The sequence below is a fragment of the Streptomyces sp. NPDC005811 genome (assembly GCF_040630405.1).
Lineage (GTDB): Bacteria > Actinomycetota > Actinomycetes > Streptomycetales > Streptomycetaceae > Streptomyces.
Map to the genome: position 1 here is coordinate 172684 of NZ_JBEXXK010000013.1, position 45500 is coordinate 218183.

At 71.6% G+C, this 45500-nt stretch carries 36 protein-coding genes, 1 tRNA gene and 1 rRNA gene (1 of these 38 running past the window's edge); 14 read left to right on the forward strand and 24 right to left on the reverse strand.

Going from position 1 to position 45500, the window contains the following annotated elements:
- A protein-coding gene (locus ABZ490_RS16440) for a TAXI family TRAP transporter solute-binding subunit (protein ID WP_358989830.1) crosses the window boundary here: on the forward strand, positions 1–893 show its 3' portion. Its footprint begins 106 nt before the window's first position; the window shows 893 of its 999 coding nt (coding positions 107–999); its start codon lies off the left edge, out of view; it ends in the stop codon at positions 891–893.
- 7 nt (positions 894–900) lie between these two features.
- Here ABZ490_RS16440 and ABZ490_RS16445 read toward each other — a convergent pair whose 3' ends face one another.
- On the reverse strand, positions 901–2313 hold the full coding sequence (locus tag ABZ490_RS16445; protein WP_358989832.1) for a HAMP domain-containing sensor histidine kinase: 1413 nt from the start codon (positions 2311–2313) through the stop codon (positions 901–903).
- A gap of 9 nt (positions 2314–2322) precedes the next feature.
- Positions 2323–3009 (reverse strand): response regulator transcription factor, encoded by a 687-nt coding sequence (locus ABZ490_RS16450; RefSeq protein ID WP_358989833.1) that lies wholly within the window; start codon positions 3007–3009, stop codon positions 2323–2325.
- A 287-nt stretch (positions 3010–3296) separates the two neighbouring features.
- Here ABZ490_RS16450 and ABZ490_RS16455 point away from each other — a divergent pair, with 287 nt between their 5' ends.
- The 8 genes from ABZ490_RS16455 (at position 3297) to ABZ490_RS16490 (ending at position 9680) form a co-directional block, all read left to right on the forward strand.
- The gene (locus tag ABZ490_RS16455) at positions 3297–4076 is read left to right on the forward strand and encodes an amino acid ABC transporter ATP-binding protein (RefSeq protein ID WP_358989835.1); all 780 of its coding nucleotides are present in this window, start codon (positions 3297–3299) and stop codon (positions 4074–4076) included.
- A gap of 57 nt (positions 4077–4133) precedes the next feature.
- On the forward strand, positions 4134–4991 hold the full coding sequence (locus ABZ490_RS16460) for a glutamate ABC transporter substrate-binding protein (RefSeq protein ID WP_358989837.1): 858 nt from the start codon (positions 4134–4136) through the stop codon (positions 4989–4991).
- Between the two features lie 105 nt (positions 4992–5096).
- Positions 5097–5762 (forward strand): amino acid ABC transporter permease, encoded by a 666-nt coding sequence (locus ABZ490_RS16465; RefSeq protein ID WP_358989839.1) that lies wholly within the window; start codon positions 5097–5099, stop codon positions 5760–5762.
- Positions 5759–6667 (forward strand): amino acid ABC transporter permease, encoded by a 909-nt coding sequence (locus ABZ490_RS16470; protein WP_358989841.1) that lies wholly within the window; start codon positions 5759–5761, stop codon positions 6665–6667. Before ABZ490_RS16465 ends, ABZ490_RS16470 begins: the two co-directional genes overlap by 4 nt.
- 177 nt (positions 6668–6844) lie before the next feature.
- Positions 6845–8455, forward strand: a complete 1611-nt coding sequence (locus ABZ490_RS16475) for an FAD-dependent monooxygenase (RefSeq protein ID WP_358989912.1) — start codon at positions 6845–6847, stop codon at positions 8453–8455.
- A gap of 113 nt (positions 8456–8568) precedes the next feature.
- Positions 8569–8640 (forward strand): putative leader peptide, encoded by a 72-nt coding sequence (locus tag ABZ490_RS16480; protein ID WP_309544753.1) that lies wholly within the window; start codon positions 8569–8571, stop codon positions 8638–8640.
- Positions 8641–8754: 114 nt separating this feature from the next.
- Positions 8755–9288: a cysteine dioxygenase gene (locus ABZ490_RS16485; RefSeq protein WP_358989915.1), complete on the forward strand. Its 534-nt coding sequence runs from the start codon at positions 8755–8757 to the stop codon at positions 9286–9288.
- Complete coding sequence (locus tag ABZ490_RS16490) at positions 9285–9680, forward strand: rhodanese-like domain-containing protein (protein ID WP_358989843.1); 396 nt, start codon at positions 9285–9287, stop codon at positions 9678–9680. Before ABZ490_RS16485 ends, ABZ490_RS16490 begins: the two co-directional genes overlap by 4 nt.
- Before the next feature lie 90 nt (positions 9681–9770).
- Here the strand turns inward: ABZ490_RS16490 and ABZ490_RS16495 are convergent, their stop codons facing one another.
- The 6 genes from ABZ490_RS16495 to ABZ490_RS16520 form a co-directional block, all read right to left on the reverse strand.
- Positions 9771–12305 (reverse strand): FtsX-like permease family protein, encoded by a 2535-nt coding sequence (locus ABZ490_RS16495; RefSeq protein ID WP_358989845.1) that lies wholly within the window; start codon positions 12303–12305, stop codon positions 9771–9773.
- Complete coding sequence (locus ABZ490_RS16500; protein ID WP_358989846.1) at positions 12302–12940, reverse strand: helix-turn-helix domain-containing protein; 639 nt, start codon at positions 12938–12940, stop codon at positions 12302–12304. The genes ABZ490_RS16495 and ABZ490_RS16500 overlap by 4 nt, the downstream gene beginning before the upstream one ends.
- 84 nt (positions 12941–13024) lie before the next feature.
- A complete protein-coding gene (recX, locus tag ABZ490_RS16505; RefSeq protein ID WP_358989848.1) occupies positions 13025–13825 on the reverse strand; it encodes a recombination regulator RecX in 801 nt (266 codons plus the stop codon).
- Between the two features lie 3 nt (positions 13826–13828).
- Positions 13829–14959 (reverse strand): recombinase RecA, encoded by a 1131-nt coding sequence (gene recA / locus ABZ490_RS16510; RefSeq protein WP_358989850.1) that lies wholly within the window; start codon positions 14957–14959, stop codon positions 13829–13831.
- A 249-nt stretch (positions 14960–15208) separates the two neighbouring features.
- Positions 15209–16462 carry an AI-2E family transporter gene (locus ABZ490_RS16515; RefSeq protein ID WP_358989852.1) on the reverse strand — a complete coding sequence of 418 codons (1254 nt, stop codon included), beginning with the start codon at positions 16460–16462 and terminating at the stop codon, positions 15209–15211.
- Positions 16463–16522: 60 nt separating this feature from the next.
- Positions 16523–16717, reverse strand: coding sequence for a DUF3046 domain-containing protein (locus tag ABZ490_RS16520; protein ID WP_358989854.1), 195 nt, complete (start codon positions 16715–16717; stop codon positions 16523–16525).
- Between the two features lie 78 nt (positions 16718–16795).
- On the opposite strand from ABZ490_RS16520, the gene ABZ490_RS16525 reads away from it, so the two are divergent.
- A complete protein-coding gene (locus ABZ490_RS16525; protein ID WP_358989855.1) occupies positions 16796–17740 on the forward strand; it encodes a hypothetical protein in 945 nt (314 codons plus the stop codon).
- 17 nt (positions 17741–17757) lie between these two features.
- Here the strand turns inward: ABZ490_RS16525 and ABZ490_RS16530 are convergent, their stop codons facing one another.
- The 3 genes from ABZ490_RS16530 to ABZ490_RS16540 are packed head-to-tail and all read right to left on the reverse strand — an operon-like array spanning position 17758 to position 19654.
- Positions 17758–18066: an AzlD domain-containing protein gene (locus tag ABZ490_RS16530; protein ID WP_358989857.1), complete on the reverse strand. Its 309-nt coding sequence runs from the start codon at positions 18064–18066 to the stop codon at positions 17758–17760.
- Entirely contained in the window at positions 18066–18791 is a 726-nt protein-coding gene (locus ABZ490_RS16535; protein WP_358989859.1) for an AzlC family ABC transporter permease, read from the reverse strand. The genes ABZ490_RS16530 and ABZ490_RS16535 overlap by 1 nt, the downstream gene beginning before the upstream one ends.
- Positions 18692–19654: an AraC family transcriptional regulator gene (locus ABZ490_RS16540; protein ID WP_358989861.1), complete on the reverse strand. Its 963-nt coding sequence runs from the start codon at positions 19652–19654 to the stop codon at positions 18692–18694. The genes ABZ490_RS16535 and ABZ490_RS16540 overlap by 100 nt, the downstream gene beginning before the upstream one ends.
- 91 nt (positions 19655–19745) lie before the next feature.
- Here ABZ490_RS16540 and ABZ490_RS16545 point away from each other — a divergent pair, with 91 nt between their 5' ends.
- The 3 genes from ABZ490_RS16545 to ABZ490_RS16555 all read left to right on the forward strand — a co-directional run bounded on the left by ABZ490_RS16545 (position 19746) and on the right by ABZ490_RS16555 (position 26500).
- A complete protein-coding gene (locus tag ABZ490_RS16545) occupies positions 19746–24743 on the forward strand; it encodes an ATP-dependent helicase (RefSeq protein WP_358989863.1) in 4998 nt (1665 codons plus the stop codon).
- A gap of 39 nt (positions 24744–24782) precedes the next feature.
- Positions 24783–25628, forward strand: coding sequence for a DNA-formamidopyrimidine glycosylase family protein (locus ABZ490_RS16550; RefSeq protein WP_358989864.1), 846 nt, complete (start codon positions 24783–24785; stop codon positions 25626–25628).
- Between the two features lie 107 nt (positions 25629–25735).
- Positions 25736–26500 carry an SDR family NAD(P)-dependent oxidoreductase gene (locus ABZ490_RS16555; RefSeq protein ID WP_358989866.1) on the forward strand — a complete coding sequence of 255 codons (765 nt, stop codon included), beginning with the start codon at positions 25736–25738 and terminating at the stop codon, positions 26498–26500.
- Between the two features lie 11 nt (positions 26501–26511).
- Here the strand turns inward: ABZ490_RS16555 and ABZ490_RS16560 are convergent, their stop codons facing one another.
- The 10 genes from ABZ490_RS16560 to ABZ490_RS16605 all read right to left on the reverse strand — a co-directional run bounded on the left by ABZ490_RS16560 (position 26512) and on the right by ABZ490_RS16605 (position 41315).
- Positions 26512–26757 carry a hypothetical protein gene (locus ABZ490_RS16560; RefSeq protein WP_358989918.1) on the reverse strand — a complete coding sequence of 82 codons (246 nt, stop codon included), beginning with the start codon at positions 26755–26757 and terminating at the stop codon, positions 26512–26514.
- A gap of 47 nt (positions 26758–26804) precedes the next feature.
- Positions 26805–27275: a DNA starvation/stationary phase protection protein gene (locus ABZ490_RS16565; protein ID WP_358989921.1), complete on the reverse strand. Its 471-nt coding sequence runs from the start codon at positions 27273–27275 to the stop codon at positions 26805–26807.
- Between the two features lie 180 nt (positions 27276–27455).
- On the reverse strand, positions 27456–27836 hold the full coding sequence (locus ABZ490_RS16570) for a helix-turn-helix transcriptional regulator (RefSeq protein WP_015657463.1): 381 nt from the start codon (positions 27834–27836) through the stop codon (positions 27456–27458).
- Between the two features lie 109 nt (positions 27837–27945).
- On the reverse strand, positions 27946–28491 hold the full coding sequence (locus ABZ490_RS16575) for a CinA family protein (protein WP_358989869.1): 546 nt from the start codon (positions 28489–28491) through the stop codon (positions 27946–27948).
- On the reverse strand, positions 28488–29333 hold the full coding sequence (pgsA, locus tag ABZ490_RS16580) for a CDP-diacylglycerol--glycerol-3-phosphate 3-phosphatidyltransferase (protein WP_358989871.1): 846 nt from the start codon (positions 29331–29333) through the stop codon (positions 28488–28490). Before pgsA ends, ABZ490_RS16575 begins: the two co-directional genes overlap by 4 nt.
- A complete protein-coding gene (gene rimO / locus ABZ490_RS16585; RefSeq protein WP_358989874.1) occupies positions 29330–30799 on the reverse strand; it encodes a 30S ribosomal protein S12 methylthiotransferase RimO in 1470 nt (489 codons plus the stop codon). Before rimO ends, pgsA begins: the two co-directional genes overlap by 4 nt.
- 92 nt (positions 30800–30891) lie before the next feature.
- Positions 30892–31731, reverse strand: a complete 840-nt coding sequence (locus tag ABZ490_RS16590; RefSeq protein WP_358989877.1) for a RodZ domain-containing protein — start codon at positions 31729–31731, stop codon at positions 30892–30894.
- Between the two features lie 256 nt (positions 31732–31987).
- Complete coding sequence (locus tag ABZ490_RS16595; RefSeq protein ID WP_358989880.1) at positions 31988–34702, reverse strand: DNA translocase FtsK; 2715 nt, start codon at positions 34700–34702, stop codon at positions 31988–31990.
- Between the two features lie 222 nt (positions 34703–34924).
- Positions 34925–35608, reverse strand: coding sequence for a response regulator (locus tag ABZ490_RS16600; protein ID WP_358989883.1), 684 nt, complete (start codon positions 35606–35608; stop codon positions 34925–34927).
- Between the two features lie 262 nt (positions 35609–35870).
- The gene (locus ABZ490_RS16605) at positions 35871–41315 is read right to left on the reverse strand and encodes a HAMP domain-containing protein (protein ID WP_358989886.1); all 5445 of its coding nucleotides are present in this window, start codon (positions 41313–41315) and stop codon (positions 35871–35873) included.
- A 377-nt stretch (positions 41316–41692) separates the two neighbouring features.
- Between ABZ490_RS16605 and ABZ490_RS16610 the strand changes: the two genes are divergently transcribed.
- On the forward strand, positions 41693–44431 hold the full coding sequence (locus ABZ490_RS16610; protein ID WP_358989889.1) for a SpoIIE family protein phosphatase: 2739 nt from the start codon (positions 41693–41695) through the stop codon (positions 44429–44431).
- 54 nt (positions 44432–44485) lie between these two features.
- On the opposite strand, the gene ABZ490_RS16615 is transcribed toward ABZ490_RS16610, so the two are convergent.
- From ABZ490_RS16615 to rrf, 3 genes are all read right to left on the reverse strand, one after another.
- Positions 44486–44561, reverse strand: a tRNA-Thr gene (locus tag ABZ490_RS16615).
- Positions 44562–44636: 75 nt separating this feature from the next.
- Entirely contained in the window at positions 44637–45299 is a 663-nt protein-coding gene (locus tag ABZ490_RS16620; RefSeq protein ID WP_358989923.1) for a DegT/DnrJ/EryC1/StrS family aminotransferase, read from the reverse strand.
- 114 nt (positions 45300–45413) lie between these two features.
- Positions 45414–45500 (reverse strand): 5S ribosomal RNA (gene rrf / locus ABZ490_RS16625); the annotation flags it as partial.

Here is a 45500-nt window from a genome sequence, read left to right on the forward strand (position 1 = left end):
AGGATCCGCCGACCGGGACGATCACCTTCAGCACGGGCACGTCCCGTGGCGTCTACCAGTCGTACGGCACCCAGTTGCGCGACGCGCTCGCCAAGGACATGCCGGGTCTGACCGTGATCCTGAAGTCCAGCAACGGCTCGCAGGACAACGTCGAGCGGGTGGCGACGGGCGGGGCCGACTTCACCATCGCGGCGGCCGACGCCGTACAGCTGTACGAGTCGCGGCACCCGGGGTCGGCGGCCCGGCTGCGCGGGGTGGCCCGGCTCTACGACGACTACGTCCAACTGGTGGTGCCGCGTGACTCCGACGTCCGTTCCGTCGCCGATCTGAAGGGCAGGACGGTGGCCACGGGCCTGTCCGGCTCGGGTGTGCGTCTGATCGCCAACCGGGTGCTCCAGGCGGCGGGCCTGGACCCGGACAAGGACGTCAAGGCCGTGGACAAGGGCATCAACAACGGCCCGCAGGCCCTGAAGCAGAAGGAGATCGACGCGTTCTTCTGGTCCGGCGGCATTCCCACGGGCGGTCTGACGGACCTGGCGAAGACCTTCGCCTTCCGGTTCGTGCCGATCGACGCCGCCCTCGTCGCCAAGATGCACGGCCAGGACAGCTCCACGAGCTACTACCGGGCGACGAACATGTCCGAGTCGGTGTACCGGAGCGTCCAGAACGGCGAGACGGTCCCGACGATCGCCGTGTCCAACGTGCTGATCACCCGTACGGACATGGATCCGCGGCTCACCGAGTGGATGACCCGGATCGTCATCAAGAGCCGGGACGACATCGGTTCACGCGTCCACTCCGCGCAGTTGGTCGACCTGCGCACCGCGATCGACACCAACCCGCTCCCCCTGCACGAAGGCGCACGGCGCTACTACCGCTCGGTCAAGCCGTAGGCCGCGGTCAAGCCGTGGGCCGCGCCCTCGGCACCGACACCGTCACCTTCAGCCCGGTCGGCTCGTGACGGTCGTACGAGAGCGAGCCGCCGCCCGCCGCGAGCAGGGTGCGGGTGATGGACAGACCGAGGCCCGAGCCCTTGATGTTCTGGTGGCGTCCGCTGCGCCAGAAGCGGTCGCCCACGCGGGTGAGCTCCTCGTCGGTGAGGCCGGGGCCGTGGTCGGTGACGACGACGGTGGAGGTCTCGCCGTCGGCCGCGACCCGCACCTCGACGCGCTCGCCCCCCGGGGTGAACTTCACCGCGTTGTCGATCACCGCGTCCAGCGCGCTGGACAGGGTGACGGGGTCGGCCCAGGCCGTGGTCGCCGGGCAGTCGCCGACCAGCCGGACCCCCTTGGCCTCGGCCGTGGGCGCCCAGGCCGCGACCCGTTCGGCGGTCAGCGCGCCGATGTCGGTGACCCGGAGATCGGCCTCGGTGTGCTCGGCCAGGGCGAGGTCGAGCAGGTCGTCCAGGACCTGGGCCAGGCGTTTGCCCTCGCTCTGGACGGAGGCGATCTCCTCGTTGCCCTCCGGGAGTTCGTAGGCGAGCAGTTCGATCCGCAGCAGCAGCGCCGCGAGCGGATTGCGCAACTGGTGCGAGGCGTCGGCGACGAAGGCGCGCTGCTGCTCCAGCACGTCCTCGACGTTGTCGGCCATCTCGTTGAACGACCGGGCCAGCCGCCTGAGTTCCGGCGGTCCGCTGGCCACCGCCACCCGGGACTTCAGCCGGCCGCTGGCGATCGAGTGCGTGGTGATGTCCAGCACCCGCACAGGCTTGAGGACCCATCCGGTCAGCCGGAGCGCGGCGCCGATGGCCAGCAGCATCGCGGCCACCTCGCCCGCGCCGATGATCAGCCAGCCGTGCAGGATCCGCGACCGCATCGGCCCGGTGGGCGAGTCGGTGACGACGACCGCGACCACGTCACCGTCCCGGATGACCGGCGACGCCACGACGAGGCTGCTGCGCTGCCAGGGCCACACCTGCTGGGGGTCATGGCTGCGGCGGCTGAGCAGGGCCTCCGAGTAGGCCTCCTTCACCTCGCCCATGGAGGGGATGGAGAACCCCTCGGGCGCGCGGGCCAACGGGGCACCGGTGGTGGAGAAGACGGCGGCACGGATGTCGTAGACCTCGTAGTAGCTGTCGAGTTCGCGCGCGAGCGTCAGCAGCCGCTCGTCCATCGACGCGGACGCGCTCGCGTCCGTGCCCGACGGCACGGTGACGTTCTGGGCGAGCGCGGCGAAGCGCGCGGTGTCGTCGATCCGGTCGACGACCACCCGCTGCTGCTGCGCCCCGGCCACGCTGGCGGCCAGCGGCACGCCGAGGGCGAGCAGGACGGCCGCCAGCAGGACGATGAGCAGTGGCAGCAGACGTGTGCGCAACGGTCCCCGCTACCCGGCCGGGGCGACGAGCCGGTACCCGACGCCGCGTACGGTCTCGATCAGGGCGGGCATGCGCAGCTTGGCGCGCAGGGAGGCGACGTGCACCTCCAGGGTGCGCCCGGTCCCCTCCCAGCTGGTGCGCCACACCTCGCTGATGATCTGTTCCCGGCGGAAGACGACACCGGGCCGCTGGGCGAGCAGCGCGAGCAGGTCGAACTCCTTCCGGGTGAGCTGGACGACCGTGCCGTCCACGGTGACACGCCGGGTGGGCAGCTCGATCTGCACGGGTCCGAGCCGCAGCGCGTCCTCGGCGGCCGTGCCCGCCTCCTCGTGGACGGTGCGCCGGCTGACGGCGTGGATCCGGGCGAGCAACTCCCCGGTGTCGTACGGCTTCACCACGTAGTCGTCGGCGCCCAGGTTGAGGCCGTGGATGCGGGAGCGCACGTCGGAACGGGCCGTCACCATGATCACCGGGGTGGCGGTGCGCTTGCGGATCTTGCCGCAGACCTCGTAGCCGTCCTGGTCGGGCAGGCCGAGGTCGAGCAGGACGACTCCGAAGCCGGGGCCTTCGGGAACGAGCGCCTGGAGCGCCTCCTCGCCGTTGCGGGCGTGCGTGACGTCGAAACCGTGCCGCTTGAGGACCGCGGACAGTGCGGCGGCGACATGGTTGTCGTCCTCGACGAGGAGCAGTCTCATCCCGGCCCCCTCCGATTCATCGGCCGTTTGGTCTGTTTGTGTACAAAACGCGGGCACCCGCGCGTGCGCACCATGCAGTCACGCTGATGGACGAGGACGCCGTCAAGTGGGTTCCGGTTGCAGGGGACTTCCGTTACCCGCCCGATACGCACGCAGGTCGCAAGTGCTACGACACGTGTCCGATTGCTATCGGATCGTGATGCTCAGATTCCCCTCAGATGTAATGACGCTGGTCGCGGCCGGTTACTACTGTCCTCCGAAACCGAGGTGGACGGAGCCTGAGAGCGATGACCGAAGTATCGGTGACCAAGCAAGACGCGGTCCCGCCCGGCGGCGATCTCGTCGTCCTGAAGAGCGTCAACAAGCACTTCGGCGCCTTGCACGTGCTCCAGGACATCGATCTGACGATCACCCGTGGTGAGGTCGTCGTGGTCATCGGGCCCTCCGGGTCCGGGAAGTCGACCCTGTGCCGCACCATCAACCGTCTCGAGACGATCGACGACGGCACGATCACGATCGACGGGAAGCCGCTGCCCCAGGAGGGCAAGGCGCTGGCGCGGCTGCGGGCCGACGTCGGCATGGTGTTCCAGTCGTTCAACCTGTTCGCGCACAAGACCGTGCTCGAGAACGTGATGCTCGGCCAGATCAAGGTGCGCAAGACCGACAAGAAGCAGGCCGAGGACAAGGCCCGCGCCCTGCTGGACCGCGTCGGAGTGGGTACCCAGGCGGACAAGTACCCGGCCCAGCTCTCGGGCGGTCAGCAGCAGCGTGTCGCCATCGCCCGGGCGCTGGCCATGGACCCCAAGGTGATGCTCTTCGACGAGCCGACCTCGGCCCTCGACCCGGAGATGATCAACGAGGTCCTGGAGGTCATGCAGCAGCTCGCCCGGGAGGGCATGACCATGATCGTCGTCACCCATGAGATGGGCTTCGCACGATCGGCCGCGAACCGTGTGGTCTTCATGGCCGACGGCCGCATCGTCGAGGAAGCCGCACCCGAGCAGTTCTTCAGCAACCCGCGCAGTGACCGTGCCAAGGACTTCCTGTCGAAGATCCTGCACCACTGAACCGTCGGACCCGCACCGCCCTCAGCCCTTCATTCATTACTCCCCAAGGAAGTAGCCATGAAGATTCGCAAGGTCACCGCCGCCTCGGCCGTCGTGCTCGCCCTCGCGCTGTCCGCCACCGCGTGCGGCAGCGACAAGAAGGACGACACGGGCAGCAGCTCCAGCGGGGGCGGCGGCGGCACGATCAAGATCGGCATCAAGTACGACCAGCCCGGCCTGGGCCTGAAGAAGCCCGACGGCTCCTTCGCCGGCTTCGACGTGGATGTCGCCACCTACGTCGCCAAGCAGCTCGGCTACGACGCGGACAAGATCGAGTTCGTGGAGACCAAGAGCGCCGACCGCGAGAACGCCCTCGCGCGCGGAGACGTCAAGTTCATCGCCGCGACCTACTCGATCACCGACGAGCGCAAGCAGAAGGTCGACTTCGCGGGGCCGTACCTGCTGGCCCACCAGGACCTGCTGATCAAGACCGACTCGACCATCGCCAAGGGCACGGACCTCAACGGCAAGAAGCTGTGTTCCGTGACCGGATCGACCTCCGCGCAGAACGTGCAGAAGTCGATCGCCCCGAAGGCGGACCTGAAGGAGTACCCCACCTACTCCGAGTGCGTCTCCGCGCTCCAGAACGGCGCCGTGGACGCGGTCACCACCGACGACTCGATCCTCGCCGGCTTCGCCTCCCAGGACCAGTACAAGGGCAAGTTCAAGCTGGCGGGCCTGAAGCTCAGCAACGAGAACTACGGCATCGGCGTCAAGAAGGGCGACACCGCGACCGTCGACAAGATCAACAAGGCGCTGGAGAAGATGGTCAGCGACGGTTCCTGGGACAAGGCGGTCTCCGCCAACTTCGGCCCGGCGAACTACAAGAACGAGCCGGCCCCGAAGATCGGCGTGATCGTCCCGAACGCCTCCTAGTCACCGCCCAGCGGGAATTCTGCGGTGCGCCGCCGTCCGTCGCGATCACGGCGGCGGCGCGCCCCGCCCTCCTCATACGCCACCCACCCGGAAGCGCGGGAGATCGTGTTCGACTTTCTTGAAGGTTACGACGTCCTCGGGGCGTTCTGGATGACGGTGAAACTCACCGCCCTCTCCGGCGTGGGGTCCCTGGTCTGGGGCACCCTGCTGGCCGCGATGAGGGTCAGCCCGGTCCCGCTGATGCGCGGCTTCGGCACCGCCTACGTCAACATCGTCCGGAACATCCCCCTGACGGTCATCATCCTCTTCTGTTCGGCCGGCCTCGCCGACGTTTTCCACGTGACCCTGGGGGCCGACGACTTCAAGGCCCAGGGTTTCCGTCTGGCCGTCCTCGGCCTGGTCGCCTACACCGCGGCCTTCGTCTGCGAGGCGCTGCGCTCCGGCATCAACACGGTGCCGGTCGGCCAGGCGGAGGCCGCCCGGGCCATCGGGCTCAGCTTCACCCAGACCCTGCGGCTCATCGTCCTGCCGCAGGCCTTCCGTGCCGTCATCGGCCCGCTGGCGAACGTCCTGATCGCCCTGACCAAGAACACCACGGTGGCGGCCGCCATCGGCGTCGCCGAGGCCGCCTACCTGATGAAGACGATGATCGAGAACGAGGCGCAGACGCTGCTCATCGGCGCGGTCTTCGCGTTCGGGTTCGTGGTACTGACCCTGCCGACCGGCCTGATCCTCGGCTGGCTGGGCAAGCGACTGGCGGTGAAGCGATGAGTTCGGTCCTGTACGACACCCCCGGGTCCCGCGCCAAGCGGCGCAACCTCCTGCTCTCGGTGGTCTTCTCCGCCCTCGTCCTCCTGCTCCTGTGGTGGGTGTGGGCGAAGATGGACGAGAAGGACCTCCTGACGTCCGCCCAGTGGAAGCCGTTCACCGAGTCCGAGGCCTGGACGACGTATCTGCTTCCCGGTCTCGTCAACACGCTGAAGGCCGCGGCGCTGGCCGTGGTGATAGCCCTTCCGCTGGGCGCGGTCTTCGGCATCGCCCGGCTGTCCGACCACCGGTGGGTGCGGGGCGTGGCCGGCACGGTGGTGGAGTTCTTCCGCGCCATCCCGGTACTGCTGCTCATGCTGTTCGCCAATGAGTTCTACGCCCGCTCCACCAATGTCACCAGCGAGGACCGGCCGCTCTACGCCGTCGTCACGGGCCTGGTCCTCTACAACGCGGCGGTGCTCGCCGAGGTCGTACGGGCCGGCATCCTGGCCCTGCCGAAGGGCCAGACGGAGGCGGCGTACGCCATCGGTCTGCGCAAGGGGCAGACGATGGGCAGCATCCTGCTGCCGCAGGCGGTCACCGTGATGCTCCCGGCGATCGTCAGCCAGTTGGTGGTCATCGTGAAGGACACCGCACTCGGCGGTGTGATGATCGGATTCACCGAGCTGCTCAACTCTCGGGGCACGCTCGCCGCCAACTACGCAAACGTGATCCCGAGCTTCATCGTGGTCGCGGTCATGTTCATCGTCCTCAACTTCATACTCACCAGCTTCGCGAGCTGGCTGGAGCGACGACTGCGGCGCAGCAAGCGCAGCACCGGCGCGGTGCTCGGCGCGGAGAAGGTGGACGACCTCAACGCGGCCGAGGTCGGCGGCACCTTCGGCACCGGTGCCGGAGGCAGCATCTGACGCCCACTCACGTCGATCGATGTGTCCGGAAGGCAGTGGCCCGAGCGCCACTGCCTTTCGTCGCTTGACGCAAACAACGACAATGGGTTGCATACGTTCTGTGATCGTGCACCCTGCTCCAACCTGTTGTTCACTCTCGTCCCCGAGGACACCGTCGAAGGCAGGGAGCGCCACGCCGTGGACCCGGTGATCATCGTCGGAGCGGGGCCGGTCGGCCTCACGCTCGCCCTGGCCCTGGCCCGCCAGGAGGTGCCCTCGGTCGTGCTCGACGAGGGTCCCGGCAAGGACGAACCGCGGCTCGCGCGCACCGTCGTGCTGCGCGAGGACACCGCCGCCCTCGTGGAGCGGCTCACCGGGGTGCCCCTGGACAAGGCGGGGACGCGCTGGTCGGGATGGCGTTCGATGCGGCGCCGGCAGGTGACGAACGAGGTCGTGTTCGGCGAGGGCGACCAGGGCGAACCCGGCCCGCTGCACATCGCCCAGCACGTGCTGACGGGCGCCCTGCGCACCGCCCTCGCGCGCGAGCCGCTGGCCAGGATCACCGTGGACAGCCGACTGGACTCGGTCGAGCAAGAACCTTCCGGTGTCACCGCCCACACCCGCGGCGCCGCGGGCACCTGGTGGCGCGGCAGCTATCTGATCGGCTGCGACGGCCCCCGCTCCACGGTCCGCAAACTCCTCGACATCCGCTTCCCCGGTCGTACGGCGGTGGAGCGACACGCCGTGGCCGCCCTGCGCGTGGACCTTCTGTGGGACGGCGAGGCGTTGCTCCACCGGACACCGCCGTGGCGTTCGTCCGGTCCCTCCGCCGGGGAGATCACCGGACGCCCGCTGCCGGACGGCGTCTGGCGCCTGGACTGGCTGCTCCCGCCCGGGAAGGACCTGGTCACCCCCGAGCTGCTGGTGGCCCGCGTCCGCGAGACCCTGGCCGGCTGGAACGAGGGCCCGACACCGGAGTACGAGCTGCTCGACACCGGCGTGCACACCGTCCACCACCGGCTCGCCCGCCGCTGGCGCGTGGGCCGGATCCTGCTCGCCGGGGACGCCGCGCACCTGCTGGGCGCCCTCGGCACCCAGGGGCTCGACGAAGGACTGCGGGACGCCGACAACCTCGCCTGGAAGCTGGGCCTGGCCTGGCACCACGGCCCGCACGAGGCACTGCTCGACAGCTACCAGAGCGAGCGCCGCGCGGTGGTCGCGGCCCGGCTGCGCGCGGCCGACCAGGTGCTTCCGCTGCTGCGCGGGAGCGGCGGCATAAGGTCGTACGTCCCCGGCGCGGCCCGTGGCCACGACGTCCTGCTCTCCGACGGCCACCTGGGGCGCGGCCAGCTCGGCGCACCGGGCGGCTACGCCGGCTCGCCGCTCGCGCCGCAGCATCTGGAGGCGGAGGTGCCGGTGGACACGCCCCTCGGCTCGGCGGTCGAGGACGTACGGGTGACCGCCGAGGACGGCTCCTTCGTCCAGCTGCGGGACCGGCTCGGCCGGGGCAGGCTGCTCGTCCTGCTGATCGCGCCCGGGACGGGGGTGTGGGAGCGCCGCCACTGGGTGGGCGCCGGGCTGATGCCCCGGCTGGCCGGCGCGGTGACGGCCCTGCCGGCCCCGGCCGAGCTGCTCGTGGCCGAGAGCTACCCGGGCGCCGCCGCCCACACCGTGCTGCTGGTACGGCCCGACGGTCACCTGGTCACCGCGCTGAACGGGGTGCACCCGGCCGACCTGTACGCGGCGGCCGAGGCGGCGGTGGGCGGAAAGGCGACGGAGGAGGCGACGGCGGGGTCGGCGGCGCAATAGACGGTCGACCGGACGGTCGACCGAACTCACTGTCACTGTGCTGTCCGCATGGTGACAGTGAGTTGACCGGCCTCCACCGGCGTGGTGTACTCCGGATCGTGACCGACACCGATGTGCGCCTGTGGCGGAGGGTCCATATGGACCTCGTCCGCTATGCGGGCTGCGTGTGTCGCCCCTCCTGCTGAACTCGCCTCCCCTTCTTTCCCCGGCGTGCGCCGCCGAGGCGCCTGTGCGCCCACGCGCCGTCGCACGCTCCAGCGAACGTTCCCAGGACGGTGTCCGTGTCTGTCTCCCCCGTCGTGTCCCCCGGTGCGGCCTCCGGTGCGGCCCCCGCACAGGCCGCGCCCACCCAGGCGGACCTCCTCGACTTCGTCCGGCGCACGGCCGCCGACACCGAGCTGGTCGCCTCCCTCCCGCTCGACCCCGAGGGCCGCACCTGGGTGCGCCTGGAGGGGCCCGGTGGCAGTGAGGCATGGCTGATCGGCTGGCCGCCCGGCACCGGCACCGGCTGGCACGACCACGCCGACTCGGTGGGCGCCTTCGTCACCGCCCGGGGCGAGCTCAAGGAGTACTCGCTCGCCGCGCGGCTGCCCACCGACGGCTGGAAGACCCTGGAGCTGACCGAGGGCGTGGACCGGGAACGCGCCCTGCCCGCCGGCCGGGGCCGCTCCTTCGGCCGCCATCACGTCCACGAGGTGCTCAACGAGTCCGGCGAGGAGCACGCCGTCTCGGTCCACGCCTACTACCCGCCGCTGCCGCGCATCCGCCGGTTCAGCCGCACGGGGCAGGTGCTCCGCCTGGAGCAGGTCGAGCGCCCGGAGGACTGGCAGTGAGCGCCGACGGCCCGCTCGGCATAGACGAGTTGCTCGACCGGGTGCGTGCGGGGTACGCGCGCGTGGAGGCCCACGAGGCGTACGAGGCCGCCCGCGCGGGTGAGGCGCTGCTCGTCGACATCCGGTACGCGGCCCTGCGCGAGCGGGACGGTCTGATCCCCGGGGCCGTGGTGGTCGAGCGCAATGAACTGGAGTGGCGGCTCGACCCGCAGGGCAGTCACCGCCTCCCCGAGGCCACGGACCACGCCCTCCGGGTCGTCGTGATCTGCAACGAGGGGTACGCGTCGAGCCTGGCGGCCGCCTCCCTGCACCAGCTCGGGCTGTACCGGGCCACCGACCTGATCGGCGGCTTCCAGGCCTGGAAGGCGGCCGGACTGCCGGTGACGCCGTAGCCCCGGCGCGCGGGCCGGTCCCCCGCCGGGTCCCTCGGCCGCCCCCCCCCCCCCCCCCGTCCGCCGCTCTCCGGCAGCTGCCCCGCGATGTCACTCCTTGGCCGTGGCCACCGTCACCGCACGGAACCGCAGGGCCACCCGGCCGGGCAGGGCGGTCGCCACGAGGGCGAGCAGGGCGGCCACGCCGACCACGACCGCGTACACGAGCGGTGTGACCACCGGTGCCGCGCGACCGGTCATCCCGAGGCTGAACGCGGTGAGGACCGCCAGGGCGATGGCGCTGCCCAGGGTCGTGGCCAGCAGGAGCACCGACAGGGCCTCGGTGCGCAGCATGCGCAGCACCTGACGGCGGGTCGCCCCCGCGAGGCGCAGCAGCGCGAACTCCCGGACGCGTTCGGAGACCGACATCGCCAGGGTGTTGACCACGGCGATCGCCGTGAAGGCGAGGACGAGCCCCATCGCGAGCAGATTGACCTCCGCGTTCGCCTGCTGCCGCTCGGCCTGGAGCGAGTCGGCGACGGCCGGGGACATCACCGTGAGTCCCGGGAACTTACGGAGTGTAGTCGCGAGTTGTGTCTGTGTGCGGTCCGTGCTGACGAGGAGGGAGGAGGCGAGCGGGTTGTCGACGTGGCGGGCGAGGAGGTCGTGCGCGAAAGTGAGGTCTCCGAAACCGAGGCCTCTGGCGTAGACGGCGGCGACGGTGAGGGTGGCGGGCGTGCCGTCGCCGAGCGTGAGTCCCAGGGTGCTCCCGGGTGTCAGGCGGAGCTGGTCCGCGGCCAGTTCGCTGACGGCGACGGTGTTCTCGGTGAGCCCGGAGAGGGAACCGGCGGTGACGTCGGGATCCCAGGTGCGGGCGAGTCCGGCCGGGGTGACGCCCTGTGCCGCGTACTTGTCGAGGCCGACCCTGACAGTGGTCCGGACGACCTCGGTGACGGCGTCGCCTCCCGTCCGGAGCCGCCGTGCCGCCTCGGCCGGGACGCCGGGTCCCCGGGAGGCGACGACCCAGTCGGCGCGGACACCCTCGCGGGCCTGGGCACGCGCCGCGTCGCCGAGGGTGGGCTGGACGAACAGCACGGTGCAGGTCATGCCGACGAGCAGGGTGAGAGGGGTGACGACGGAGGCCATCCGGGCGGCGTTGCCGCGGAGGTTGGCGGTGGCGAGCCTGCCGCCGTGGCCGGTCAGCCGCAGCGGGCCGGACAGCAGCAGCGCGGCCGCTTTGACCAGGAGCGGCCCGAGCAGGGCGACGGAGGTGGACAGGACGACGACGGCGAGGAAGGTGACGGGTGTCGACGCGGGTTCGGTCCGCAGGGCGGTGAGTACCGCGACGAGCACGGCGCCGCCGGCGAGCAGCAGCAGACCGGCGAGGAGCCGGCCCCAGGCCGGTCGGGTGCGTTCGGTCCGGGCCTCGGCGAGCGCCTCGGCGGGGCGGATCCGGGCCACCCGGCGGGAGGCGATACGGGCGGCGGCCCAGGCCCCGAACAGGGTGGCGGCGACGGCGGCGAACGGCGGGAGGACACCGGAGGTGTGCTGGAGCGTGGCGGGCACGGCGCCGAGGGCGACGAACCTGTCGTACAGCCGGTCGCCCAGCACCAGTCCGAGACCTGCCCCGACCGTGCCGGCGGCCGCTCCGACGATCAGGGCCTCGCGGCCGAGGAGCCTGCGGATCTGTCCGGAGGTGGCGGCGACGGCCCGCAGCAGGGCGAGTTCGCGGTGGCGCTGCTGGACGGAGAGCGCGAAGGTCCCGACGACCACGAGGACCGCGACCAGCAGGGAGGTGCCACCCATCGCGCCGCCCATGCTGACGAGCCTGGTGCGGGCCGCGGCGGCGTCCAGGAACTCGACGGGGCCGCGGGCGTCACCGGTGCCGACCTGTGCTCCGGTGCCGTGCAGCGCCGCGACCACGGCCTGCCGCAGCCGCTCCGGGTCGGTGCCCGTCCTCGGCAGCACCCCGAACGCGGTGACCTGGCCGGGGTGCGCGGCGAGGCGCCGGGCCTCCTCGGCGGAGAAGAAGAGGGAGGTCTGGTGGCGTACGGCCGTGGCGGGTGCCGCGATCCCGGTGACGCGGTAGGTGCGCGGGGCCTGTGTCGACTGGACGGTGAGGCGGTCGCCGGGTGCGAGGTGGGCGCGCCGGGCGAGGTCGCGGTCGACGACGACGTCGGTCGGCTGCGTGGGGGCGGCGCCCGCGGTGAGGCGGTACGGCGTCAGTGCGGCGGAGTCCCAGGCGTGCCCGTAGCCGGGCCTGGCCGCGTCCCCGGTGCCCGTCGGCGTCAGGGGGTCGGCGAGGAAGGTGAGTTCGGGGACCACCCGGGCGGCACCGGGCAGGGCGGCGAGGGTCTTCCCGAGGCCGGCGGGGAGCCAGGCGCGCTCGGCGACCGGTTTGGCCTTGTGTTTGACCTTGGTCTTGCCGTGCTTGTGGGTGACGGTGGTCCGGTGGACGTTCTGGTCGGCGGAGACCACGATCGGCGTGGCCGCGTACCGCTCGGTGCGGATGGTGCCGCGCAGTCCTGTCTCCAGCAGGGTGCCGCACGCGGTGATCAGGGCGGCCGCGCACATGAGGGCGAGGAAGGCGCCGAGGAAGCCGGCCTTGCGGGCACGGACGGTCTTCAGGGCGTAGCGCAGCATCATGAGGGACCGCTCTCTCTTCTGTTGTGTGCCTGGTTGTGGTGGTCGGGCGCGGGGTGGGCGAACAGGCGGGTGAGGACGGTCCGCGCGCCGGGCGGGGTCTCGGCCTCGGGGCGCTTGTAGCGGTTGAGGAGGGCGATGTACTCCTCGAAGAACTCCCGGAGTTCGGGCAGTGTCAGCCGGATCGTGCCGCGCGAGTAGGGGAAGGCGTCGGCCCAGGGGTCGGCGTCGGCCGCGTCCCGCTGGAGCCGCTCGAAGAGGTCGAGGTCGGCGGCGTAGGCATGGTGGTTCAGCTCGTCCATGACGTGGCGCAGCTCGGGGCTCTGGCGGCTGCGCGGCGGGAAGCGACGATCGCCGGGGACCGCCCGCCACCAGCGCTCCCGGTGCGCGGACGGTGCCGCGCCGCGCGCCTCGGGCGGCTCCCCGCCGGTCTCCTCGACGAAGCCGTATCGGGCCAGTTCGCGCAGGTGATAGCTGGTGGATCCGGTGTTCAGGCCGAGGGCCCGGGCGAGGGTCGCCGAGGTGGCGGGGCCGTGCAGCGTCAGATGTTCGAGCATGCGCTGGCGGCGCGGCTGGGCGAGTGCCTTGAGCGCGGCGAGTTCACCGATCTCGACGGGCGGGGGAAGCGCTGGGGGCATGCGTACACAGTCGTCTGTGCACAGCTGTCCGTGCATTGGGGCGGTCCGGTGTCCTCGGCGGGGGGTTGTCCCCACCCCACCGGGTCAGCCCCCGTCCTCCATGAGGAACTCGGTGTCCTCCCCCTCTTCCTCCAGCGCCTGCCGCACCACCCGCAGGGCCATGCCCTCGGAGTAGCCCTTGCGGGCGAGCATGCCCGCGAGGCGGCGGATCCGGCGGTCGCGGTCGAGGCCCCGGGTCGAGCGGAGCTTGCGGGCGACGAGGTCGCGCGCGGTCTCCTCCTCCCGCTCGGAGTCGAGCCGGCCGACGGCCTCGTCGATCAGCGTCGGGTCGACCCCCTTGGTCCGCAGCTCCCGCGCGAGCGCGCGCCGGGCCAGTCCCCGGCCGTGGTGCCGGGACTCCACCCAGGCGTCCGCGAACGCGCTGTCGTCGATCAGCCCGACCTCCTCGAACCGCGAGAGCACCTCCTCGGCGACATCGTCCGGGATCTCCCGCTTGCGCAGGGCGTCGGCGAGTTGCCGGCGCGTACGCGGGGTCCCGGTGAGCAGGCGCAGACAGATCGCCCGCGCCCGCTCAGCCGGGTCCCCCGCAGACTCTTCCCGCTCGACCCTCGACGAGGGAGAAGAGCCTCCGTCCTCGGCGGACGGTTCCCCGAAGCCGCGGCGACGACGACCGCGCCCGCCGCGCGGGCCGCCCTCGCCACCGCCGCGTCCGGCCGCGCGGCCACCACGGCGCGGGCCGTCACCCCGCGCGCCGTCGTCGCCGTACGGCAGGTCACCCGGCCGGTCGTCGTCGCCCCGTGCGGGACCGCCGTGGTCCCCGCCCCCCGGCTCCCAGGGGGTGCCGGGGTGGGCGTCGTACTCGGCCCAGTCCGTTCGTCGTGTCACGGATCAGCTCTTGACGGTCGCGGCCTTGGTCTTGGCGGCGGTCTTGGCAGCGGATGCCGGCACCGTCTTGGCGTCGTCCGCGGGCGCGCCCGGGGTGGCCGCGGCGTCCGTGCCCGGCTCGACGGCGGGCTCCTCGGGACGGACCCCGACGCCCAGCTTCTCCTTGATCTTCCGCTCGATCTCGTTGGCGAGGTCGGGGTTGTCCTTCAGGAAGTTGCGGGCGTTCTCCTTGCCCTGGCCGAGCTGGTCGCCCTCGTACGTGTACCAGGCGCCGGCCTTGCGGACGAAGCCGTGCTCCACGCCCATGTCGATCAGACCGCCTTCGCGGCTGATGCCCTGGCCGTAGAGGATGTCGAACTCGGCCTGCTTGAAGGGCGGCGCGACCTTGTTCTTGACGACCTTGACGCGGGTGCGGTTGCCGACCGCGTCCGTGCCGTCCTTCAGGGTCTCGATGCGACGGATGTCGAGTCGCACCGAGGCGTAGAACTTCAGCGCGCGGCCACCGGTCGTGGTCTCCGGGGAGCCGAACATCACGCCGATCTTCTCGCGGAGCTGGTTGATGAAGATCGCGGTGGTCTTGGACTGGTTGAGCGCGCTGGTGATCTTCCGCAGCGCCTGGCTCATCAGCCGGGCCTGGAGGCCGACGTGGCTGTCGCCCATCTCGCCCTCGATCTCCGCGCGCGGGACGAGCGCGGCGACGGAGTCGATGACGATGAGGTCGAGGGCGCCGGAGCGGACCAGCATGTCCACGATCTCCAGGGCCTGCTCGCCGTTGTCGGGCTGGGAGAGGATCAGGTTGTCGATGTCGACGCCGAGCTTCTTCGCGTACTCGGGGTCGAGGGCGTGCTCCGCGTCCACGAAGGCGACCTGGCCGCCGGCCTTCTGGGCGTTGGCCACCGCGTGCAGGGTCAGGGTCGTCTTACCGGACGACTCCGGACCGTAGACCTCGACGACACGGCCGCGCGGGAGGCCCCCGACGCCGAGCGCCACGTCGAGTGCGGTCGACCCGGTCGGGATGACCTCGATGGGCTCCCTCGACCGCTCGCCCATGCGCATGACCGCGCCCTTGCCGAATTGCCGTTCAATCTGTGCGAGTGCGGCATCCAGGGCCTTCTCGCGGTCGGTTCCTGCCATGGGTTCCACCCGGTTTGCTTGAGTCGATCGCTTCACGTCAAAGACGCTAACGCCTGCCACTGACAATGCGCCCCGACGCCGGTCCAGCCTGTGGATAACTCAGGGACTTCCCCGTCCAAATCGGGATGTAACCCCCGTCGCGAGCCTCGCCGGAGCCTCCATAAGAATGTATGTTCGATTTTCGTGTCAAGCGTGCCACGCGAGGGCATCGAGCAGTTCCGGCGTGTGCCGTCGGGTCCGGCGGAAACCTCAGTTCCCGGTCGAGCGGCCTCCGCGCCGCTCCCGCGCTCCCGCCCACAGGCTCCGGGCGCGGTCGAGCAGACCTGCGCCGTCGCCGCCGCCCCGGTGACCGTGGACACGGGGGTCGTCGGTGACGTCGTAGCGCTTCACGTACGCGCCCAGGAACGCCTGGAGCGTGGCGACGGCCGGGATGGCTATCAGGGCGCCTATGGCACCCAGGAGGGCGGTGCCGGCGATGACCGAGCCGAAGGCGACCGCGGGATGGATGTCGACGGTCTTGGACGTCAGCTTCGGCTGGAGCATGTAGTTCTCGAACTGCTGGTAGACCACGACGAAGATCAGCACCCACAGCGCGTACAGCGGCGAGACCGTGAACGCGATCAGCATGGGCAGGGCACCCGCGAGATAGGTGCCGATGGTGGGGATGAACTGCGAGACCACACCCACCCACACGGCGAGCACGGGCGCGTACGGGATGCCGAGCGCCTCCAGCAGTACATAGTGCGCGACCCCCGAGATCAGCGCCATCAGCCCACGGGAGTACAGGTACCCGCCGGTCTTGGCGACGGCGATCTCCCACGCGCGCAGCACCTCGGTCTGCTTGGCGGGCGGCAGGACGGAGCAGAGCGCGCGGCGCAGGCGCGGTCCGTCGGCGGCGAAGTAGAACGAGAACAGGGCGATCGTCAGCAGCCGGAAGAGGCCCCCCAGGACCTGGGTGGAGACGTCCAGGACGCCGGCCGCGCTGTTCTGGGCGTACTTCCGCAGCCAGTCCGAGTGGAGGAGCCCCTCCTGGATGTCCACGCGGCGGAGATCGGTGTGGAACGTGGTGTTGACCCAGTTGATCACGGAGTCGAGGTAGTCCGGGAAGCCCTCGATCATCTTGATGATCTGCCCCGCGAGCATCGAGCCGAGCAGGGTGAAGAACCCGGCGACCATGATCAGCAGGCCGAAGAAGACCAGGAAGGTGGCGAACCCCCTGCGCATCCCCCGGGCCGCCATCCGGCTCACGGCCGGTTCCACCGCGAGGGCCAGGAAGAACGCGATCAGGATGTTGAGCAGCAGGCCGATGACCTGGTGGAAGGCCCAGGTGCCCAGCTGGAACACCCCGATGAGCGCGAGCGCGAGGACCATCGCGCGCGGGAGCCAGCGCGGCATGCGCTCCCCCGCCTCGACGGCACCGTCGGCCGCCGGCCGGTTCGGCGGCGTCGTGCCGGACGGGGATGCGTGCCGGGCCGCCTGCCCGGTCTCGTCAGTGGGTGCCACGGCACAAGTCTCGCCTACGGCACCGACACTCCGGCACCCCCGGGTGATCTCCCCTGTGGATCAGCGCAGCTCCGCGGGAACGTTCATCACCACGCAGACCACGCGCCACACGTCCTTGGCCTCCCAGCCGTCCGCCAGCGCCTCCTGCACGGTGCGCCCGCCGAGTTCCGTCATCACGTGATCACGCGCGAACGTCTCGGCGTAGCCCGTGCCGAAATGCTCGTCCATCCGCTGCCAGAAGACCGTCAACCGCATGCCCCCAGTATCCCGCCCCCGGGGGTGCCCCCCGCCGGGACCGCCTGCCGAGACCGCTTTCCCCCCTACGGTCTGACCATGGCCGAAACCGGAGCATCCCCACTCCCCCCGACGCCCCCGGCGCGTTCCCCGCTCTTCCGCGCCGAGCACTTCGTCTGGCTCACCGCGCGCGTGCTGGAACAGCGCCTCTTCGCGTACGACTTCCTGCACGGCGGCGCCGATCCCGTCGAGGCGGCGCTGGACGCCTACCGCAACGAGGACGGCGGTTACGGCCACGCGCTCGAACCCGATCTGCGGGGCCCGGTGAGCCAGCCCCTGCACACCGCGCACGCGCTGCGGGTCCTGGACCGCGTCGGCCTGCTCGGCGGGCGGCGCGTCGAGCGGGTGTGCCGCTACCTCACCGCGGTCTCCACCACCGACGGCGCGCTGCCCGCGATCGATCCCGGCCAGCGCGGCTACCCCGCCGCCCCCTTCGTCCCGATCGTGGACGACCCGCCCAGCGACCTGCTGGCCACGGGCCCGGTGGTGGGCCTGCTGCACCGCAACGACGTGTGGCACGCCTGGCTGTTCCGCGCCACGGACTTCTGCTGGCAGGCCGTGGACTCCCTGGAGCGGTCCCACCCCTACGAGATCGAGGCCGCCGTCGCCTTCCTGGACTCCGCCCCCGACCGCCCGCGCGCGGAGGCCGCCGCCGACCGCCTGGGCCGCCTGGTGCGCGACCGGCGCCTGGCCGCGCTGGACCCCGACCACCTGGACGCGTTCCCGGTGGCGCCCGGATACGCCCCCGGCGAGCACCACTTCCCGCACGACTTCGCGCGTACGCCGCGCTCCCTCGCGCGCGCGTGGTTCACGGACGACGAGATGGCACGCTCCCTGGACCACCTCGCGAGCGAGCAGCAGGAGGACGGCGGCTGGCCGGTCCGCTGGCGCCACTGGGCGCCCGCCCCGGCCCTGGAGGCACGCCCCATGGTGACGATCGAGGCCCTGCGCACCCTGCGGGCCCACGGTCGCCCGATCGGCTGATCACCCGGGCCCCGGCGTCATCCGCCCAGGGCCCGCACCCCGGCCGTGACCACCACGGCCGCCGCGACGACGATCAGGAAGGGCGCCCGCAGCACCAGCGCCACGGCGGCCGCCGCCAGCCCGGCGGCCCGGGCGTCGAGCACGAGCGCGTGCCCGTCGGCGAAGGTCTGCTGGGCCGTGAGAGCGGCCAGCAGAGCCACGGGCAGCAGGGCGGCGAGCCGCCGTACGACAGGGCGTTCCAGCGCCCCGTCGGGCACGAGCAGCCCGGCGAGCTTGACGGCGTAACACCCCACGGCGGTGGCGAGGATCGCGATCCAGACACCCATCACGCACGCTCCTCGTCACGTCGCCGCCCCTTCAGGTACAGCACGGCGGGCGCGGCGAGCGCGGCCACCAGCACCGGCACCCCGGCCGGCACCACCGGCAGCAGCCCGAGCCCCAGCACGACGGCGAGCCCGGCCACGATCCGCTCGGTGCCGGTCCGCAGCATCGGCGCGAGCAGCGCCAGGAAGACGGCGGGCCCGGCCGCGTCGAGCCCCCACGCGTTGGTGTCCCCGATCGCCTCGGCCCCGAGGGCGCCCAGCAGGGTCGTGAGATTCCACAGCACGTACAGGCTCACCCCGGTGACGGTGAAGCCGATCCGGGCCGCGCGCCGCCCGGGCTGCGCCAGCGACACGGCCGTCGTCTCGTCGATGACCCACTGGGCGGCCAGCGGGCGCACCGCGCGCGGGAGGGCGAGCACCTGGGACAGCCGCAGACCGTAGAACGCGTTGCGCACCCCCAGGAAGAACGCGCCCGCGGCCGCGGTGAGCGGGTTGCCGCCCGCCGCCAGCGCGCCGACGAGCGCGAACTGGGAGGCGCCGGTGAACACCAGGAGGCTCAGCGCACAGCTCTGCCACACGGTGAGCCCGCTGCCCGCCGCGGTCACCCCGAAGGCGAACCCGGACAGGCCTACGGCGACGCCGACGCCCAGTCCGTCCCGGACGACGGCGGAATCCGGTTTTCCGGCTCCGCCGGCGCGTATGTCTGAGAAAGCTGTCTGTTCTGCCACGCGTCCGACGGTAGGAGGAGGCCTCCCGGCACGTCTTGTACGTTCTTGCGCTCGCGCTGGTACGCCCCCGGCGGCACGCCCACGATCCGGGCGAAGTGGCGGTTGAGGTGCGGCTGATCGGTGAACCCCACGGTGATCGCGGCCTCGGCCGGAGTGGTGCCGCCGTCCAGGAGCCGGCGGGCCCGCCGCACCCGGGCATCGGTGAGCCACGCGTGCGGCGGCATCCCGAACGCGTCCCGGAAGGCGCGCAGGAGCGCGAAGGAACTGGTCCCGAGCTCCCCCGCCAGCCGCTCCAGCGTCGGCGGATCGGCCATCCGTTCCTCCAGCACCCCCCGCGCGCGTGCCGCGATCCGCGCGCCGGCCGTCCGCACCTCCCGCTGCGGCAGCGACCCGCCGTTGAGCCGCAGCAACCGCGTCACGGCGACCCGCAGCAGGGTGTCGGCGGCGAGCGCGTTGCCCTCGTCGACGGCCCGGAGCACCTGGTGCACCAGCGCGGCGGCACGCGCGTCCTCCAGCACCGGACTCACGAACCCGGGCGTGCCCCGCAGGCTCGTCGTCTCGGCCGCGATCTCCGCCACCAGCCCGGGCAACGGGTAGACGGCGCCGTACCGCCATCCCTCCGGAACCCCGGCCCGCCCGGTGTGCGGGGTGTCGGGGTTGACCAGCGCCAGCGCGCCGGCCCCCACGTACACATCGGACCCGTGATGCCGGAACACCTCCGCCCCCTCGGCGACGGCGGCGATCACGAAGTGCTCATGGGTGTGCCGCAGGAACGTCTTGCGGACGTACGAGGCGCGCAGCAGATCGACACCGGGCAGTTCCGCGTACCGCCAGTGCCGGGCCGACTCACGAGTACCCGCCATGCCCCCATTCTCCGCCCCCGCCCATGCCGCGTCGCCGCGGCCGTCTCCGCAGGTCGGAGCGATTGTCAGTGCCCGGGTGCAGGATGGACGCATGGTCAGCTCCGCACACCGAGCCCTCGACGGCTTCTCGCCCGCGACCCGCGGCTGGTTCACGGGGGCGTTCTCCGCGCCCACCGCGGCCCAGGCGGGCGCGTGGCAGGCCATCGCCGCGGGCTCGGACGTCCTGGTGGTGGCCCCGACCGGCTCCGGCAAGACCCTCGCGGCCTTCCTCGCGGCGCTCGACCGGCTCACCTCGACGCCCCCGCCGGCCGACCCGAAGAAGCGCTGCCGCGTCCTCTACGTCTCCCCCCTCAAGGCCCTGGCGGTGGACGTCGAGCGCAACCTCCGCAGCCCCCTGACCGGCATCCGCCAGGAATCCGTCCGCCTGGGCCTGCCCGAACCCGAGGTCAAGGTGGGCATCCGCTCCGGCGACACCCCGCCCGCCGAGCGCCGCGCCCTGACCACCCGCCCGCCGGACATCCTGATCACCACCCCCGAGTCCCTGTTCCTGATGCTGACCTCCGCCACGCGCGACGCGCTGACGGGCATCGACACCGTGATCCTCGACGAGGTCCACGCGGTCGCCGGCACCAAGCGCGGCGCCCACCTCGCCCTCTCCCTGGAGCGCCTGGACGAGCTCCTGCCCCGGCCTGCCCGCCGCATCGGCCTCTCCGCCACCGTCCGCCCGGTGGACGAGGTCGCCCGCTACCTCTCCCCGCACCGCAAGGTGGAGATCGTCCAGCCGGCGTCGGGCAAGGAGTTCGACCTCTCGGTCGTGGTCCCCGTGGAGGACCTGGGCGAACTGGGCGGCTCACCGGTCGCCGACGGCTCCGAGGGGGCGGAGCGCCCCTCGATCTGGCCGCATGTCGAGGAGCGGATCACGGATCTGATCCAGGCCCACCACTCCACGATCGTCTTCGCGAACTCCCGCCGCCTTGCCGAGCGCCTGTGCAACCGGCTGAACGAGATCGCCTACGAGCGCGCCACGGGCCGGCCGCTGGACGAGCACCACGCCCCCGCCGAGCTGATGGGCGGCTCGGGAGCGGCCCAGGGCGCACCGCCGGTCATCGCGCGCGCCCACCACGGCTCGGTGTCCAAGGAACAGCGCGCCCTGGTCGAGGAGGACCTCAAGGCGGGCCGGCTCCCCGCGGTGGTCGCCACCTCCAGCCTGGAGCTGGGCATCGACATGGGCGCGGTGGACCTGGTGGTCCAGGTCGAGTCCCCGCCCTCGGTGGCCTCGGGCCTCCAGCGCGTGGGCCGCGCGGGACACCAGGTCGGCGCGGTCTCCACCGGCGTGGTGTTCCCCAAGTACCGGGGCGACCTGGTCCAGGCGGCCGTGGTCACCGAACGCATGCGCACCGGCTCGATCGAGTCCCTGAAGGTCCCCGCGAACCCCCTGGACGTCCTGGCCCAGCAGCTCGTGGCCATGACCGCGCTCGACACCTGGCAGGTGGACGACCTGCTGGCGACGGTCCGCCGGGCGGCCCCCTTCGCGTCCCTCCCGGAGTCCGCCTTCACGGCCACCCTGGACATGCTCGCCGGCCGCTACCCCTCCGACGCGTTCGCCGAGCTGCGCCCGCGCGTGGTGTGGGACCGCGTCGCCGGCACGGTCACCGGCCGCCCGGGCGCCCAGCGCCTCGCCGTCACCTCCGGCGGCACGATCCCCGACCGCGGCCTGTTCGGTGTCTTCCTCGCGGGCGCCGACCCGAAGAAGGGCGGCGGCCGGGTCGGCGAGCTCGACGAGGAGATGGTCTACGAGTCCCGCGTCGGCGACGTCTTCACCCTCGGCACGAGTTCCTGGCGCATCGAGGACATCACCCGCGACCGGGTCCTGGTCTCCCCGGCCCCCGGTGTCCCGGGCCGGCTCCCGTTCTGGAAGGGCGACCAGCTCGGCCGCCCCCTGGAGCTGGGCCGCGCGGTGGGCGCGTTCCTGCGCGAGGTCGGCTCGCTGCCCAAGGACGACGCCCGGCTGCGGCTGCTCACCGCCGGCCTGGACACCTGGGCCGCCGACAACGTCCTCGCCTACCTGGACGAACAGCGCGAGGCCTGCGGCCATGTCCCCGACGACCGCACGATCGTCGTGGAGCGCTTCCGCGACGAGCTCGGCGACTGGCGGGTCGTCGTCCACTCCCCCTTCGGCGCCCAGGTCCACGCCCCGTGGGCGCTGGCGCTGGGCGCGAAGCTCTCCGAGCGGTACGGCATGGACGCCCAGGTCATGCACGCCGACGACGGCATCGTGCTGCGCCTGCCCGACGCCGATCTCATGGGCCTGGACCTGCTCGACCAGGAACCGAGGAAGGCGGGGACGGAGTACGACGCGGAGCAGGCCCCGGTCGGCGCGGCGGACGTCGTCTTCGACAAGGGCGAGGTCGATCAGATCGTCACCGACCAGGTCGGCGGCTCCGCCCTGTTCGCGTCCCGGTTCCGCGAGTGCGCCGCCCGCGCGCTGCTCCTGCCCCGCCGCAACCCCGGCAAGCGCACCCCGCTGTGGCAGCAGCGCCAGCGCGCCGCGCAGCTGCTCCAGGTGGCCAGCGAGTTCGGCTCGTTCCCGATCGTCCTGGAGGCGGTCCGCGAGTGCCTCCAGGACGTCTTCGACGTACCCGGCCTGACCGAGCTGATGGGCGACCTGGAGTCCCGCAGGGTCCGCCTGGTCGAGGTCACCACCCCCGAACCCTCGCCGTTCGCCCGCTCCCTGCTGTTCGGGTACGTCGCCCAGTTCCTGTACGAGGGGGACTCGCCGCTCGCCGAGCGCCGCGCCGCCGCCCTCTCCCTGGACTCACGGCTGCTGGCCGAGCTGCTCGGCCAGGCGGAGCTGCGCGAGCTGCTCGACGCCGAGGTCCTCGCCGAGCTCGAACGGGAACTCCAGTGGCTCACCGAGGACCGCCGCGCGAAGGACCCCGAGGGCGTCGCCGACCTGCTCCGGCTCCTCGGTCCGCTCACCGACGCCGAGCTGGCCCGGCGCGGCGCCGAACCGCAGTGGGCGCGGGAGCTGGCCGCGGCCCGCCGCGTCATCCGCGTCCGGATCGCCGGCACCGATCACTGGGCGGCCGTCGAGGACGCGGGGCGGCTGCGCGACGCGCTCGGCACCGCGCTCCCGGTCGGGGTCCCGGAGGCCTTCACCGAGCCGGTGAAGGACCCCCTGGGCGACCTCCTCGCCCGGCACGCCCGCACCCACGGCCCGTTCACCTCGGCCACCGCCGCCGCCCGTTTCGGCCTGGGGGTCGCGGTCACCGAGGGCGCCCTGCAACGGCTCGCGGCGGGCGGACGCGTCGTCCAGGGCGAGTTCCATCCGGCGGGCATCGGCCAGGAGTGGTGCGACGCGACCGTCCTGCGCCGGCTGCGCCGCCGCTCGCTGGCCGCCCTGCGACATGAACTGGAACCGGTCGCCCCACCGGCGCTGGCCCAGTTCCTGCCCCAGTGGCAGCACATCGGCAAGGGCCACTCCCTGCGCGGGGTCGACGGACTGGTGCGCGCGGTGGAGCAGCTCCAGGGCGCCTCCGTCCCCGCCTCGGCCCTGGAGAAGCTCGTCCTGCCCTCCCGGGTGAGGGACTACACGCCCGCCCTGCTCGACGAGCTCACCTCCGCCGGAGAGGTCGTCTGGGCGGGAGCGGGCGCGCTCCCCGGGAAGGACGGCTGGGTCTCCCTGTACCTGGCGGACGCCGCCCCGCTGCTGCTGCCCCCGCCCCATCCGCTGGAGCCGACGGCCCTGCACCAGTCCGTCCTCGACACCCTGTCCGGGGGCTACGGTCTGTTCTTCCGCCAGATCGCCGACCAGGTGCGCGCCACCACCCATCCCGACGCCACGGACCCCCAACTCGCCGACGCCGTCTGGGACCTGGCCTGGTCCGGCCGGCTCACCAACGACACGCTGGCACCGATGCGCTCCCTGCTGGGCTCGGGCCGCACGGCGGGCTCCACCGCCCACCGCGCCAAGCGCGCGGTCCCCCGGGGCCGCTACGGCTCCCTGACGGCCGCCGCCCGCCCCGCCTCCCGCAGCGGCCCGCCGACCGTCGCCGGCCGCTGGTCCCTCGTCCCGGCCCAGGAACCCGACCCCACCGTCCGGGCCCACGCCCTCGCCCGTGCGCTCCTCGACCGGCACGGCGTGGTGACCCGGGGAGCGGTCGCGGCGGAGGGCGTCGAGGGCGGCTTCTCGGCGACGTACCGCATCCTGTCCGCCTTCGAGGAGAGCGGCCAGGCCCGGCGCGGATACGTCGTGGAGGGCCTCGGCGCGGCGCAGTTCGCGATGGACGGCGCCGTGGACCGGCTGCGCGCGGTGTCCAACGCCCGCGACCGGGGCGAGGCGGCACCGGCACCGGCACCGACTCCGGCCGACACCCGGCCGACGACCACCCCGGGCGCCTCCCCGGGGCCGTTCGCCGATCCCTTCCCCGCCCCCTTCGCCGATCCCCTCCCCGGGCCCTTCGCCGATCCCCTCCCCGATCCGTTCCCCGGCGCATCCGGCGGCGCGCCCACCGACGGCTTCCCCGACGCCTTCCTCTCCGGTGACGAGGACGTCCGGTGGGACCACCCCTCGGCCGCCTCGGCCCCCTCGGCTTCCGGCAGGTACGCCTCCGCACACGGCTTCGGCTCCCCGGGCCCGGCCGGCCCCGCCCGGCAGCACCGCCGTACGGCAGCCCGCGCCGACGACCCCGCCTCCCGCGCGGTCGTGCTCGCCGCCGCCGACCCGGCGAACGCGTACGGTGCCGCCCTGGCCTGGCCGGAGCCGCCGACGGGTGCGGGGCACAAACCGGGCCGCAAGGCGGGCTCCCTGGTGGTGCTCGTCGAGGGTGAGCTGACGCTGTACATGGAGCGCGGCGGCAAGACCGTGCTGGCCTGGCCCTCCGTCCCGGACGCCGAGGGCAGCCCCACCGACGACCCCCGCCTGCGGGCCGCGGCGGAGTCCCTCGCCCAGGCCGCCCGAGCGGGCTCCCTCGGCACGGTCACGGTGGAGCGGATCAACGGCGTCTCGGCCCTGACGTCCCCCATAGGCGTCCTCCTGGAAGGAGCGGGCTTCGTCGCGACCCCCCGGGGCCTGCGGCTGCGCGCATGACCACGCCGCCGAACGACCGCCCCGTGCCACCCTTGACCCATGCCCGAAGGTGACACGGTCTGGCAGACGGCGAAGCGACTGCACGACGCTCTCGCGGGCAAGGTGCTGACCGCGAGCGACTTCCGGGTGCCGAAGTACGCCACGGTCGACCTGAGCGGCCGGCGGGTGCTGAGCACCGTGCCGCGCGGCAAGCATCTGCTCACCCGGGTCGAGGGCGGACTGAGCCTGCACACGCATCTGCGCATGGAGGGCGCCTGGAGGGTCTTCGGCGATGGCGAGCGCTGGAAGGGCGGCCCGGCCCACCAGATCCGGGTGGTCCTCGGTGCCGAGGACCGCACGGCGGTCGGCTACCGGCTCCAGGTCATGGAGCTGCTGCGCACCACGGAGGAGGGCCGCGTGGTCGGCCATCTCGGCCCCGATCTGCTCGGCCCCGACTGGAACCCCGACCTGGCGCTCGCGAACCTCCGTGCCGACCCCGCGCGTCCCCTGGGCGAGGGCCTCCTCGACCAGCGCAATCTCGCCGGCATCGGCAACGTCTACAAGAGCGAGCTCTGCTTCCTGCTCGGCGTCACCCCCTGGCTCCCCGTCGGTGCCCTCCCCGCCGACCGCGCCGCGCACCTGCCGGGCCTCGCCCGCCGGTTGCTGGAGGTGAACCGCGACCGCGTGGTCCGCCGGACCACCGGCCTGCCCCACCAGGACCTCTTCGTCTACGGTCGCGCACCCCGCCCCTGTCTGCGCTGCGGCACCTCGGTCCGGGTCGCCGACCAGGGCGACGGCGCGCAGGAGCGGCCCACCTACTGGTGCCCCTCCTGCCAGCGGGGTCCCGCACCGGCACCGGGCGCCCCGCAGCACTGGCGGGAGCGCTACCGACGAACGCCCGGCTGATCGCCGTACGCCCGGCCCCTCGCCGTACGCCCGCCTGATCGCCGTACGCGCACGATCCCCCGTACGACCAATTGACGACCCGTCAGAAACGCTCGTACCGTCCCCTCATGGGCGTGAAGGCGTACGACCTCAGCGGACGCACCGCGTTCGTCACCGGCGCCGCCAGCGGGATCGGCCGGGCCTGTGCCGTGCTGCTCGCCGAGGCGGGGGCCCTCGTGCACGGCGCGGACCGTGACGCGCAGGGCCTGGACGAGACGGCGAAACTGATCAAGGACCGGGGCGGCACGGCCCGTACACACCGGCTGGACGTCACCGACCGCGCCCAGGTCCGGCGGGCCGTCGAGTCCTGCGAGCGGCTGGACGTGATGGCCGCGGTCGCCGGGATCATGCACAGCAGCCCCGTCCTGGAGACCCGCGACGAGGACCTCGACCGGGTCCTGGACGTCAACTTCAAGGGCGTGCTGTACGCCTGCCAGGAGGCCGCCCGGCTGATGCTCGCGCAGGGCGGAGGCGGCAGCATCGTCACGATGGCCTCGGGTGCCGTGGACACCGGCGGCCCGGGACTGCTCTGCTACGGCGCCGCCAAGGCGGCCGTGGTCCAGCTGACCAAGACCCTGGCGACCGAGGTCGGCCGGCACGGCATCCGTGTCAACGCCGTGGCCCCCGGCTGGATCCGCACCCCCATGACCGATCGCCACGACCCCGGCGCACAGGCGCACACCGAGGCGCTCATGGCCCGTATGTCACCGCTGGGGCGCGTCGGCGCGCCCGAGGAGATCGCGCACGCGGTCCTCCATCTGGCCTCGGACGCGTCCGCCTTCACCACGGGCCAGATCCTCCGCCCGAACGGCGGCGTGGCCATGCCCTGGTAGCGCTGGACCTCTCACGCGGACTCGTCGGGGGTCCCGGCGCGGGGCGCCCGGCGGGCCGTCGCCGCGGGCGCGCGCCAGGCGGCCCGCCATCGGCCCGCCGCGACCGCCCCCATGGCCCGGCCCTTGGCCACACAGTGCACCGGCAGCAGGCTCAGCCCCCAGCCGCCGGCGGCGACCGCCCCCTCCGGTGCCCCGGCGCCCGGTGCCACGGCGAGCCTGACCACGGCCCACCACCAGAGGGCTCCGAGCCCGAGCATCACCCCCCGGCGCACTATGCGGTCCGCCACGGCTCTCCCGCCCGGGATCAGACGTTCTCCGCCTGGAACATCCAGTGGTGCTTCTCGAGATCCGCCGTGATCCCGATGAAGATGTCCTGGCTGACGGGGTCGGGCCGTTCGGTGGCCACGACGCGTTCCCGCATCCGGGTGATGGCCGCGCCCAGCGCCGACACCAGCGCGCCGACCGCGTCGCCGTCCTTGATCCAGCCCTCCGGCACCGTGCCGAGTCCGCTGCCGCTCGCGACGGTCGCCGCACGGCCGTCGGGTGAGACACCGAGCGCGGAGGCCCGCTCCGCCACGGTGTCGGAGTGGGCCCGGGCGACGGCCACGACCTCGTCGAGCTGGAGGTGGACGGACCGGAACCGGGACCCTACGACGTTCCAGTGGACCTGCTTGGCGAGCAGCGACAGATCGATCAGGTCGACGAGTGCGCCCTGGAGCGCTTCGCCGACGGTCTTCAGGTCGGCGTCGGACAGGGGGCTCTTCACGACGTACATCCCTACCTCCGGTGTGTGGCGGCCGTCGTGCCTCTTCACCATGACCGCAGTACCCCGGATGGGCAAACCGACGCGGAACACGCGGAAGGCCCCGTCCGCGCTCCTCCGGGTCTGCCCGGAGAAGCCCCGGCCGGGGCCTCACACACGCACGTCGGCGCTCACACACCCACGCGGATGAACCTATGCGGCGACCACGTCCACCGCCTCGGCGGGTGCCTTGATGGTCACCCGCTCCGGTGGCACACCGGTCACCGACACGGAACCCAGCATCGGACGGACCGACGTGGGCACAGGCTCGCTGGGGGTGGCCGCAGCAGACTGGGCCAGCTCGGCGAGGGCGAGCTCGTCGCTCACTTCCCGCATGAGCTCGGACATCCGTACGTCCAACGCGTCGCAGATGGCGGAGAGCAGCTCGGAGGAAGCCTCCTTCTGCCCCCGCTCCACCTCGGAGAGATAGCCGAGTGAGACTCGGGCGGACGAGGAGACTTCGCGCAGAGTACGGCCCTGGCGCTGGCGCTGCCGACGCAGCACGTCACCCAGCAGGCGACGGAGCAGGATCATCGGTGGCTCCCTCCTCGGACCGCGTAGCCGCATCCTTCACGCCCCACCGTACCGCCTTGCGCTGCGGCCGTGCGGGGAGCGATGTCGTGTTCACTCAGGGCTGCAAACATCAAAACCCCCCGTTCTGTTCCGTATCCTGTGCCCGCTCATTCCCGGTGTGTTCGCCCGCAAGTTCTGTCAGAAGCAGTACGAGCACGCTCCGTACACTCTCTCTACGAATTTCCTCGCGGTCGCCGTTCAACCGCAGGGCCTCCACTTTTCCGCCAGGGGCGGAACCCGTTCCCGGCCGGGACGGGCCGTCGACGGCCACGAAGACCGTCCCGACGGGCCGGCCGTCCTGCGGTTCGGGGCCGGCGACTCCGGTGGTCGCGATGCCCCAGTCGGCGCCCAGCGCCTTGCGCACTCCGGCCGCCATCTGGGCCGCGACCTGCGGATCCACCGCTCCACGGGCGGCCAGCAGGCCGCCGTCCACCCCGAGGAGTTCCTGCTTCAGCTCGGTCGCGTAGGCGGTGACCGAGCCGCGGAAGACCTTGGACGCCCCGGGCACCGAGGTGATCTCCGCCGCGACCAGGCCACCGGTCAGCGACTCGGCGACGGCGAGCGTCCCGCCCTTCACCGTGAGTAGTCGCACCAGGTCGGTGGCCGTGGAATTCACGCGTCCGTCTCCTCCGCAGCCGCCTGGCGCGCGGCGATTCCCTGCCGGCGCAGCACAATGGCCTGTCTCACGTAGTCGAGGCCGGTCACCACGGTCAGGACGAGGGCCGCGGCCATCACCCACCACCTCAGAGTGGCCAGCCACCCCGTCAGGGGCAGGACGTACATCCCGACGGCCACGCCCTGGGTGAGGGTCTTGAGCTTGCCGCCCCGGCTCGCCGGGATGACTCCGTACCGGATGACGATGAAGCGCAGGAGCGTGATCCCGAGTTCCCGGCCGAGGATCACGATCGTCACCCACCACGGCAGGTCGCCGAGCGCGGAGAGGCAGATCAGGGCCGCTCCCATGATCGCCTTGTCGGCGATGGGGTCGGCGATCTTCCCGAAGTCGGTGACGAGGTCGTACGTCCGCGCGATGTGACCGTCGAAGAGGTCCGTGATCATGGCGATGGCGAAGGCCGCCCAGGCGAAGGCACGCCACGCCGGGTCGTAGCCGCCGTCGGCCAGCATCAGCGCGACGAAGCCGGGCACGAGGATCAGCCGGAGCATCGTCAGCAGATTGGCGATGTTCCAGACGCTCGCCTGGTTGACGGCGGCCGCGGCCAGCTTGCCGCCGCGCGGCGCCCGGCCGTCGGCAGCGGCGGCCGACCCGGCATCGGGCCCTGCGCCACCGTGCCCGGCGGCACCGGACCCGACGGCGGCGGTCGGTTCGAGGACGCCGGGCGCCTCGACGGCGGACACGTCCGCGGCGGCGGCCCCCTTCGCCGACTTCTTGAGGCTCGCCGGATTCGCCTGCTTCGCCGGCGAGGAGCCGCCCGCGGCCGATGCCGGGACACCCGTCATCTGCCCGCCTCCTCACTACACCCGAAAGAGCCCTGCAGGGGTTCGGCCACGAGGTCGACGCCCTCGGTGCCGACCACCTTCGCCTCGACGATACGGCCGACGGCCAGACCTTCGCCCGATGTGAGCAGCACCTGTCCGTCGGTCTCCGGCGCCTGGTGCGCCCCGCGGCCGTGCACACCGTCCTCGTCCAGGGACTCCACGAGTACGTGGACGGTCTCGCCGACGCGCTCCTCGGCCCGCTGCGAGACGAGTTCCTCGGCGAGCCGGGAGACCCGGGCGAGCCGCTCGGCGACGAGGTCCGGATCGAGCTTGCCGTCGTAGGTCGCGGCCTCGGTGCCCTCCTCGTCGGAGTAGCCGAAGACGCCGATGGCGTCCAGCCGCGCGCCGTTCAGGAAGCGCTCCAGCTCGGCCAGGTCGGCCTCGGACTCGCCGGGGAAGCCGACGATGAAGTTGGAGCGCACGCCGGCCTGGGGCGCCTTGCCGCGGATGGTGTCGAGCAGTTCCAGGAACCGGTCGGTGTCGCCGAAGCGGCGCATCGCGCGCAGCACCCCGGGCGCGGAGTGCTGGAAGGACAGGTCGAAGTAGGGCGCGATCTTGGGCGTGGACGTGAGGACGTCGATGAGACCGGGCCGCATCTCGGCGGGCTGGAGGTAGCTGACCCGCACCCGCTCGAGGCCGTCGATCTCCGCGAGCTCGGGCAGCAGCGACTCCAGCAGCCGGATGTCGCCGAGGTCCTTGCCGTAGGAGGTGTTGTTCTCGGAGACCAGCATGATCTCCTTGACGCCCTGCTCGGCCAGCCAGCGCGACTCGTTCAGCACGTCGCTCGGCCGGCGCGAGATGAAGGAGCCCCGGAAGGACGGGATGGCGCAGAAGGAGCAGCGCCGGTCGCAGCCGGAGGCGAGCTTCACCGAGGCGACGGGGGCGCCGTCGAGACGGCGGCGCAGGGGCGCGCGGGGGCCGGACTCGGGGGCGAGGCCGGCGGGCAGGTCCACCGGGGCGCCGTGCCCGGGCAGCGCCACATCGGTCGCGGACTGCCGCTCGGCCGGGCTGATCGGCAGCAGCTTGCGCCGGTCGCGCGGGGTGTGGGAGGCGTGGACGCCGCCGCTCAGGATGGTCCGGAGGCGGTCGGAGATGTCCGCGTAGTCGTCGAAGCCGAGCACGCCGTCGGCTTCGGGAAGGGCCTCGGCGAGCTCCTTGCCGTACCGCTCGGCCATGCAGCCCACCGCCACGACGGCCTGGGTTCTGCCGTGACCCTTGAGGTCGTTGGCCTCCAGGAGGGCGTCGACGGAGTCCTTCTTGGCGGCCTCGACGAAGCCACAGGTGTTGACGACGGCGACGTCCGCGTCCTCGGCGTCCTCGACGAGCTGCCAGCCGTCCGCCTCCAAACGGCCTGCGAGCTCCTCCGAGTCCACCTCGTTACGGGCGCAGCCAAGGGTGACCAGTGCGACGGTACGGCGTTCAGGCATGGGCTCAAGACTACTTTGTCCCACCGACAGCGAACGTCGACGGGGTTGGCGATCTTGGCCTACCCCGTCGACTCACACGGTTTTCCCCTGCCTCACCCAGCCTGCGGGTCGCCCTTGGTGTACGTCAGGCGCTCCACGGCACCGGGCTGGAAGTTGTCCTCGATCTTCTTGCCGTTGACGAACAGATCGATCGCCCCGGCGTCGCCGAGGACGAGGTTGATCTTCTCGCTGTCCTGGAAGGTCTTGGAGTCGCCCTGCTTGAGGAGTCCGTCGAACAGCAGCCGGCCGTTGTGGTCCTTGGCGGAGATCCAGCTGCGGCCGTCGGTGGCGCTGACCTGGACGGTCACCTTGTCCTGGGGAGCCGCGGCGATGGCGCTGTCGGAGGGCTCGGGCTTCTCGTCGACGGATTTCTCGGTCTTCGGGGTGGGCGAGGCGGTGACGCCGGACGTGGGCGTGCTGCCCTCGGCGACGGCGTTGCCGGAGCCGCCCTCGTCGCCGCCCTTGAAGGCGGTGAAGCCGACGAAGCCGACCACGGCGACGATCGCGGCGACCATGGCCGCCGTCCAGTTCGGTCCGCGGCGTTCGGGACGGATGCGTTCCGCCTCGAACAGCGGGGCGGCGGACGTCGGCGCGGGGCGGCCGCCGTGGGTCGCGTCGTACCGTTCGATCAGCGGGGCGGGGTCGAGCCGGACGGCACGGGCGAGGGTGCGGATGTGCCCGCGCGCGTAGACGTCTCCGCCGCAGGGGGCGAAGTCGTCCGACTCGATGGCGTGGATGATGGCGATGCGGACTCGGGTGGCGGTACTGACGTCGTCCACGGTCAGCCCGGCGCTGATCCGCGCCTGGCGCAGGGCACGACCGATGGAGAAGGGGGCTTCCTCGGACGGGTCTTCGAACGGACGCTCGTCTTCAGGGGAGTTGCCGATGGACACGGGGGCGCCTTTCGAGCGTGTAGCCACCTGTGCTGGAAGTTCAGTCTAGGGGGGGTGCCAAAGGAAGGAGCAACCGGACAGTACGACTTTGTACGCCATCGGAATGGCCGGTCACGCCGATGACGGCGGCCAGGCACGACCCGCTGTTGAAAGTCGTACCTGTCCTCTCGCTCAACTGGACGTACGCCAAAGGGAAACGGTTGCCCTGCGGTTTCTAACGGGTGAGTCACGGACACCCGGCGCCCTGACGCAGCGCCTACCCCGCAGACTCTCCCCGAATCACCGCGAGCACGCCGTCCAGTTCGTCGGGCTTCACGAGAACGTCACGGGCCTTCGAACCCTCGCTCGGCCCGACGATGTTCCGCGACTCCATGAGGTCCATCAGCCGGCCCGCCTTGGCGAAGCCGACGCGCAGCTTGCGCTGGAGCATCGAGGTCGAGCCGAACTGAGTGGAGACGACCAGCTCGGCCGCCTGGCACAGCAGGTCGAGGTCGTCGCCGATGTCCTCGTCGATCTCCTTCTTCTGCTTGCTGCCGACGGTGACGTCGTCCCGGAAGACGGGCGCCATCTGGTCCTTGCAGTGCTGGACGACGGCCGCGACCTCGGCCTCGGTCACGAAGGCGCCCTGCATACGGGTCGGCTTGTTGGCGCCCATCGGCAGGAACAGACCGTCGCCCTTGCCGATCAGCTTCTCGGCGCCCGGCTGGTCGAGGATGACCCGCGAGTCGGCGAGCGAGGAGGTGGCGAAGGCGAGCCGGGAGGGCACGTTCGCCTTGATCAGACCGGTGACCACGTCGACCGAGGGCCGCTGGGTGGCGAGCACCAGATGGATGCCGGCCGCGCGCGCGAGCTGGGTGATGCGCACGATCGCGTCCTCGACGTCCCGCGGCGCGACCATCATCAGGTCGGCCAGCTCGTCCACGATCACCAGCAGGTACGGGTACGGCTGGAGCTCGCGCCCGCTGCCCTCGGGCGGCTTGACCTTGCCGTTCCTTATGGCCTCGTTGAAGTCGTCGATGTGCCGGAAGCCGTACGCGGCGAGGTCGTCGTAGCGCAGGTCCATCTCGCGCACGACCCACTGCAGCGCCTCGGCGGCCCGCTTCGGGTTGGTGATGATCGGCGTGATCAGGTGCGGGATGCCCTCGTACGCGGTCAGCTCGACGCGCTTGGGGTCGACGAGGACCATCCGCACGTCCTCGGGCGTCGCCCGGACCATGACCGAGGTGATCAGGCAGTTGATGCACGACGACTTGCCGGAACCGGTGGCTCCGGCGACGAGGATGTGCGGCATCTTCGCCAGGTTGGCCATCACATAGCCGCCCTCGACGTCCTTGCCGAGCGCCACCAGCATCGGATGGTCGTCCTCGGCCGCGTCGGCGAGCCGCAGCACGTCGCCGAGGTTGACCATCTCCCGGTCGGTGTTGGGGATCTCGATGCCGACCGCCGACTTGCCGGGGATCGGGCTGATGATCCGCACATCGGGGCTGGCGACGGCGTACGCGATGTTCTTGGTGAGGGCGGTGATCCGCTCGACCTTCACGGCGGGGCCGAGCTCCACCTCGTAGCGGGTGACCGTCGGGCCGCGGGTGAAGCCGGTGACGGCGGCGTCGACCTTGAACTCGGTGAAGACGTTCGTCAGCGAGGCGACGACGGCGTCGTTGGCCGCGCTGCGCGCCTTGCCGGGGCCACCGCGCTCCAGGAGGTCCAGCGAGGGCAGCGCGTAGGTGATGTCGCCGGAGAGCTGGAGCTGCTCGGCGCGCGGCGGCAGGTCGCGGATCTCCTCCGGCGGCGCCTTGGTCAGATCGGGGACGGCCCCGCCCTTGAGCATCTCCTGCTTCGGACGCGCGGCCGGGACCGGTGTCGGCGCGGTCGCCTCGCGGTCGCCGCTGCGCACGCCCTGGGTGAGGTCGGCGACGAGCGGGGACGGCGGCAGGCCGTGCATCACGACCCCGTCGAGATCGGCCGCGGCCGCCGCGGCGATGTCCACGGCGTCCAGCTCCCGGTCCATCGCGGGCTGCGGCACGGCGGAGCGCCGGGGCCGGCCGCGGCGCCCGGAGAGCGCCTCCTGCTCGGCGCCGTCGGGGTCGTACGCCCGGGGTCCGCCCGAGCGCCGGCGGGGCCGCCCGGGCAGCCCCTCGCGCCACTGCTCGTCGTAGCGCGCGTCGTCGTCGGAGAGTTCGCCGTCCGCGTGGGGGTCGTCCAGCACGCCGAGGCGCACCCCGAGCTGCCGCAGCCGCTGCGGGATCGCGTTGACCGGGGTGGCCGTGACGACCAACAGCCCGAAGACCGTGAGCAGCACGAGCAGCGGTACGGCGAGCACCTCGCCCATGGTGTACGTCAGCGGCGTCGCCGCGCCCCAGCCGATGAGGCCGCCGGCGTCCCTTATCGCCTGCATGCCGTCGCTGCGGGCGGGCGCGCCGCAGGCGATGTGGACCTGGCCGAGGACGCCGATGACGAGCGCGGACAGGCCGATCACGATGCGGCCGTTGGCGTCGGGCTGCTCGGGGTGGCGGATGAAGCGCACGGCGATGACCGCGAGCAGGATCGGCACGAGCAGGTCGAGCCGGCCGAAGGAGCCGGTGACCAGGATCTCGACCAGATCGCCGACGGGGCCCTTCAGGTCCGCCCAGGTGCCCGCCGCGACGATCAGCGCCATACCGAGCAACAGCAGGGCGACGCCGTCCTTGCGGTGGGCGGGGTCGAGGTTCTTCGCGCCGTTCCCTATCCCCCGGAACACCGCGCCGACGGCGTGCGCCAGGCCCAGCCAGAGGGCGCGTACGAGCCGGTAGATGCCCCCGGTGGGGTTCGGCGCCGGCTTGGGCGCCGGCGCCGCCTTCTTGGCCGCGGCCTTCTTGGCGGGCGCCTTCTTGGCCGGGGCCTTTTTCGCGGCGGCCTTCTTCGCCGGGGCCTTCGCGGGAGCAGCGGCCTTCTTGGCGGGCTGCTTCTTCGCTGCGGAGGGACGTGAGGCCATGGGTGTGAGGTTACCGGGGGAGACGACAGCGGACACGTGTGCCCACTGCTTCACCCGTTCGTGTCGGCCTTGCGCAGGCGCGGAACTGACGCCTCCGGGGGACGGGGGCGATGAGCCGGCGCATCCGCCCCCTGACGGCAGGGAACTGACCGCCTCTCACGCCCAACTGCTCCCGCCCCTCGGCTCGGTTCCGCACCGGCTCCTCGGTCCGAAGACGACCGCTCAGTTCTGCGACGGCACCGAGGCGGCGCCGTTGCCCGTGCCGGGCTCCAGCGCGTCCAGCGCCCGGCGCAGACCGGTGAGTTTGCGCTCCAGATGCGCCGCCGTGGCCACCGCGGCCGCGTCCGCCGACTCGTCGTCGAGCTGCTTGGACAGCGCCTCCGCCTGCTCCTCGACGGCCGCGAGCCGTGCGGACAGCTCGGCCAGCAGCCCGGCCGGCTCCTTGGCACCGCCCGCCGCGGCCTTGCCGCCGCCCTCCAACTGGAGCCGCAGCAGCGCCGCCTGCTCCCTCAGCTGGCAGTTCTTCATGTACAGCTCGACGAACACCGAGACCTTCGCGCGCAGCACCCACGGATCGAACGGCTTGGAGATGTAGTCCACCGCTCCGGCCGCATACCCCCGGAAGGTGTGATGCGGGCCGTGGTTGATCGCCGTGAGGAAGATGATCGGGATGTCCCTGGTGCGTTCTCGCCGCTTGATGTGCGCGGCTGTTTCGAAACCGTCCATTCCCGGCATCTGGACGTCCAGCAGAATGACCGCGAAGTCGTCCGTCAGCAGTGCTTTGAGCGCCTCTTCCCCGGACGATGCCCGCACCAGCGTCTGATCGAGCGCCGAGAGGATCGCCTCCAGCGCCAGCAGATTCTCCGGCCGGTCATCGACCAGGAGGATCTTGGCCTTCTGCACCATGGCCCGCCCTCCTCGCCCCGGCAGTGCACCGGGCGCCGCCCCTGGGGACGACTCCTTTGCGCCGCCCTTCCTTGTGCCGGTCATGGTAGCCGCACCCCGACCGTCGCCACACCCTGTCACCGTGATGTCACTGTGCACGTAGCAGGAACGCGGCAGAAGACCAGAAGGTTCCCCGATCCACGCCCCGCCATGCACCCCGGCACGCCCTTGGTCGGCAACTTCTCACTACTTCCGCCGCATCCCGTCACATGCGCCGATCCGGTCACACCCCGCGCATCCACTGCTCCATCACCGACAGAAGATGATCAGGATCGACCGGCTTCGTGACGTAGTCGGAAGCACCCGACTCGATCGCCTTCTCCCGGTCGCCCTTCATCGCCTTCGCCGTCAGCGCGATGATCGGCAGCCCGGAGAACTGCGGCATCCGGCGGATCGCCGTCGTCGTCGCGTAGCCGTCCATCTCCGGCATCATGATGTCCATCAGGACGACCGCCACGTCGTCGTGCTGCTCCAGCACCTCGATGCCCTCGCGGCCGTTCTCCGCGTACAGCACGGACAGACCGTGCTGCTCCAGGACGCTGGTCAGCGCGAACACATTGCGGATGTCGTCGTCGACGATCAGCACCTTCTCACCGCCGAAACGGATGACCCGCTGCCCCTGCGGCGCCGGCCAGTGCGCCGCCTCACCGACCCGCTCGCCTCCGTTCGCCGAACGCCGCCGACGCCGGAACAGCGCGGCCGCGCCGTTCTGGGTCTCCTGGTACGACTTCACCTCGGCCGGCGTCACGATCCGCGCCTCGCCCAGCTCCGACCGCTCGATCGCCCCGTTCTCCGAGGCCACCAGGTCGCCGGCCTCCAGCGCGGGCACGATCTGCTGGTAGCCCTGCGGCGGCAGCTCGCTGGGGTGCAGCGGCAGATACAGCGTGAACGTCGACCCGCGCCCCGGCTCGCTCTGCGCGTGGATCTCCCCACCCAGCAGCTGCGCGATCTCCCGCGAGATCGACAGCCCCAGACCCGTACCGCCGTACTTGCGGCTGGTCGTGCCGTCCGCCTGCTTGAACGCCTCGAAGATCACCCGCATCTTGCTCGCCGCGATCCCGATCCCCGTGTCGGTCACCGAGAACGCGATCATCGGCGCGTCCGGATCCGTCAGCGAACCGGCCTCCAGCAGCTGCTCCCGGATCGCCACCGGCACATCCGTCCCGGCCGGCCGGATCACCAGCTCCACCGACCCGGAATCGGTGAACTTCACCGCGTTGGACAGCAGATTGCGCAGCACCTGCAACAGCCGCTGCTCGTCCGTGTGCAGCGTGGCCGGCAGCTCCGGCGACACCCGCACGGACAGATCCAGGCCCTTCTCCGCGGTCAGCGGCCGGAAGGTCGCCTCCACGTAGTCCACGAGCTGCACCAGCGCGATCCGCGTCGGCGAGACGTCCATCTTGCCCGCCTCGACCTTCGACAGGTCCAGGATGTCGTTGATCAGCTGGAGCAGATCGGAACCCGCCCCGTGGATCGTCTCGGCGAACTCGACCTGCTTGGGCGAGAGATTGCCCTCCGCGTTGTCGGCGAGCAGCTTCGCCAGGATCAGCAGCGAGTTCAGCGGCGTACGCAACTCGTGCGACATGTTCGCGAGGAACTCGCTCTTGTAGCGCATCGACACCGCGAGCTGCTCGGCACGCTCCTCCAGGACCTGCCGCGCCTCCTCGATCTCGGTGTTCTTCACCTCGATGTCCCGGTTCTGCTGGGCCAGCAGCTCGGCCTTCTCCTCCAGCTCCGCGTTGGACGCCTGGAGAGCCTTCTGCCGCTGCTCCAACTCCACCGACCGCTCACGGAGTTGCTCGGTCAGCTCCTGCGACTGCTTCAGCAGCAGCTCCGTCTTGGTGTTGACGGAGATCGTGTTGACGCTGGTCGCGATCATCTCTGCGAGCTGGTTGAGGAAATCCTTCTGGATCTGCGTGAACGGCGCGAAGGACGCCAGCTCGATCACCCCGAGCACCTGGCCCTCGAACAGCACCGGCAGCACGATCACCTGCGCGGGGGGCGCCTCGCCCAGCCCGGAGGAGATCTTCAGATAGCCGCTCGGCGCGTTCTCCACCAGGATCGTGCGCTTCTCCTCGGCGGCCGTGCCCACCAGCGCCTCACCCGGCCGGAACGAGGTCGGCATCGACCCCATCGAATAGCCGTACGACCCCAGCATCCGCAGCTCGTACGGGTCGTCCGTGCCCTCCGGCGAGGGCATCGCCAGGAAGAACGCGCCGTGCTGCGCGGCCACCAGCGGCGGCAGCTCGCTCATGATCAGCGAGGCCACGTCCTCCAGGTCGCGCCGCCCCTGCATGAGCGCCGACACGCGCGCGAGGTTGCCCTTGAGCCAGTCCTGCTCCTTGTTGGCGATCGTGGTGTCGCGCAGATTGGCGATCATCTTGTTGATGTAGTCCTGGAGCTCCTGGATCTCACCGGCCGCGTCCACGTCCAGCTTCAGGTTCAGGTCGCCCCGGGTCACCGCGGTCGCCGCACGCGCGATGGCCCGCACCTGGCGGGTCAGGTTCCCCGCCATCTCGTTCACGGACTCCGTCAGGTCCCGCCAGGTCCCGTCCACGTCACGCACGCGTGCCTGACCGCCGAGCTGCCCCTCCGTACCCACCTCGCGGGCGACCCGGGTGACCTCCTCGGCGAACGACGACAGCTGGTCGACCATCGTGTTGATGGTCGTCTTCAGCTCCAGGATCTCCCCGCGCGCGTCGATGTCGATCTTCTTCGTCAGATCACCCTTGGCGATGGCCGTCGTGACCATGGCGATATTGCGCACCTGACCGGTCAGGTTCGACGCCATGCCGTTCACGGAGTCGGTGAGGTCCTTCCACGTCCCCGCCACACCAGGGACGTGCGCCTGACCGCCCAGGATGCCGTCCGTGCCCACCTCACGGGCCACCTTGGTGACCTGCTCGGCGAACGAGCTCAGCGTCTTCACCATCGTGTTGATGGTGTCGGCGAGCTGCTGGACCTCGCCGCGTGCCTCGATCGTCACGGTCCGCGTCAGATCGCCGTTGGCGACCGCCGCCGCGACCTGGGAGATGTTGCGCACCTGCATGGTCAGGTTCTTGGCCATCAGGTTCACATTGCCGCTGAGGTCCTTCCAGATGCCCGTGATCCCCGGGACGTGCGCCTGACCGCCCAGGATGCCCTCGGTGCCCACCTCACGGGCCACCCGGGTCACCTGCTCGGCGAAGGACGACAGCTGGTCCACCATCGTGTTCACGGTGGTCACCAGCTCGAGGATCTCGCCCTTGGCGTCGACCGTGATCTTCTTCGACAGATCGCCCTTGGCGACCGCCGTCGTGACCTCGGCGATCTGACGCACCTGAATGGTCAGGTTGTTCGCCATGAAGTTCACCGACTGCGTGAGGTCCTTCCAGGTGCCGGAGACCCCCTGCACCTCGGCCTGACCGCCGAGCTGCCCCTCCGTACCGACCTCACGGGCGACCCTGGTGACCTCCTGGGCGAAGGACGACAGCTGGTCGACCATCGTGTTCAGGGTGTTCTTCAGCTCCAGGATCTCCCCGCGCGCGTCCACGGTGATCTTCTGGGACAGGTCACCGCGCGCCACCGCCGTGGCGACCTGCGCGATGTTGCGCACCTGGGCGGTGAGGTTCCCGGCCATGCCGTTCACCGAGTCGGTCAGGTCCCGCCACACACCGGCCACACCCGGCACCTGCGCCTGACCGCCGAGGCGGCCCTCGGTACCCACGTCCCGCGACACCCGGGTCACCTGGTCGGCGAACGCGGAGAGCTGGTCGACCATCGTGTTGATGGTGTTCTTCAGCTCCAGGATCTCCCCGCGCGCGTCCACGTCGATCTTCTGCGACAGGTCACCGCGCGCCACCGCCGTCGTCACCTGGGCGATCTGCCGCACCTGGGAGGTGAGGTTGCCGGCCATGAAGTTGACGGAGTCCGTCAGCTCCCGCCAGGTGCCCGACACACCGTCCACCCGCGCCTGACCGCCGAGGCGGCCCTCGGTGCCCACGTCCCGGGCCATCCGCGTCACCTGGTCGGCGAACGACGACAGCTGGTCCACCATCGTGTTCACGGTGTTCTTCAGCTGGAGCATCTCGCCGGAGACGTCGACGGTCACCTTCTGCGACAGATCGCCGTTGGCCACCGCCGTCGTCACCTGGGCGATGTTCCTCACCTGTCCGGTGAGGTTGCGGAACGCCGTGTTGACGGAGTCCGTCAGGTCCTTCCACGTCCCCGCCGCGCCCGACACCTGCGCCTGGCCGCCCAGTTCGCCCTCGACACCGATCTCCCGCGCCACACGCGTCACTTCGGAGCCGAACGCCGACAGCTGGTCCACCATCCCGTTGACGGTGTTCTTCAGCTCCAGCATCTCGCCGGCCACGTCCACGGTGACCTTCTGCGACAGATCACCGCTCGCCACGGCCGTCGTCACGGCCGCGATGTCCCGCACCTGCGTGGTGAGGTTGCGGAACACCGTGTTGACGGAGTCCGTCAGGTCCTTCCACGTCCCCGCCGCACCCGGCACGTTCGCCTGGCCGCCCAGCTGGCCCGCGGCCCCCACCTCGTTGGCCACGCGCGTGACCTCGTCCGCGAAGATCCGCAGCGTCTCGGTCATCTGGTTGATCGTCTCGGCGAGCTGCGCGACCTCACCGCGCGCCGGAACCGTCACCTTCCGAGACAGATCACCGCCCGCGACCGCCGTCGTGACCTCCGCGATCTGCCGCACCTGGGCCGTCAGATTGCCGGCCATGGTGTTCACCGAATCGGTGAGTTCCTTCCACACACCGTCGACACCCGACACCCGCGCCTGACCACCGAGCACGCCGTCGGTGCCCACCTCGCGCGCGACCCGGGTCACCTCGGAGGAGAACGCCGAGAGCTGGTCCACCATCGTGTTGACGGTGTTCTTCAGCTCGAGCATCTCGCCCTCGACGTGAACCGTCACCTTCCGCGACAGATCACCCTTGGCCACCGCCGTCGTCACCAGCGCGATGTCCCGCACCTGGGCCGTCAGCCGCTCCGCCATCGTGTTGACGGACTCGGTCAGGTCCTTCCACGACCCGGACATGCCGCGCACCTGCGCCTGCCCGCCCAGCTTGCCCTCGGTACCCACCTCGCTGGCCACCCGCGTGACCTCGTCGGTGAACGTCGACAGCTGATCGACCAGATTGTTGACGGTCCGCCCGACCTTCAGGAACTCCCCGCGCAACGGCTGCCCCGCCGCCCCCTCGGGCGTCTGCGTCCGCAGCTCCATCCGCGGCGACAGATCACCCTCGGCCACCGCCGACAGCACCCGCCCCACCTCGGACACCGGCCGCACGAGATCGTCGACCAACGCGTTCGAGTGATCGATCGCCGTCGCCCACGAGCCCTCACACGCGCCCGTCTCCAGCCGCTCGGTGAGCTTGCCCTCACGGCCCACCATGCGACGTACGCGCGAAAGCTCACCCGTGAGGTGGAGATTACGGTCCGCCACCTCGTTGAACACGGCCGCGATCTCCGACATCACACCGTCGCCGGACACCGTGAGCCGCTTGCGGAAGTTCCCGTCCCGCATCGACACCAGGGCCGTCAGCAGCCGCTCCAGGGCCGCCGTGTCCACCGTGGTGGTGCCACCGCGCGGCGCGCGCCTGCTCAGGGACGGTCCGCCTTTCGCGCGCGCCTTAGTGCTCCGCGTCGCTGCGCCAGACTCCACTTGCCCCTCCCGCAGGGATTCGACCGTTACGCTGTGCTGAGGTGTTGCTACTTGACGTTGCCGGTTACCGCAGGGTTTTCCGCCTGATCCAACCAGGCGGACCCGGGGGGCTGCTGCCCCCTGTACTCAGAAGACACCCAGTCTGCCCGGACCTTCACAAGAAGCTTGCCCAGTGTTTCACCCTCTCCGAACCCGGCCATAACAGTTCGGCAGCTTCGCACATCGTCCGCACACCCACGGGGCGGAAACACTGGTGACCGGCATCCGAACGGGCGGGGAAGGTAAGTAACCTTGCATGCGGCTGTCCAGCCGCGCCGGTCCGTCCGGCCTGGGCGGTGGCACGAGGCACGAGCGGGCATCGGAGGGGCGGCCGCAACATGACCACCGGACTGATCCCGGGGGGACAGCCCCCGGACCCCCGGCCTTCCGGCCTGCGCCCGCCGCAGCAGCGGCGCGACCAGGGCGGCCAGGGATCCCCCCACGTCGACGACCGGCCGAGGAGTTCCGTGATCACCGCGCGCGCGGCTGCCAGCTTCGAGCCCGTCGGGCGATCCGTCGCGACGGCCCGCTCGTTCGTCCGCGACACCCTCCAGGGCTGGGGTTTCGCGGACATCGTCGACGACGCCGTCGTCCTCACGAGCGAACTGGTGACGAACGCCGTCGTCCACGCGGGCACCCACGCCGACGTCCTGTGCCTGCGCTCCGAGGACGGCGTACGCATCGAGGTGGCCGACCGCTACCCGGAACGCGAGATCCCCCTCCAGGGCTCCCCCGCCACCATGGGCAGCCCCGACCGCGAGGGCGGCCGCGGCCTCCAGCTCTGCGCGGCCATCGCGACCCGCTGGGGCGTCGAGTACACCCCCACCCACAAACAGGTCTGGTTCCAACTCGTCCTCCCCGACCGCCCGGTGGGCACCCGCACCGCCGGACCGTCCCTCCCGGCCGACCTGCTTCCGCTCGCGGACAGCCGCGTCCGCGTGGCGGTCGTCCAGATCGACCGCGCCGGCGCCGTCTCCGCCTGGAACGAGGACGCCGAGGAACTCTTCGGCTACGCCGCCGACCAGGTCACCGGCAAGCCCCTCACCGACCTCGCCGCCTGGCCGCACACCCCCGGCACCGGCACCGGCATCGCCGAGGCCCTCCAGCTCTCCCGCTGGGAGGGCAGTTACGGCATCCGCGGCGCCTCCGGCCGGGTCACCCCGGTGTACGCCTCCCACCTGCGCGTCCGCGACACCGACGGCGAACCCTCCACGGTCTGCCTCCTGGTCCGCGACCACGAACGCGCCGTGCTGCAGACCCCGTCACGCCTGCCGGCCTCCGATACGGCCCCCACGGACGGCCAGAGCGCCGACCCGTTCGAGGTCTTCATCGGCTCCCCCGCCCCGGACGACCTCGACGGCCTCCTCCAGCGCACCGTGGAACGCGCCCGCGACATGCTCGACGGCGACTCCGCCTTCCTGCTCCTGGCCACCGACGACGAGACCGAGCTGGAGGTCCGCGCCTCCACCGGTCTGCCCTCGGCCCGCCAGCGCTTCGCGCGCGTGCCCGTCGAGGCGGGCCCCGGCCGCTACGGCTCGGCCCGGATGCCGGCCGTCCACGAGGACCTGCTGGCCGTCCCCGGCGCCGTCCCCCTGCTCAACGGCACGGGCATGCGCTCGGTCGTCACGGTCCCCCTGAAGGTGGAGGGCCGTCTCACCGGTTCCCTCGGCGTCGCGGCGGAGGCACCGGGCCGCTACTCCAACGAGGAGGCCCTGCGCCTGCAGTTCGCGGCCGACCGCATCGCCCTCGCCGTGGAGTCGGCGCGCCTCGGCGAGCTGGAACGCCTGCGCCGGGGCTCGCTCAGCTTCCTCGTCGAGGCCTCGGACCTCCTCGCCGGCACCCTCGACCGCGACCAGACCCTGGCCCTGATGGCCCAGATGACCGTGCCCACCCTGGCGACCTGGTGCGCGGTCTACACGATCGCCGACCAGGCCTCCGACCCGTATCTGTCCTACGTCCTGCACGAGGACGAGGAACTCATCGACGGCATCAAGTCGCTGCTCTCGAAGATCGCCCCGCCCGACCCGGTCCCCACCCCGGGCGCCCGCGTCTGGGCGGCCCCAGGCGAGGCCGCGCACGAGGCGGCCCTGCGCAGCTCGATGCGCAGCCTGGGTCTGACCGGCGGCCCCACGCACCAGGTGTCCTCCGGTATCGGCCCCACCCTCGCCACGGCCTCCGCGGTCGGCGGCGAGACGGTCGTGCTCCCCCTGGTCGCCCGCAACCGCGTCATCGGCATGCTGACCCTCGGCAAGCCCACCGACGAACACTTCCGCCAGGAGATCCTGGAACTGGCCGAGGACTTGAGCCGCCGGGCGGCGCTCGCCCTCGACAACGCCCGCCTCTACTCCGAGCGGACGGCCATCAGCCAGTCCCTCCAGCGCAGTCTGCTGCCCCCGGGTCTCCCCGACATCGACGGCGTGGAGGTCGACGTCATCTACCGCGCGGCCGGCGAGGGCAACGAGGTCGGCGGCGACTTCTACGACGTCTTCCCGATCAGCGACGGCGCCTACGGCTTCGCCATCGGCGACGTCTGCGGCACGGGCCCGCACGCGGCCGCCGTGACCGGCCTGGCCCGCCACGCCCTGCGGCTGCTGGCCCGGGAGGGCCTCAGCGGCCCGGCGGTCCTGGAGCGCCTCAACTCGGCCATCCTCGACGAGGGAGCCCGCAGCCGCTTCCTGACCCTCCTCTACGGCGAGATGCGCCCGCGGCCCGACGGCAGCGCTGAGCTCAAGGTGGTCTGCGCCGGACACCCCCTCCCGCTGCGCCTGCGCCAGGACGGCACGGTCGAGCCCGCCGCGGAGCCCCAGCCGCTCCTCGGTGTCATCGAGGACCTGGAGCTGTACGAGCAGACGGTCACCCTCGATCCGGGCGACGTCCTGCTGTGTGTCACGGACGGCGTCACGGAGCGCCGTGAGGGCACCCGCATGCTGGGCGACGACGGTCTGACCGACGTCCTGTCGACCTGTACGGGTCTCACGGCCGGCGCGGTCGCGGCCCGCATCATGCGCGCGGTCGAGCGTTTCGCCTCGGACGCCCCGTCCGACGACATGGCGATCCTGGCCATGCGAGTGGCGTGAAGGGAAATGGGCATGAGAAAAGCCCCCGCCCGAAAGGGCGGGGGCTTTTCTCTCTGGAGCCCCCTAACGGAATCGAACCGTTGACCTTCTCCTTACCATGGAGACGCTCTGCCGACTGAGCTAAGGGGGCTGGTCACTTTTCGAGGTTTCCCTCGCGGCAACGAAATAGAGCATACCCCGAACTGGCCGGTGTTCCCAAACTCGTTCAGAAGGCAGGCTGGAGCAGTCCGCCGAGCGCGTTGCAGGCGGCCACGATGCGCTGCATATCCCGCTTCGTCAACGAGGCGTCCACCGGCAGGGCGAGGGTCTCGTCGGCGGCCAGCTCGGTCTCCGGCAGCGACACACAGCGCCGGTATTCGGGCAGCCGGTGCAACGGGGTCTTCACCGGCACCCGGCAGTCAACTCCCCTGCTCCGCAGGGCGCGGGCGAAGGCGTCCCGGTCGGGCCGGCCGTTCCCGGGGACCCGCACGACGTACTGCTGGTAGGAGTGCCCGTTCCCGCCGTCGGGCGTGCGCACCCCGCGCAGCCGCGCATCGAGGTAGGCCGCCCGCTCCCGCCGCCGCGCGATCTCGTCGTACGGCGCCTCGGACTCCGCCTGCTCCAGCACCAGCAGCCCGTGCCGCTGCCCGACCCCGAGCAACCGCGGCACATCGGCCGGCCGCCCGAAGCGGTGTACGACAACAACGGCCGCCGTGCGCGGAGTTACGACCGCTTCGACAGCGGCCGCGTCCAGGCAGTAGGTCACCGGATCCACGTCGGCGAAGACGGGCAGCGCACCCGCGAGGGCGACGGCCCCGGCGACCTCGGCGTTCCCGAAGGCCGGCACGATGACCTCGTCACCGACTCCGACCCCTGCGGCTCTGAGCATTGCAGCAGTACCCATGTCGTGGATGCTGCGGGCGGAAGTTGAACTTCAAGTGAAGGCAAACAAAAAAGGGTTGGGCCCTGAACCGAAGTTCAGAACCCAACCCTTTGAATGATTGTTCGGCGGTGTCCTACTCTCCCACAGGGTCCCCCCTGCAGTACCATCGGCGCTGTGAGGCTTAGCTTCCGGGTTCGGAATGTAACC

Bases quoted from the DNA above. Each gene is read 5' to 3' on its own strand.
- ABZ490_RS16620 (WP_358989923.1), bottom strand. From the start codon at position 45,299: ATGCTCAGAGCCGCAGGGGTCGGAGTCGGTGACGAGGTCATCGTGCCG.
- ABZ490_RS16450 (WP_358989833.1), bottom strand. From the start codon at position 3,009: ATGAGACTGCTCCTCGTCGAGGACGACAACCATGTCGCCGCCGCACTG.
- ABZ490_RS16545 (WP_358989863.1), top strand. From the start codon at position 19,746: ATGGTCAGCTCCGCACACCGAGCCCTCGACGGCTTCTCGCCCGCGACC.
- ABZ490_RS16570 (WP_015657463.1), bottom strand. From the start codon at position 27,836: ATGATCCTGCTCCGTCGCCTGCTGGGTGACGTGCTGCGTCGGCAGCGC.
- ABZ490_RS16455 (WP_358989835.1), top strand. From the start codon at position 3,297: ATGACCGAAGTATCGGTGACCAAGCAAGACGCGGTCCCGCCCGGCGGC.
- pgsA (WP_358989871.1), bottom strand. From the start codon at position 29,333: ATGACGGGTGTCCCGGCATCGGCCGCGGGCGGCTCCTCGCCGGCGAAG.
- ABZ490_RS16525 (WP_358989855.1), top strand. From the start codon at position 16,796: ATGGCCGAAACCGGAGCATCCCCACTCCCCCCGACGCCCCCGGCGCGT.
- ABZ490_RS16555 (WP_358989866.1), top strand. From the start codon at position 25,736: ATGGGCGTGAAGGCGTACGACCTCAGCGGACGCACCGCGTTCGTCACC.
- ABZ490_RS16565 (WP_358989921.1), bottom strand. From the start codon at position 27,275: ATGTACGTCGTGAAGAGCCCCCTGTCCGACGCCGACCTGAAGACCGTC.
- ABZ490_RS16500 (WP_358989846.1), bottom strand. From the start codon at position 12,940: ATGCCCCCAGCGCTTCCCCCGCCCGTCGAGATCGGTGAACTCGCCGCG.
- ABZ490_RS16595 (WP_358989880.1), bottom strand. From the start codon at position 34,702: ATGGCCTCACGTCCCTCCGCAGCGAAGAAGCAGCCCGCCAAGAAGGCC.
- ABZ490_RS16540 (WP_358989861.1), bottom strand. From the start codon at position 19,654: ATGGCGGGTACTCGTGAGTCGGCCCGGCACTGGCGGTACGCGGAACTG.
- ABZ490_RS16550 (WP_358989864.1), top strand. From the start codon at position 24,783: ATGCCCGAAGGTGACACGGTCTGGCAGACGGCGAAGCGACTGCACGAC.
- ABZ490_RS16460 (WP_358989837.1), top strand. From the start codon at position 4,134: ATGAAGATTCGCAAGGTCACCGCCGCCTCGGCCGTCGTGCTCGCCCTC.
- rimO (WP_358989874.1), bottom strand. From the start codon at position 30,799: ATGCCTGAACGCCGTACCGTCGCACTGGTCACCCTTGGCTGCGCCCGT.
- ABZ490_RS16530 (WP_358989857.1), bottom strand. From the start codon at position 18,066: ATGGGTGTCTGGATCGCGATCCTCGCCACCGCCGTGGGGTGTTACGCC.
- ABZ490_RS16600 (WP_358989883.1), bottom strand. From the start codon at position 35,608: ATGGTGCAGAAGGCCAAGATCCTCCTGGTCGATGACCGGCCGGAGAAT.
- ABZ490_RS16610 (WP_358989889.1), top strand. From the start codon at position 41,693: ATGACCACCGGACTGATCCCGGGGGGACAGCCCCCGGACCCCCGGCCT.
- ABZ490_RS16495 (WP_358989845.1), bottom strand. From the start codon at position 12,305: ATGATGCTGCGCTACGCCCTGAAGACCGTCCGTGCCCGCAAGGCCGGC.
- recA (WP_358989850.1), bottom strand. From the start codon at position 14,959: ATGGCAGGAACCGACCGCGAGAAGGCCCTGGATGCCGCACTCGCACAG.
- ABZ490_RS16470 (WP_358989841.1), top strand. From the start codon at position 5,759: ATGAGTTCGGTCCTGTACGACACCCCCGGGTCCCGCGCCAAGCGGCGC.
- ABZ490_RS16560 (WP_358989918.1), bottom strand. From the start codon at position 26,757: ATGCTCGGGCTCGGAGCCCTCTGGTGGTGGGCCGTGGTCAGGCTCGCC.
- ABZ490_RS16520 (WP_358989854.1), bottom strand. From the start codon at position 16,717: ATGCGGTTGACGGTCTTCTGGCAGCGGATGGACGAGCATTTCGGCACG.